Origin of the sequence: Variovorax sp. PBL-H6, assembly GCF_901827155.1 — a bacterium.
Classification (GTDB): Bacteria; Pseudomonadota; Gammaproteobacteria; order Burkholderiales; family Burkholderiaceae_C; genus Variovorax.
Genome location: NZ_LR594659.1, coordinates 2237947 through 2295617, shown reverse-complemented (window position 1 = coordinate 2295617; position 57671 = coordinate 2237947). Strand labels below are relative to the sequence as shown.

48 protein-coding genes (2 of these 48 only partly in view) are annotated in these 57671 nt (G+C 68.9%); 32 read left to right on the top strand and 16 right to left on the bottom strand.

Translation table 11 applies throughout. The features are described from left to right. On the top strand, nt 1-239 hold the final stretch of the coding sequence (locus G3W89_RS10965; protein ID WP_162574109.1) for an MBL fold metallo-hydrolase. It extends 493 nt beyond the left edge of the window; 239 of the gene's 732 nt are visible here — the last part of the coding sequence; its start codon lies off the left edge, out of view; its stop codon occupies nt 237-239. Between the two features lie 52 nt (nt 240-291). On the opposite strand, the gene G3W89_RS10960 is transcribed toward G3W89_RS10965, so the two are convergent. Both G3W89_RS10960 and G3W89_RS10955 read right to left on the bottom strand, forming a co-directional pair. Beyond that, nucleotides 292-1659 (bottom strand): 3-deoxy-D-manno-octulosonic acid transferase, encoded by a 1368-nt coding sequence (locus G3W89_RS10960; protein ID WP_162577427.1) that lies wholly within the window; start codon nt 1657-1659, stop codon nt 292-294. A 23-nt stretch (nt 1660-1682) separates the two neighbouring features. Then, on the bottom strand, nt 1683-3065 hold the full coding sequence (locus G3W89_RS10955; protein ID WP_162574108.1) for a phosphomannomutase/phosphoglucomutase: 1383 nt from the start codon (nt 3063-3065) through the stop codon (nt 1683-1685). Nucleotides 3066-3178: 113 nt separating this feature from the next. On the opposite strand from G3W89_RS10955, the gene G3W89_RS10950 reads away from it, so the two are divergent. The 3 genes from G3W89_RS10950 to G3W89_RS10940 all read left to right on the top strand — a co-directional run bounded on the left by G3W89_RS10950 (nt 3179) and on the right by G3W89_RS10940 (nt 6292). Continuing rightward, the gene (locus G3W89_RS10950) at nt 3179-4717 is read left to right on the top strand and encodes a DNA-3-methyladenine glycosylase 2 family protein (protein WP_162574107.1); all 1539 of its coding nucleotides are present in this window, start codon (nt 3179-3181) and stop codon (nt 4715-4717) included. 88 nt (nt 4718-4805) lie between these two features. Beyond that, the gene (locus G3W89_RS10945) at nt 4806-5303 is read left to right on the top strand and encodes a methylated-DNA--[protein]-cysteine S-methyltransferase (RefSeq protein WP_162574106.1); all 498 of its coding nucleotides are present in this window, start codon (nt 4806-4808) and stop codon (nt 5301-5303) included. Beyond that, nucleotides 5300-6292 carry a DMT family transporter gene (locus G3W89_RS10940; RefSeq protein WP_443083167.1) on the top strand — a complete coding sequence of 331 codons (993 nt, stop codon included), beginning with the start codon at nt 5300-5302 and terminating at the stop codon, nt 6290-6292. The genes G3W89_RS10945 and G3W89_RS10940 overlap by 4 nt, the downstream gene beginning before the upstream one ends. Here the strand turns inward: G3W89_RS10940 and G3W89_RS10935 are convergent, their stop codons facing one another. Beyond that, on the bottom strand, nt 6293-6940 hold the full coding sequence (locus G3W89_RS10935; RefSeq protein ID WP_162574105.1) for a DUF1345 domain-containing protein: 648 nt from the start codon (nt 6938-6940) through the stop codon (nt 6293-6295). It lies immediately after the preceding gene. 43 nt (nt 6941-6983) lie between these two features. Between G3W89_RS10935 and G3W89_RS10930 the strand changes: the two genes are divergently transcribed. From G3W89_RS10930 to G3W89_RS10915, 4 genes are all read left to right on the top strand, one after another. Next, nucleotides 6984-7709 (top strand): c-type cytochrome, encoded by a 726-nt coding sequence (locus G3W89_RS10930; protein WP_162577425.1) that lies wholly within the window; start codon nt 6984-6986, stop codon nt 7707-7709. Nucleotides 7710-7713: 4 nt separating this feature from the next. Then, the gene (locus G3W89_RS10925; protein WP_162574104.1) at nt 7714-8988 is read left to right on the top strand and encodes a c-type cytochrome; all 1275 of its coding nucleotides are present in this window, start codon (nt 7714-7716) and stop codon (nt 8986-8988) included. 91 nt (nt 8989-9079) lie between these two features. After that, nucleotides 9080-9499, top strand: a complete 420-nt coding sequence (gene cueR / locus G3W89_RS10920; RefSeq protein WP_162574103.1) for a Cu(I)-responsive transcriptional regulator — start codon at nt 9080-9082, stop codon at nt 9497-9499. 71 nt (nt 9500-9570) lie between these two features. Beyond that, nucleotides 9571-11787: a heavy metal translocating P-type ATPase gene (locus G3W89_RS10915; RefSeq protein WP_443083166.1), complete on the top strand. Its 2217-nt coding sequence runs from the start codon at nt 9571-9573 to the stop codon at nt 11785-11787. Nucleotides 11788-11802: 15 nt separating this feature from the next. Here G3W89_RS10915 and G3W89_RS10910 read toward each other — a convergent pair whose 3' ends face one another. Beyond that, on the bottom strand, nt 11803-12132 hold the full coding sequence (locus G3W89_RS10910; protein WP_162574101.1) for a four-helix bundle copper-binding protein: 330 nt from the start codon (nt 12130-12132) through the stop codon (nt 11803-11805). 250 nt (nt 12133-12382) lie between these two features. On the opposite strand from G3W89_RS10910, the gene G3W89_RS10905 reads away from it, so the two are divergent. The 9 genes from G3W89_RS10905 (at nt 12383) to G3W89_RS10865 (ending at nt 21474) form a co-directional block, all read left to right on the top strand. Continuing rightward, complete coding sequence (locus G3W89_RS10905; RefSeq protein WP_162574100.1) at nt 12383-13381, top strand: tripartite tricarboxylate transporter substrate binding protein; 999 nt, start codon at nt 12383-12385, stop codon at nt 13379-13381. Nucleotides 13382-13392: 11 nt separating this feature from the next. Further along, complete coding sequence (locus G3W89_RS10900) at nt 13393-14190, top strand: enoyl-CoA hydratase/isomerase family protein (protein ID WP_162574099.1); 798 nt, start codon at nt 13393-13395, stop codon at nt 14188-14190. Nucleotides 14191-14298: 108 nt separating this feature from the next. Beyond that, complete coding sequence (locus G3W89_RS10895; protein WP_162574098.1) at nt 14299-16392, top strand: acetate--CoA ligase family protein; 2094 nt, start codon at nt 14299-14301, stop codon at nt 16390-16392. Between the two features lie 33 nt (nt 16393-16425). Further along, a complete protein-coding gene (locus G3W89_RS10890) occupies nt 16426-17415 on the top strand; it encodes a Bug family tripartite tricarboxylate transporter substrate binding protein (protein ID WP_162574097.1) in 990 nt (329 codons plus the stop codon). Nucleotides 17416-17423: 8 nt separating this feature from the next. After that, complete coding sequence (locus G3W89_RS10885; protein ID WP_162574096.1) at nt 17424-18401, top strand: D-2-hydroxyacid dehydrogenase family protein; 978 nt, start codon at nt 17424-17426, stop codon at nt 18399-18401. Nucleotides 18402-18471: 70 nt separating this feature from the next. Further along, complete coding sequence (locus tag G3W89_RS10880) at nt 18472-19257, top strand: IclR family transcriptional regulator (protein ID WP_162574095.1); 786 nt, start codon at nt 18472-18474, stop codon at nt 19255-19257. Nucleotides 19258-19329: 72 nt separating this feature from the next. After that, the gene (locus G3W89_RS10875) at nt 19330-19926 is read left to right on the top strand and encodes an RNA polymerase sigma factor (RefSeq protein ID WP_162574094.1); all 597 of its coding nucleotides are present in this window, start codon (nt 19330-19332) and stop codon (nt 19924-19926) included. Between the two features lie 78 nt (nt 19927-20004). Further along, nucleotides 20005-20622, top strand: coding sequence for an anti-sigma factor (locus G3W89_RS10870; protein WP_162574093.1), 618 nt, complete (start codon nt 20005-20007; stop codon nt 20620-20622). Between the two features lie 6 nt (nt 20623-20628). Continuing rightward, the gene (locus G3W89_RS10865) at nt 20629-21474 is read left to right on the top strand and encodes a caspase family protein (RefSeq protein WP_162574092.1); all 846 of its coding nucleotides are present in this window, start codon (nt 20629-20631) and stop codon (nt 21472-21474) included. Between the two features lie 8 nt (nt 21475-21482). Here the strand turns inward: G3W89_RS10865 and G3W89_RS10860 are convergent, their stop codons facing one another. Next, a complete protein-coding gene (locus tag G3W89_RS10860; RefSeq protein ID WP_162574091.1) occupies nt 21483-22442 on the bottom strand; it encodes an alpha/beta fold hydrolase in 960 nt (319 codons plus the stop codon). Nucleotides 22443-22621: 179 nt separating this feature from the next. Between G3W89_RS10860 and G3W89_RS10855 the strand changes: the two genes are divergently transcribed. From G3W89_RS10855 to tagF, 11 genes are all read left to right on the top strand, one after another. After that, complete coding sequence (locus G3W89_RS10855; protein WP_162574090.1) at nt 22622-23197, top strand: hypothetical protein; 576 nt, start codon at nt 22622-22624, stop codon at nt 23195-23197. A gap of 218 nt (nt 23198-23415) precedes the next feature. Then, the gene (locus G3W89_RS10850; RefSeq protein WP_162574089.1) at nt 23416-23988 is read left to right on the top strand and encodes a hypothetical protein; all 573 of its coding nucleotides are present in this window, start codon (nt 23416-23418) and stop codon (nt 23986-23988) included. Nucleotides 23989-24057: 69 nt separating this feature from the next. After that, on the top strand, nt 24058-24387 hold the full coding sequence (locus G3W89_RS10845) for a hypothetical protein (protein WP_162574088.1): 330 nt from the start codon (nt 24058-24060) through the stop codon (nt 24385-24387). 30 nt (nt 24388-24417) lie between these two features. Beyond that, nucleotides 24418-26052: a DUF4384 domain-containing protein gene (locus G3W89_RS10840; protein WP_162574087.1), complete on the top strand. Its 1635-nt coding sequence runs from the start codon at nt 24418-24420 to the stop codon at nt 26050-26052. Beyond that, a complete protein-coding gene (locus tag G3W89_RS10835; protein WP_162574086.1) occupies nt 26036-26476 on the top strand; it encodes a hypothetical protein in 441 nt (146 codons plus the stop codon). The genes G3W89_RS10840 and G3W89_RS10835 overlap by 17 nt, the downstream gene beginning before the upstream one ends. A gap of 32 nt (nt 26477-26508) precedes the next feature. Further along, nucleotides 26509-27243: a GIN domain-containing protein gene (locus G3W89_RS10830; RefSeq protein ID WP_162574085.1), complete on the top strand. Its 735-nt coding sequence runs from the start codon at nt 26509-26511 to the stop codon at nt 27241-27243. A gap of 68 nt (nt 27244-27311) precedes the next feature. Beyond that, nucleotides 27312-27932, top strand: coding sequence for an OmpA family protein (locus tag G3W89_RS10825; protein WP_162574084.1), 621 nt, complete (start codon nt 27312-27314; stop codon nt 27930-27932). Nucleotides 27933-28985: 1053 nt separating this feature from the next. Continuing rightward, nucleotides 28986-30248 (top strand): type VI secretion system lipoprotein TssJ, encoded by a 1263-nt coding sequence (tssJ, locus tag G3W89_RS10820; protein ID WP_162574083.1) that lies wholly within the window; start codon nt 28986-28988, stop codon nt 30246-30248. Then, entirely contained in the window at nt 30245-31339 is a 1095-nt protein-coding gene (locus tag G3W89_RS10815; RefSeq protein WP_162574082.1) for a DotU/TssL family secretion system protein, read from the top strand. Before tssJ ends, G3W89_RS10815 begins: the two co-directional genes overlap by 4 nt. Beyond that, nucleotides 31336-34659, top strand: a complete 3324-nt coding sequence (tssM, locus tag G3W89_RS10810; RefSeq protein ID WP_162574081.1) for a type VI secretion system membrane subunit TssM — start codon at nt 31336-31338, stop codon at nt 34657-34659. Before G3W89_RS10815 ends, tssM begins: the two co-directional genes overlap by 4 nt. Beyond that, on the top strand, nt 34653-35228 hold the full coding sequence (gene tagF / locus G3W89_RS10805) for a type VI secretion system-associated protein TagF (RefSeq protein WP_162574080.1): 576 nt from the start codon (nt 34653-34655) through the stop codon (nt 35226-35228). The genes tssM and tagF overlap by 7 nt, the downstream gene beginning before the upstream one ends. 13 nt (nt 35229-35241) lie before the next feature. Here the strand turns inward: tagF and G3W89_RS10800 are convergent, their stop codons facing one another. From G3W89_RS10800 to G3W89_RS10755, 10 genes are all read right to left on the bottom strand, one after another. Beyond that, nucleotides 35242-35523, bottom strand: a complete 282-nt coding sequence (locus G3W89_RS10800) for a hypothetical protein (RefSeq protein WP_162574079.1) — start codon at nt 35521-35523, stop codon at nt 35242-35244. A 108-nt stretch (nt 35524-35631) separates the two neighbouring features. Further along, on the bottom strand, nt 35632-36228 hold the full coding sequence (locus G3W89_RS10795) for a hypothetical protein (protein ID WP_162574078.1): 597 nt from the start codon (nt 36226-36228) through the stop codon (nt 35632-35634). Between the two features lie 46 nt (nt 36229-36274). Next, nucleotides 36275-42592, bottom strand: a complete 6318-nt coding sequence (locus G3W89_RS10790; RefSeq protein ID WP_162574077.1) for an RHS repeat-associated core domain-containing protein — start codon at nt 42590-42592, stop codon at nt 36275-36277. A 79-nt stretch (nt 42593-42671) separates the two neighbouring features. Beyond that, a complete protein-coding gene (locus G3W89_RS10785) occupies nt 42672-42878 on the bottom strand; it encodes an RHS repeat domain-containing protein (protein ID WP_197893546.1) in 207 nt (68 codons plus the stop codon). Between the two features lie 276 nt (nt 42879-43154). Further along, nucleotides 43155-43895: a PP2C family protein-serine/threonine phosphatase gene (locus tag G3W89_RS10780; protein ID WP_162574076.1), complete on the bottom strand. Its 741-nt coding sequence runs from the start codon at nt 43893-43895 to the stop codon at nt 43155-43157. Continuing rightward, the gene (gene tagH, locus G3W89_RS10775) at nt 43877-45202 is read right to left on the bottom strand and encodes a type VI secretion system-associated FHA domain protein TagH (RefSeq protein ID WP_162574075.1); all 1326 of its coding nucleotides are present in this window, start codon (nt 45200-45202) and stop codon (nt 43877-43879) included. Before tagH ends, G3W89_RS10780 begins: the two co-directional genes overlap by 19 nt. 5 nt (nt 45203-45207) lie before the next feature. After that, entirely contained in the window at nt 45208-46722 is a 1515-nt protein-coding gene (locus tag G3W89_RS10770; protein ID WP_162574074.1) for a serine/threonine-protein kinase, read from the bottom strand. Nucleotides 46723-46736: 14 nt separating this feature from the next. Then, nucleotides 46737-47609 (bottom strand): c-type heme family protein, encoded by an 873-nt coding sequence (locus tag G3W89_RS10765; RefSeq protein ID WP_162574073.1) that lies wholly within the window; start codon nt 47607-47609, stop codon nt 46737-46739. 60 nt (nt 47610-47669) lie between these two features. Further along, nucleotides 47670-48644 (bottom strand): FecR domain-containing protein, encoded by a 975-nt coding sequence (locus G3W89_RS10760; protein ID WP_162574072.1) that lies wholly within the window; start codon nt 48642-48644, stop codon nt 47670-47672. Nucleotides 48645-48767: 123 nt separating this feature from the next. Then, nucleotides 48768-49676, bottom strand: coding sequence for a LysR family transcriptional regulator (locus G3W89_RS10755; RefSeq protein WP_162574071.1), 909 nt, complete (start codon nt 49674-49676; stop codon nt 48768-48770). Between the two features lie 133 nt (nt 49677-49809). On the opposite strand from G3W89_RS10755, the gene G3W89_RS10750 reads away from it, so the two are divergent. The 4 genes from G3W89_RS10750 (at nt 49810) to G3W89_RS10735 (ending at nt 55170) form a co-directional block, all read left to right on the top strand. After that, the gene (locus tag G3W89_RS10750; protein ID WP_162574070.1) at nt 49810-51963 is read left to right on the top strand and encodes a thiamine pyrophosphate-dependent enzyme; all 2154 of its coding nucleotides are present in this window, start codon (nt 49810-49812) and stop codon (nt 51961-51963) included. Nucleotides 51964-52097: 134 nt separating this feature from the next. After that, nucleotides 52098-53699: an indolepyruvate oxidoreductase subunit beta family protein gene (locus tag G3W89_RS10745; protein ID WP_443083165.1), complete on the top strand. Its 1602-nt coding sequence runs from the start codon at nt 52098-52100 to the stop codon at nt 53697-53699. 22 nt (nt 53700-53721) lie between these two features. After that, nucleotides 53722-54747 carry a Bug family tripartite tricarboxylate transporter substrate binding protein gene (locus tag G3W89_RS10740; RefSeq protein WP_162574069.1) on the top strand — a complete coding sequence of 342 codons (1026 nt, stop codon included), beginning with the start codon at nt 53722-53724 and terminating at the stop codon, nt 54745-54747. 9 nt (nt 54748-54756) lie between these two features. After that, nucleotides 54757-55170 carry an acyl-CoA thioesterase gene (locus tag G3W89_RS10735; RefSeq protein WP_162574068.1) on the top strand — a complete coding sequence of 138 codons (414 nt, stop codon included), beginning with the start codon at nt 54757-54759 and terminating at the stop codon, nt 55168-55170. 76 nt (nt 55171-55246) lie between these two features. On the opposite strand, the gene G3W89_RS10730 is transcribed toward G3W89_RS10735, so the two are convergent. After that, on the bottom strand, nt 55247-57671 hold the 3' portion of the coding sequence (locus tag G3W89_RS10730; RefSeq protein WP_162574067.1) for an excinuclease ABC subunit UvrA. The gene runs 224 nt beyond the window's last position; the window shows 2425 of its 2649 coding nt (coding positions 225-2649); the start codon falls outside the window, past its right edge; it ends in the stop codon at nt 55247-55249.

Below are 57671 nucleotides of genomic sequence, written 5' to 3'. Positions count from 1 at the left end.
TCTTCACCCAGCCGGGCAGCGGCAAGAAGGCCGTGGTCGACACCGACATCCTCGGGCCGAGCGAAGCATTCCGGCACCAGATGGACTACTACGCACATGCACCACAAACCGCTGCAATGCTGGCCGGGCTCGCGCAGCAGGAGCCGCGCACGCTGGCGTGCATGCACGGCAGCGCCTGGCAGGGCGACGGCGCATCGCTGCTGCGCCAGCTTTCGGACGCAGTGTCGGCAGCGCCCTGAGCCGACCACGCGGTGGGAGATCCTCCAGTTCAGTGATCTCCCGCTGCGCCCGTCAATCGAAACTGGGCTCCGCCCGCTCCTCGAGCGCCGCGGGTGCGGTCTCGGAGACGGCTTCCGCAATCGCCAGCACCGCCGCCGCCGTGCGCTGAGCGGCGCCCCGGTTGGCATTGGCGAAGGCCTGCGCCGCCTCGGCCATCGCCTCGCGGCGATCCTGCTGTTCGACCAGCTTGAGCGCGGCCGTGACCGCATGCTCCATGTCGTTCACCCGCAGCGAAGCGCCGGCAGCGAGCGAGAGCTCCGCGGCCTCGGCGAAGTTGTAGGTCGAAGGCCCCATGATCACCGGGCAGCTGCAGGCCGCCGCCTCGATCAGGTTCTGGCCGCCCAGCGCTTCGAAGCTGCCACCCAGCAGCGCCACGTCGGCCAGGCCGTAGTAGAGCGCCATCTCGCCGAGCGAATCGCCCAGCCAGATCTCCGACTGTGCCGGTGCACCGGCCGCACTGCGCCGCGCCACCGCAAAGCCCCGCGCCTCGATCAGCGCGGCGACCTCGTCGAAGCGCTGCGGGTGGCGCGGCACGATCATCCACTGCACCTCGTGCACCCGCCTTGCGATGGACTGCACCGCATCCTGCGCGGGCGGCGGCGGCGACAACGCGCCGAAGCGCTCGAGCACATCCAGCAGCTGCGCCTCCTCGCCGTCACGCGAGCTTGCGAGCATGACCACAGGCCGCGGCAGCTGGCCGCGCAACCGGGCCGCCGTCGCGAGCTGGCGTGCATCGGGCGTGGCGTCGAACTTGAGGTTGCCGTACACGCCGGCGACCTTGGCGCCGAGTGAAACCAGCCGGTGCGAATCCGCCTCGGTCTGGGCCCACACAGCGGCCAGCGAGGAGTACGCGGGCCGCGCCAGCCAGCCGAGGCGCTCGGCGGAAGCCAGCGAGTTCTCGTTCAGGCGCGCGTTGGCCAGGACCAGTGGAATGCCGCGCTCGGCGCAGGCCGCCGTGAGCTCGGGCCAGACTTCGGTTTCCATCAGCACGCCGATACGGGGCTGGAAATGGTCCAGGAAGCTGGCCACTGCGCCTGGCGCATCCCAGGGCTGCCAGACCTGCAGGTCGCCTTCTTCCAGCAGCTTGGCGCCCTCCTCGCGCCCGGTGGCGGTGCCGTGGGTGAGCAGGATCGGGATGCCCGGGTACTGGCGACGCAGCTCGGCGATGAGGATGCCAGCGGCGCGCGCCTCGCCCAGCGAGACCGCATGGACCCAGCACCAGCCGGTACCGGCCGCGGCCTCGTCATACCGGCCGAAACGCTCCTCGACCGCGTGGCCGTAGCCGGGCTCGGCCACGGCGCGCCGGCGCAGCTTGCGACGCACCAGCGGTTGCGCAAGGGTGGTGAAGACGCCGTAGAGGCGCAGCAGCAGCGAACGCACGCTCAACGAAGAGAATCCGGGGCTCAGTGGGCGGCTTCGGCCAGCGTCGCATCGGGCTTCACGCCCTTGAGCAGCGCGAGGAAGTCGTGCTGGATGCGATCGAGTGCGGCCTGTGTCTGTCCTTCGAAGCGCAGCACCAGCACCGGCGTGGTGTTGGAGGCGCGGATCAGGCCGAAGCCGTCGGGCCAGTCCACGCGCAGGCCGTCGATGGTCGAGACCTTGGCCGGCTCTTCGAACTTTGCCGTCTGCACCAGCTGCTCGACCAGCGTGTGGGGCTCGCCCTCGGCGCATTTCACGTTGAGTTCGGGTGTCGAAAAGCTGGTGGGCAGCGCGTTGAGCGTGTCGCTCGCGTTGGGCGTCTTGCTGAGGATTTCCAGCAGCCGGCAGCCGGCATAGGTGCCGTCGTCGAAGCCGAACCAGCGTTCCTTGAAGAAGATATGCCCGCTCATCTCGCCGCCGAGCGGTGAGTCGATCTCTTTCATCTTGGCCTTGATCAGCGAGTGGCCGGTCTTGAAGATCATCGGCTTGCCGCCGGCGGCCTCGATCGCGGGCGCCAGGCGCTGCGTGCATTTGACGTCGTAGACGATGGTGCCGCCCGGCACGCGCGACAGCACGTCCTGCGCGAACAGCATCATCTGGCGATCGGGGAAGATGTTCTGGCCGTCCTTGGTCACGATGCCAAGGCGATCGCCGTCTCCGTCGAAGGCGAGGCCCAGCTCGGCATCGCCCGCGGCGAGCGCCGCGATCAGGTCCTTCAGGTTTTCGGGCTTGCTCGGGTCGGGGTGGTGGTTCGGAAAATTGCCGTCGACCTCGCTGTAGAGCTCGGTCACCTCACAGCCGATGGCGCGCAAGATCGCAGGCGCCGATGCGCCGGCGATGCCGTTGCCTGAATCGACCACGATCTTGATGGGCCGCGCGAGCTTGATGTCCTCGACGATGCGCTTCGTGTAGGCCTCCAGGACGTCCGCCTTGCGCACGCTGCCGCCGGGCGCGAGCTTGGCGCTGCCGGCTTCCATCACGCGGCGCAGGCCCTGGATCTCGTCGCCGTAGATGGCGCGGCCGGCCAGAACCATCTTGAAGCCGTTGTAGTCCTTGGGATTGTGGCTGCCGGTCACCTGGATGCCGCTGTTGGCCAGCGTGTGGGCCGCGAAATACAGCATGGGCGTCGTGACCGCGCCGACGTCGATCACCTCGATGCCGGTGGCCACCAGCCCGCGGATCAGTGCATCCGCGAGCGCCGGGCCCGACAGGCGCCCATCGCGCCCCACCGCCACCGCCTTCTCGCCGGCCGCGCGCGCCGCGCTGCCGAAGGCCTTGCCGAGCGCCTCGGCAACCTCCGCGTCGAGCGTGGTGGGCACGACGCCGCGAATGTCATAGGCCTTGAAGATCGATGCGCTGAGCTGCATGGGCTTCCCTTTGGATGAGTGCGAAAAATGAAGACCATTGTAGGCATGCGCTCCTGCTGCCAGATGTCCGGAAATGGCTACTCCTGCCTGTGGCGCTCCGTATCATCCAAGGCATGCCCCCTTCGAACGCCTCCCCCGCCGCAGGACTCGAAAGCGACGCCTGCTATCTGGCCATGAAGGCCCATGACGCGCGCTTCGACGGCTCCTTCTTCACCGCCGTGACCTCCACCGGCGTGTACTGCCGGCCGGTCTGCCGTGTCAAGCTGCCGCGGCGCGAGAACTGCCGCTTCTTCCAGCATGCGGCCCAGGCCGAGGCTGCGGGCTTCCGCCCCTGCCTGCGCTGCCGGCCCGAGCTGGCGCCGCGGGCCGCGAGCTGGTCCACGGAAGATGCATCGCGCATCCTCGCCCTGCAGGCCGCCCGCCTGATCGACGAGCCCGACGCCTGGGCCGAGGACGGCCCCGGCGCCGCCCGCATCGCCAAGCGCCTGGGCGTGAGCGACCGGCACCTGCGCCGCATCTTCGAGGCGCAGTTCGGCGTGTCGCCGCTGCAATACCTGCAGACGCGCCGCCTGCTGGCCGCCAAGCAGCTGATCGCGGACACGCGCCTGCCGATGACGCAGGTGGCGCTGGCCAGCGGCTTCGCCAGCGTGCGCCGGTTCAACGCGGCCTTCGTCTCGCACTACGGCCTGAATCCGAGTGCGCTGCGGCGGGCCGGCGCGGCCGGTGAGCACGGCGGCGGCTCGGTCGCCGTGCGCCTGGGCTATCGGCCACCCTACGATGCCGCGGCCATGCTGGGGTTCTTCGCGCGCCGCGCGCTGGGCGGCGTCGAAATCATCGACGACGTGGGCGGCACGCCCCGGCTGGCGCGCACGCTGCGCATCGCACAGGGCGGGCGTGTCCACGCGGGCTGGCTGCAGCTGCGCTTCGACGGCGCGCGCGAGCAACTGCTGCTGCAGGTCAGCGACTCGCTGGCCGCGGTGCTGCCGACAGTGATCAGCCGGGTGCGCGCGATGCTCGACCTGGATGCCGAGCCGATGGCCGTCAACGCCGCGCTTCACGCCAGCTTCCCGCTGGGCGACGGGCTGCGCGTGCCCGGCACGGTCGACGGCTTCGAGCTCGCGGTGCGCGCGGTGCTCGGGCAACAGGTCACCGTCGCCGCAGCCCGCACGATGGGCACGCGGCTGGTGCAGGCGCTGGGCGAGCCCATCGCCACGCCCGTCGCCGGGCTGGAGCGGCTGTTCCCCACCCCCGCAGCTCTCGCGGCCGCGAGCGGTGACGCGCTGGGCCGGCTCGGCATCGTGCGGCAGCGGCAGTCCGCCCTCATCGGGCTCGCCAAGGAAGTGCAGGAAGGCCGGCTCGCCCTGCATGCCGGCGCCGACGTGCCGCCCACCCTCGCCGCCCTGCAGCAGTTGCCTGGCATCGGTGACTGGACGGCGCAATACATCGCCATGCGCGCGCTGCGCTGGCCCGATGCCTTCCCGGCCGGCGACGTCGCGCTGCAGAAGGCGCTGCACGTGAGTTCCGCGCGCGCCGCCGCGGAGGCCTCGCAGGCCTGGCGACCATGGCGCAGCTACGCGGTGCTGCGCGCATGGCACAGTCCCCTCCCCACCGGCAAATCCGCGGCCGCGCCCCTCGAAGGTGTTGCAGCCTGAAAGCCCAATGCCCGAACGGCCGGAATGCCCCGGAACGCCCCGAGCGCCCCGAATGCCGAAACGAGAGACCCCATCGAGAGACGACATCATGAGATTCAAGAACGCCACCCTCCACAGCTGCACGATGGAAACCCCGCTCGGCGCCGTCACGCTTGCCGCCACCGATGCAGGCCTGGCAGGCGCCTGGTTCGAGCAACAGCGCCACTGGCCCGACACGCGTGGCTGGCAGGAGAACCCGGCGCATCCCGTGCTGCGCGAAGCCGCAGCGCAACTCACCGACTACTTCGCGGGGCGCCGCCAGCACTTCGATCTGCCGCTCGACCTCTCGCACGGCACGCCCTTCCAGCAGTCGGTGTGGCAGGCGCTGCTGGCGATTCCCGCGGGCCGCACCATCAGCTACGGCGCGATCAGCGCGGGCCTGGGCAATCCCGCGGCGGTGCGTGCGGTGGGCGCAGCGGTGGGCCGCAACCCCATCAGCGTGATCGTGCCCTGCCATCGCGTGCTGGGCACCAATGGTTCGCTGACCGGCTATGCCGGCGGACTCCAACGCAAGAACGCGCTGCTCGAACTGGAAGGTGCCTTGTGAGCGAAGGCGAGTGCACGGCCGCGAACGCGGTGGCCAAGGCGGTCGCGCCCGCCGCGCCCATCGCGACGCCCGTCGCGCCTGCGCGCCCGGCCAGCAAGCGCTGGCTTGTCGACCTCCTGCTGCTGGGCATGCTGTGGGGCGCGTCCTTCTTGTTCATGCGCATCGGCGCGGCGGAATTCGGCGCTCTGCCGGCGGCGGCGGTGCGGGTCGGCATCGCCATGCTCTTTCTGCTGCCGCTGCTTTCGGTTCGCGGCCAGTGGTCCAGTTTCCGGCAGTACTGGAAGCCGGCGCTGGGCATCGGCGTGCTCAACTCCGGGCTGCCCTTCGCCCTCTTCTGCTTCGCCCTGCTCACCATCAACAGCGGCCTGGCCGCCGTCCTCAACGCCACGGTACCGATGTTCGGTGCGCTGGTGGCCTGGGGCTTCTTCGGCGAGCGGCCCGACGGCTCGCGTGCGCTCGGCCTGGTGATCGGCTTCGCCGGCGTCGCGATGCTGGCCGGCCGCAGCGCGGGACTGCAATCGGGCGCGGACGAAACAGCGGCACGCTGGGCCATCGCCGCCTGCCTCGGGGCTTGCATCTGCTATGCCCTATCGGCCAGCCTCACGCGCAAGCACCTCTCGGGCGTGCCGCCGCTCGCCGCCGCGGCCGGCAGCCAGATCGGCGCCACGCTCGCCCTGGCACTGCCGGCGCTCTGGCTCTGGCCGGCGCAGATGCCGAGCCTGAAGGCCTGGCTTGCGCTGCTCGCGCTGGGCACGGCCTGCACCGGGCTCGCCTACATCCTGTTCTTTCGCCTGATCGAGCGCGCCGGCCCTGCGCGCGCGCTGACCGTGACCTTCCTGGTGCCGGTGTTCGCACTGTTCTACGGCGCCGTCTTCCTGGGCGAGGAGATCACGCAATGGATGCTGGTGTGCGCCGTGGTGATCGTGTGCGGGGTGGCCTTGTCGACCGGGCTGGTCAGGTTGGGACGGCCGCCGCGCGCAGCGGCCTAGTCAGATCGCCCCCGCCACCACGTTGATCGACAAGGCCAGCACCAGCATGTTGAACGCAAAGGACAGCACGCTGTGCACGAGCGTGATGCGGCGCATTTCGCGCGAGCGCACCTGCACGTCCGAGACCTGCGAAGTCATGCCGATCACGAAGGCGTAGTAGAGGAAATCGAAGTAGTCCGGATCGAGCTCGCCCGGAAAGTCCAGGCCCGGCTCGCGCCCTGGCTCCGCCTGGTAATACCGGTGCGCGTAGTGAAAGCCGTAGATCGTGTGGATCATCAGCCATGAACCCGTGAGCGCCAGCAGCCCCAGCACGATGTGTCCGATGCGCGTGGCCTCGCCCATCTGCCCGACCTGCTTGAGCAGCAGCGCGATCGTCACCATGCTGACGCCGGCACCGGCCACCATGGCGGCCAGGATCAGCACGTTGGGTTGGTCGAGCGACTGCGCGCGCGTCCGCGTGCTCTGGGCGTCCGAGGTCTCGGCCAGCCACCAGGCGGGCAGCAGGTAGGCGGCCGCGCCACAGCACCAGCCCAGGAGGCCGCGGGCCACGCCGCCGAAGTGCCAAGGCAGCAGGCCGACGGCGACCCCCACTGCCGCACCGAACAGCAGCCGCTGCCAGCCCATCATCCGCGTGAATCGCATAAGCATGCGGGGCACTTTAGCGTGCGGCGACAATCACGCCCGCACCATGATGAAGATCCGACTCCACTGGCGAAGCCTGCTGCTCGCCGCCCTCGGCCTCTGCGGGCTGGCCCCGCTGGCCCATGCCGCCTCCCCCGCGCCCGCGCGCGTGCCCGACACCATCGAGCAGCGCGTCGCCGCCTGCATCGCCTGCCATGGGCGCGAGGGTGCCAGCACCAACGCCGGCTACTTTCCTCGGCTCGCCGGCAAGCCCGAGGGCTATCTCTACAACCAGCTGCTGAGCTTCCGCGACGGGCGCCGCTTCAACAGCGACATGGTGCACATGGTGCGGCACCTCTCCGATGCGTACCTGCGCGAGATCGCGCAGTACTTCGCGGAGCTCGACCTGCCCTACCCGGCCGTGTCCGCGCGCAGCGACGCCTCGACGCAGAGCCTTGCGCGCGGCAGGGACCTGGCGTTCCAGGGCGATGCGGCGCGCGGCATCCCTGCGTGCGCGCAGTGCCATGGCCAGGCGCTGACCGGCGTCGCGCCGGCCATCCCCTCGCTGCTGGGCCTGCCGCGCCTGTACCTCGCCTCGCAACTGGGCGACTGGCTCAACGACGGACGCCATGCACTGCCGCCCGACTGCATGGCGGAGGTCGGACGCAAGCTGAACTCGGAAGACATCAACGCCGTCGCGAGCTGGCTGGCCCTGCAGCCGGTGCCGGCCAACCCCAAGCCCGCGGCCACGCCGCCCGGCCCGCTGCCGATGCCCTGCAGCGCCATGGGGAACTGACGCGATGCGACGCGCCCTCTACACCTTGCTCGCCCTGGTCGTGCTGCTGGTCCTGGCCGCACTCGGGCTCGTGGCCCTCAACCTGCGCGGCGAAGAGCCGCTGCCCGAGACGCCCGCGGCCTTCAACCCGACACCGGCCCAGGTCGAACGCGGCCGCTATCTCGCGCTGGCCGGGAATTGCGCTGGCTGCCACACCGCGCGCGGCGGTGCAGCCTTTGCGGGCGGCGTCGGCATCGAGACGCCCTTCGGTACGGTCTTCGCGGGCAACCTCACGCCGCATGACGAAGCCGGCATCGGCCGCTGGAGCGCCGCGCATTTCTGGCGCGCCCTGCACAACGGCCGCTCGAAGGATGGGCGCCTGCTGTACCCCGCCTTTCCCTATCCGAGCTTCACGCGCGTGACGCGCGAGGATTCGGACGCGATCTACGCCTATCTGCGCACCGTGCCGCCGGCCCCCACGCCCAACGCCGACCACAAGCTGCGCTTTCCCTATGACACCCAGGCCGCGCTGGCCGTGTGGCGCGCGCTCTTCTTCGCACCCGGCAGCTTCGTCGCCGATCCGGCCAAGCCGGCCGAGTGGAACCGCGGTGCCTACCTGGTCGAGGGCCTCGGCCACTGCATCGCGTGCCATGGCACGCGCAACGTGCTGGGCGCCACCGAGGAGAAGCTGGGCCTCTCCGGCGGACTGATCCCGGTCGAGAACTGGTATGCGCCTTCGCTCAACTCGAAGCGCGAGGCCGGCGTTGCCGATTGGGACACCCAGCACGTGGTCGCGCTGCTCAAGAACGGGACCTCGCCGCGCGGGTCGGTCATGGGGCCGATGGCCGACGTGGTCTACCGCAGCACCCAGTACCTCGGCGAGGCGGACCTGAACGCGATGGCGGTGTTCCTCAAGCAACTGCCTGAAGTCAAGGCGGCAGACGCGCCGGCTCCCGCTTCGCCGGTGCGCCGCGATGCCGGCGTGATGGCACGCGGCGCCAAGATCTACGACCAGCAATGCGCCTATTGCCACGGCGACGCCGGGCAAGGCGCCGAGGGGGCCTACCCGACACTGGCGGGCAGCCGCGCCGTCACCATGGATTCGACCGTCAATCTGGTGCAGGTGCTGCGCCACGGGGGCTTCCTGCCCTCCACTGCCGGCAACCCGCGGCCCTATGGCATGCCGCCCTTCGGCCATGTGCTGGACGACGACGGCATCGCCGCCGTGCTGACCTATGTCCGCGGCTCCTGGGGCAACGACGCGCCGCCGGTGACCCGCAGCCAGATCATGCGGCCCTGAAACCACGCGCCGGGGCTTGACCTTCCCATGATGGTAAGGTCGATGCTTCACCCGTGCCTTCGACAGTGCGGAGGCAAACAAGGAAAGCGCAATGAACCAGGCCCTTCCCGGCACGGAGCCCTTCAATATCGGCGAGGCGGCGGCACGCTCCGGCGTCTCGGCCAAGATGGTGCGGCACTACGAGTCGCTGGGGCTGCTGCCCCGCATCAGCCGCACCGACGCGGGCTACCGCCAGTACAACGACAAGGACGTGCACACGCTGCGGTTCATCCGGCGCGCGCGCGACCTGGGCTTCAGCATGGCCGAGATCGCACAGCTGCTGAAGCTGTGGCAGAACAAGCGCCGAGCGAGCGCGGACGTGAAGCGCATTGCCCTGGCGCATGCCGCCGACCTGCACCGCCGCATCGAGGAAATGACGAGCATGAAGCGCACCCTCGAGGGGCTCGCCGATGGCTGCCACGGCGACCAGCGGCCGGACTGCCCCATCCTCGAGGAGCTGGCCGAGCAGTAGTCCTTGACTCTCCCATGATGGGAAGGTCGACAGTGGAGCCATCACAAGGAATCCGGGAACCACCGATGCCGATGGACAACAGCTTGACGATGCCGGCGCCCGCCGCCGGCTTGCAGGAACGGTCGCTGCAAATAGAGGGCATGACTTGCGCCTCCTGCGTGGCGCGCGTGGAGAAGGCGCTGGCGGGCGTGCCGGGCGTCGACTCGGCCACCGTGAACCTGGCGACCGAGAAGGCCGAGGTCCGTTTCGCGGGCCGCGCGGTGGAGGTCGCCGCACTCCTGGCCGCCGTGCGCAAGGCGGGCTACGAGGCAAGCCCTGCCGAGGAGGCGCAGGCCGCGCCGGCGGCAAGTCGTTGGCCTGACTGGTGGCCGGTCGCGCTGGCGGCCCTGCTGTCGGCGCCGCTGCTGCTGCCCATGGTCGGCCTGCTCTTCGGCCGCGCGTGGATGCTCGAAGGCTGGGTGCAGCTGGCGCTCGCGACGCCGGTGCAGTTCTGGCTCGGCGCGCGCTTCTATCGCGCGGGATGGAAGGCGGCGAAGGCGGGTTCCGGCAACATGGACTTGCTGGTCGCGCTGGGCACGTCCGCGGGCTATGGCCTGAGCCTCTACCTGCTGCTCACGCAGGCCGGCCACGGCATGCCGCCGCATCTGTACTTCGAGGCCTCCGCCGTGGTGATCACGCTGGTGCTGCTCGGCAAGTGGCTGGAGCAGCGGGCCAAGCGTCAGACCACGGAGGCGATCCGCGCGTTGAACGCCCTGCGCCCCGAGCGTGCACGGGTGCGCCGCAACGGACTGGAGCAGGAACTTCCCCTTGCGCAGGTGAAAGTCGGCGACTTGGTGGTGGTGCGCCCCGGCGAGCGCATTCCCGTGGACGCCGTCGTGCTCGAAGGCGCCAGCGATGTCGACGAGTCGCTCATCACTGGCGAGAGCCTGCCGGTTGCCAAGCACGCGGACGACACCGTCACCGGCGGCTCGGTCAACGGTGAAGGGCTGCTCACGGCGCGCACCACGGCGATCGGCGCGGAATCGACGCTCGCGCGCATCGTGCGTCTGGTCGAGTCGGCGCAGGCGAAGAAGGCGCCGGTCCAGCGGCTCGTCGATCGCGTGAGCAGCGTGTTCGTGCCGGTGGTCATCGCCATCGCCCTCGTCACCCTGATCGGCTGGGGCCTGGCGACCGGCAACTGGCAAGGCGCGATCCTCAACGCGGTGGCCGTGCTCGTCATCGCCTGCCCCTGCGCCCTGGGGCTGGCCACGCCGACGGCCATCATGGCCGGGACCGGCGTGGCGGCGCGGCATGGCGTGCTGATCAAGGATGCCGAGGCGCTGGAGGTCGCGCACGGCGTCGGTATCGTGGCGTTCGACAAGACCGGGACCCTGACCGAGGGCCGGCCAGAGCTGGTCGCCCTGCATGCCGTGGACGGCGACACCGCCGCCCTGCTGCGCGCGAGTGCGGCCATCCAGGCGGGCAGCGAGCATCCGCTCGCGCGTGCCGTGCTCGCTGCGGCCGGCAAGCAGGGCCTGGCGATCCCGGCCACGAGCGAGCTGCGCGCGCACGCCGGCCGCGGCGTGGCCGCCATGGTCGAAGGCCGCTCTCTGCGCCTGGGCAGCAGCCGCTTCATGAGCGAGCTCTCCGTGCCGCTCGGCACGCTTGCCGAGCGCGCCGCACAACTCCAGGCGGAGGGCCGAACCGTCTCCTGGCTGGCCGAGAGCGGCGCCAGCCCGAAGCTGATCGGCCTGCTCGCCTTCGGCGACGCGCCCAAGCCGGGCGCCGCGGCGGCCATCCGCCGGCTGCACGCGCAGGGCATCCGCACCGCGCTGGTCTCGGGGGACAACCGGGGCAGCGCCGAAGCGGTAGCCCGGCTCCTGGGCATCGACATCGTTCACGCGGAAGTACTGCCCGAGGACAAGGCGGCCATCGTCGCGCAGCTCAAGGCGCAGGGCACGCGTGTCGCGATGGTGGGCGACGGCATCAACGACGCACCAGCGCTGGCAGCGGCCGACGTGGGTATCGCCATGTCCACCGGCACCGACGTGGCCATGCACGCCGCCGGCATCACGCTGATGCGCGGCGACCCCACGCTGGTCGGCGACGCGATCGACATCTCGCGCCGAACCTACGCCAAGATCCGGCAGAACCTGTTCTGGGCCTTCGTCTACAACGTCGTGGGCATTCCGCTGGCCGCCCTCGGCCTGCTGAGCCCGGTGATCGCGGGCGCCGCCATGGCCTTCAGCAGCGTGAGCGTGGTGAGCAACGCGCTGCTGCTGAGGCGCTGGAAGGGCAGCGCCGGCTGAGCCCCGACCAGTCGCTCACGCCGCCATCTGCCGGCAAGCCTCCGCGCAGCGGCGGCAGGCCTCCGCGCACGCCTGGCAGTGCGCGTGCGAATGCTTCGCGCACTCGGCCCCGCAGGCCGTGCAGATCTCCGCGCACAGCCGGCAAATGGCCGGCGCATGGGCACTGTCGCGCGCCATTGCCGCTGCGGCGAGCTGGCAGATCGCGGCGCAATCCATGTCGAGCGCGATGCAGGCAGCCATCATCTTCACGTCGTCCTCGTGCAGGCAGGCGGCAGCACAGTGGCTGCAGGCCATCGCGCAGTCGTTGCAGGCATCGATGCATTGCCGGTACTTCTCATGGGCCATGGTTTTCTCCTGAAGTGAATGCCGGCGGCGAGCCGGCCTCGAGAACAACCATCACGCGACCCGAGCATCTCGCCATGACGGACGTGCGGCCTACAGGATGTACGACGATTTCCGAAACAAGGTTGAGCGAGGAGAGAGACCAGACCTCGCCTGGCAATTCCACTGGGTGGAATCGGGAGGCTGCGCTGGACACGCTTGCAGCCTAAGCTTGGTGCACGCCTCGCTCACGAGGAAACAAGGAGAGACAACCATGCGTGCATCCCCTCGCCTCCCGCTGCTGGACCGCCGGCGCTTCCACAAGCTCGCGACCACGGCCGCACTGCTTGTATTGACATCCACGCCTGCCTTCGCGGCCTTTCCCGACAAGCCGCTGCGCATCGTCGTGCCGTTCGCGCCGGGCGGCGGCACCGATGCCATCACGCGCTCGCTCGCCATCGGCATGGCGCAGGCGCTGGGCCAGCCGGTGATCGTGGACAACAAGCCGGGCGCAGGCACCATCATCGGCAGCGACGCGGTCGCCAAGAGCGCGCCCGACGGCTACACGCTGGTGATGGCGACCTTCGCGCATGCCGTCAACCCGGCCCTCCAGCCGAAGCTGCCCTACGACACCGACAAGGCCTTCGCGCCGGTTGCGCTGGTCGGCGTCTCGCCCAACGTGCTGGTGGTGCGCGCCGATCAGCCCTACAAGAGCGTCGCCGAGCTCATCGCCGCAGCCAAGGCGAAGCCCGGCAAGCTGACCTTCGCCTCGCAGGGCAACGGCACCTCGGCGCATCTCGCCGGCGAGCTCTTCAAGAGCCTTGCCAAGGTTGACATCACGCATGTGCCCTACCGCGGCGCCGGCCCGGCCATGACCGATCTGCTGGGCGGCCAGGTGGACATGATGTTCGCCACGGCGGCGGCGGCGCGTCCCTTCGTCAGCGCGGGAAAGATGCGCGCGCTCGCGGTCACCACGGCCCGGCGTTCGCCGGCCTATGCCAACGTACCCACCCTGGCCGAGGCCGGCGTGGCGGGCTATGCGGCCGAGAGCTGGTACGGGCTCTATGCCGCCGCCGGCACGCCCAAGGACGTGATCGCCCGGCTCAACGACGCCGTGCGCCAGGCCGCGAAGGCAGAGGCCTTCGTGAAGCAGACGCAGTCGGAGGGCCTGGCGGTCGACGTCACGCCGCCGGAGGGTCTGGAGCGCTACGTGCGTGCCGAGGAGGTGCGCTGGCGCAAGGTCGTCAAGGACGGAAACATCACCACCGATTGAAGAGAAGCATCATGACCACCAGTTCCCAGATCCGGCTCGACGTCGAAGCCGGCATCGCCACCCTGACCCTCGACCGCCCCGAGAAGCGCAACGCGATCAGCGACGCCATGCGCACCGAGCTGATCGCCGCGCTGGAGCAGGTCGCGGCCGACGCAGCCATTCGCGCCCTGGTGCTGACCGGCACCGGCAAGGGCTTCTGCGCCGGTGGCGACGTGGCCGGCATGCAGCGGCGCATGGAAGCGCCGGCCGGCGCGGTCGGCTTCAACGGCTGGACGCGCCAGCAGCGCGTGCACCACTCCATCGACCTGCTGCATACGATGCCGAAGCCGGTGATCGCGGCGGTGAACGGTTCGGCCAACGGCCTGGGCGCCGACATGGCGCTGGCCTGCGATTTCGTGATCGCCTCGGAAGGAGCCAGCTTCGCGTGGAGCTACATCAAGCGTGGCCTGATTCCCGACGGCGGCGGCATGTACTTCCTGCCGCGCCGCGTGGGGCTGTCGCGCGCCAAGCAGTTGATCTTCACCGGGCGCAAGGTGGAGGCGGCCGAGGCGCTGCAGCTGGGCATCGCCGACCGCGTCGCCCGCGCGGACACGCTGTTGGCCGAGGCGCAGGCCTGGGCACGCGAGCTCTCGCAGGGCTCGGCGGCAGCGCTCGCGCTGGGCAAGTCGATCATCGACCGCAGCTTCGAATTGCCGGCCGAGCAGGTCTTCGCGCAGGGCAGCCAGGCGCAGGGGATCTGCTATACGACGCAGGAGCATCGGGACGCGGTGCTGGCGTTTCTCGATGGGGGCAAGGGGAAGTCGTCTTGAGCACCCATTCGTGTGCTCTTTGGCGAAGCAAGAGAAAGTGACTCGGCCGCCGGGACGAACCCCCGGCTCCAGCCTCCGAACAAGCGCCACGTACCCAAGGAATCCCCCATGTCCGAACAAGATGCCCTCACCCGCCTGCTCAAGCCCCGCAGCGTAGCGGTGATCGGCGCCTCCGCCGACCCCACCAAGACCGCCGGCCGCCCCGTCGCCTACCTGCAGCGCCACGGGTTCAAAGGAGCGATCTACCCGGTCAACCCACGCACCCCCGAGATCGCCGGCCTGAAGAGCTACCCCGACGTCCCATCGCTCCCCGAAGCGCCGGATGTCGGCATCGTCCTGCTCGGCGCCGAGCGCGCGCACGAGGCCGTGCGTGCACTGGCCGATCGCGGCACCGCCGCCGCGATCGTGCTGGCCAGCGGCTACACCGAGGTCGGCGAGGAAGGCGCGCGCAGGCAGCGGCAGCTGCTGGAGGCCGCCGGCCGCATGCGCATCCTGGGCCCCAACACCATCGGCCTGGTCAACCTCACCGACGGCATCACCCTCTCGGCCACCGGCGCGCTGGAGATGGAAGGCTTCGAGGCCGGGCCGATCGGCGTGGTCTCGCAAAGCGGCGGCATCCTGGGCGCACTGCTCTCGCGCGCCGCGGCGCGCGGCATCGGGTTGTCGAAGCTGATCTCCACCAGCAACGAGGTCGACCTCGACCTGTCCGATTTCGTGGACCACCTGGCGGACGACGAAGCCACGTCCGTCATCGCGCTCTACATGGAGGGACTGCGCAACCCGTCCAAATTCCGCGCCGCGGCGCTGAAGGCGGCAGGCAAGGGCAAGCCGGTGGTGGTGTTCAAGGTCGGCCGCTCCGAGGCGGGCGCAAGCGCGGCCGTGTCGCATACCGGCGCGCTGGCGGGCGCGGACCGCATGTACGACGCACTGTTCCGCGAGCTGGGCGTGATCCGCGCCCAGACCTTTGCGGACCTGCTCGACATTCCGGCCGCGCTCGCGACCCGGCGCGCACCCCGCGGGCGCCGCGTTGCGGTGCTGACTTCCACTGGCGGCGCCGGCACCCTGGTGGCCGACAGCCTCGGCAGCGCGGGCTTCGAGACGCCCGCACCCGATGCGGAGACCGCCGCGGCCCTGCGCGCGCTGCAGTCGGGCGAGCAGGCCGTGCTGGACCGCAACCCGATCGACGTCACGCTCGCAGGCCTGCAGCCCGAACTGCTGCGCGGCGCGATTCGCGCACTGCTCGCCAGCCCCTCCTACGACGCGGCGGTCGTGATCGTCGGCTCCTCCGGGCTCGCGATGCCGCAGCTGATGGCCGACGCAATCCACGACAGCCTGCCCGGCAGCGACAAGCCCCTGCTGGTCTACGTGAGTCCGCACGCGCCAGGCATCGCGAGCCAGTTGAACCAGCGCGGCGTGCCCGCCTTCATGGCGCCTGAAAGCTGCACCAGTGCCTTGGCCGCGATGCATGCGCATGCGAGCTGGACCGGACCGCACGCAGAGCCGGTGGATCAGGCCCTGTCGAACGCAGACGACCTGCCCGGCGGATCGCTGGACGAGCAACAGGCCAAGCAGCTCTTCGCGCGCTTCGGCGTGCCGTGCACGCGCGAGATCGTGGTGGCCGATGCGCAGCAGGCGCAGCAGGCCGCGCGTGATCTGGGCGGCGCGACGGTGCTGAAGATTCTTTCCGGCGAGATCACGCACAAGAGCGACGTGGGCGGCGTGGCGGTCAACGTCTCCGCCGAGCAGATCGGCCCGCGCCTCGAGCGCATGGCCGCCGAGGTCGAGACGCACACCGGCGTGCGGCCGCAACGCTTCCTGGTCCAGCAAATGGTGAGCGGCGGCGTGGAGCTGATCCTCGGCCTGCACCGCGATCCGCTGGGCAGCGCGGTGCTGCTGGGCATGGGCGGCGTGACGGCCGAGCTGCTGAAGGACACCGCATTGCGCATGCTGCCGCCGGGCGGCCTCACGCGCGAACAGGCGGCCGCGCTGGTGCGCGAGCTCAAGACCTGGCCGCTGCTCGACGGCTTTCGCGGACGCCCCGTGTGCGACGTCGAGGCCCTGGTCTCGGCCATCGTGGCCTTCTCGCAGATGGCGGCGGCGCTGGGCGAGCGGCTGGCGGAAGCGGAGATCAACCCGCTGTTCGTGCTGCCGCAGGGCCACGGCGTGCTCGCCGCCGACGGCGTGGCCGTGCTCGCGGCCTGAACATCGATCGACAACAACAACTGGAGACGAGCCATGAATCCGAAGCGCCTTTCGCGCCGCCATTTCAACGCCTCGCTGGGCGCGGGGCTTGCACTCGCGGCCCTGGCACCCGCGGTGCGGGCACAGGACTTCCCGTCCAAACCGATCCGCATCGTCGTGCCCTTCGCGCCCGGCGGCCCGACGGACCTGATGGCGCGCGCCATCGGCAAGACCATGTCCACCAGCCTGGGGCAGCCGGTGATCGTCGACAACAAGCCGGGCGGCGGCGGCGTGATCGGCATGAGCGAGGTGGCACGCGGGCCGGCCGACGGCTACACCCTGGTCTTCCCCTCCATCCTCGCGGTCACCAACCCGGCGCTGATGGCCAACTATCCCTTCGACACGCTGCGCGACTTCGCGCCGCTGACGGTGGTGGGCTTCATCCCGCACGCGGTGGTGGTGCGGCCCGACTTTCCCGCGAAGTCGCTGGCCGAGCTGGTCGCGATGGGCAAGGCCAAGCCGGACAGCCTGTCCTATGGTTCCTCGGGCAACGGCACCTCGGCGCACCTGGGCGCCGCGCTCTTCGTGCAGCGCGCGGGCATCCGTGCGACCCATGTGCCCTACCGCGGCGCGGGCCCGGCAGTGCAGGACCTGCTGGGCGGGCAGATCCAGTTCATGTTCCTGGACATGAGCTCGGCGCTGGCGCAGATCAAGGCCGGCAAGCTGCGCGCGCTGGCCGTGGCGCCCAAGTCGCGCTTTGCCGGCCTGCCCGACGTGCCGACCGTGGCCGAGCAGGGCTATCCCGGCTTCGACGTGCATGGGTGGTACGGCCTGCTGCTCAAGGCAGGCACGCCGGCACCGGTGATGCAGCGGCTCTATTCCGAGGTCCGCCGCGCCCTCGACACGGCCGAGGTGCGCGAGATCTTCCAGGCCCAGGGCATCGAGCCCGGCGGCATGCCGCCGGCAGAGTTCGCCACGCTGGTCCGCGACGACCTGGCGCTGTGGAAACGCACCGTGCAGCAGTTGGGCATCACGCTGCAATAAAAACGCCCATGCGCATCGCCATTCCCGACGATTACCAGGACTGTGTCCGGACGCTGGCCTGCTTCGACAGGCTCGCGGGCCACGAGGTCCGCATCTTCAACGACACGGTGAAGGGCACCGATGCACTCGCAGCCCGCTTCGCCGATGCAGAGTCGATCGTGCTCACGCGCGAGCGCACGCGCATCGACGCCGCCCTGCTCGACCGACTGCCCCGCCTGCGCCTGATCAGCCAGACCGGCAAGCTGGCGGACCACGTGGACCTGGCGGCCTGCACCGCGCGCGGGATCGTGGTGGCCGAGGGCCGCGGGGCCGGCGCCTCGACGGCCGAGCTGGCCTGGGCGCTGACGCTGGCCAGCCGCCGCCACCTGGTCGACGAGGCCGTACGCCTGCGCCGGGGACTTTGGCAGGGGCACCTGGGGCAGCAGCTCGGCGGCCAGCGACTGGGCGTCTGGAGCTACGGCCGCATCGGCCGCCAGGTGGCCGCCTATGGCCGCGTCTTCGGCATGAAGGTGTGGGTCTGGGGCCGGGAGGGCTCGACACAGGCGGCGCTGGCCGACGGCTTCGAGCGCGCGCCCTCCCAGGAGGCCTTCTTCGAGGAAAGCGACGTGATCAGCCTCCACATCCGGCTGAACGCCCAGACCGCCGGCATCGTGCGCGAACACGACCTGGACCGCATGAAGCGCGACGCCCTGCTGGTGAACACCAGCCGTGCCGAGCTGATCGCGCCCGGCGCCCTGGAACGCGCGCTGCGGCGCGGCCGGCCCGGCTTCGCGGCCGTCGACGTGTTCGAGGAGGAGCCCCTGCAAGGCACGGGCCACCCGCTGCTGGGCCTGCCGAATGCCCTGTGCACGCCGCACATCGGCTACGTGGAGCGCGACAACTACGAGCGCTACTTCGGCATTGCCTTCGATCACATCAACCAGTTCGCCAACGGCATCCTCGTGGACGTCGTCAACCCCGAAGCGCTGGCGTCCGCTCGCCGCTGAACCCGCCGCTTGGGCCGCAAGGCGGTGCCATCATTGCCCGCATGTGCATGACGCGAGGTGCAGACAAGCAATGAACGGCGCCGAGATCGACGAGAAGCCCGGGCGCTCTCCCGCCAACCGCTCGCTGGAGCGCGGCGTGGAGATCCTGCGCGCCTTCAGGCCCGGCTCCGAACTGCTCGGCAATGCCGAGCTGGCGGACCGCACCGGGCTGTCGCGCTCCACCGTGAGCCGGCTCACCCAGACGCTGGTGGGCACCGGCCTGCTGCACCTGGATGTGCGCCGCCGAGCCTACCGGCTGGCCCCGGCGGTGCTGAGCCTGGCGCACGCGATGCGCTCGGGCTCGACCATCCTGGGCATCGCCGCGCCGAAGATGCGCGCGCTGGCCGAGGCCCGCCGGATCAATGTCGGCCTGGCAGCGCCGGACCGGGACGAGATGGTGTACCTCGAGTCGATCCGGTACAACCGGCGCGTCTCGTTGCGCAGCGTGGTGTCGGGCCAGCGCGTACCGATGGAGCTCACCTCGCTCGGGCGCGCCTACCTGGCCGCCGCGCCGGAGCCGAAGCGCAAGGCGCTGCTCGCGCTGTTCAGAAAGCGCCGCCAGGGGCAATGGCCCACGCTGGCCGAGGAGATCGAGCTCGCGATGCAGAGCGTGTGGCAGCGCGGCTACTGCGCCGCCGCCTGGCAGCCCGAGGTGGTTGCGCTCGCCGTGCCGCTGCGCTGGGAGGGGCAGCCCCGCTACGCGCTCAACCTGAGCGTCTCCACGGCGGAGACGGTGCGCAGCGTCGAGCAGGAGCTCTCGGGCGCGCTGCTGGCGCTGGCCGCCGACATCGAGGGCACGCTCGCGAAGCAGGCGTGACATGCGTGCCGGAAATCCGGGCAGAGACGCTATATTGCGTCACCCCCACCGCCACTGCCACCGTCACCCTGCATGGACAACGACGAGGTCAACCAGCTGCTCGTACGCATCGGCCGCGAAGATCAGGCGGCCTTTCGCCAGCTCTACAAGGCATTCAGCCAACGGGTCTACGCGTACGCGCTCAACATGCTGAGCGACCACGCGCGGGCCGAGGAAGTGCTGGTGGACACCCTCTACGAGGTCTGGCGCCATCCCGATCGCTTTCGGGGCGACTCGCAGTTTTCCACCTGGCTCATCGGGATCGCGCGACGAAAGGCGCTGATGGTGTATCGCGCGCGCCGGCCCGACGAGGTGCATGCCGATCTCGAGGACATCGCCGAAGTCACGGCTTCGGACACACCCGACGGCTATGCGGAGCTGGCCGGCAAGCAGCGGCGCGAAGGCGTGCAGCACTGCATGGGCAAGCTGTCGGACGAGCATCGCGAATGCCTGCACCTGGTGTTCTACGAGGGCATGGGCCTCGCCGAGGTGGCGGAGATACAGAATTGTCCCGAGGGCACCGTCAAGACGCGCCTGTTCCACGCGCGCCAGAAAATCAAGAAATGCCTGCAGTCCCTGCTGCGCAGCGAAGGAAGCGCTCCCGAGGGCAAAGGCGCCCTCGCCTCCTGAACGGCGCTTGCGATCTCCCTCGCGTGCGCTTAAAAATAAACTGAACCATCCGCAAGGCTCGCGCAACCCAGCGGCATCATGAACAAACGCTTCGAAGAACTGCTCCCCTGGTACGCCAACGGTTCGCTGGGAGCCGAAGACCGTGCCTGGGTCGATGCCTACCTGCAACAGCACCCGGAGGCCAAGAGCGAACTGGACTGGTATCGCTCGCTGCAGGCGCGGGTCCAGGAAAGCGCCCCGGCCGTGCCGCCGACGATCGGCCTGGCGCGCGCGATGCGCCTGATCCAGGGCGACCGTCCAACCCTGTCCGAACGCATCGGCGCCTTCTTCGGCAACCTGGGCATGCGCCCGAGCTATGCGATTGCCGGGCTGGCGCTCGTGATGGTGCAAGGCGGCGTGATCCTGAACCTGCTGGGCAACGCCCGCGAGGACGCCGACCAGATCCGCGCCCTGAACGCGGTTCGCGTCGAAGAGGGCCCGATGCTGAAGATCAGCTTCGCCCCTGACGCCAAGGAGGCCGACATCCGCCTGCTGGTGGTCCAGGTCGGCGGCGAACTGGCCGGCGGGCCGGGGCAGCTCGGGGACTATTACCTGCGCGTGCCGGCCGGCAGCGAAGCAGCGGCGCTGGCCCGGGTGCAGGCGGCCCCGATCGTCCAGACCGCCTCGCTGGCACCCGGCGTGCCGCCTCGGGAGTAGAGCGCCATGGCCACGCTGCTGACTCGCCGAACGCTGCTGCAAGGCGCCTTGGGCGCCGCGGCGCTGCCTTGGGTCGGTCCTGCCATGGGCGCCCCTGCCACCGCCGGCACCAAAGGCGCCGAGTCGCGCATCGCGCTGGTGATCGGCAACGGCGCGTACCGCGCCGCACCGTTGAAGAATCCGCCTGGCGACGCCGCCGCGGTTGCGGGTGCATTGCGCGGTCTTGGCTACGACGTGACCCTACGACAGGACACGCGGCTGCCGGACCTGATCGAATCGCTGCGCGAGTTCTCGATGCGCGCGCCGAAGGCATCGGTCCGCATGCTGTTCTACGCCGGCCACGGCGTCCAGGTGAAGGGCCGCAACTACCTGGTGCCGATCGACGCCGACCCGCTGACCGAGGAAGACATCCAGCGCCAAAGCGCGGACGTCGGCGAGTTCGTCGACCGGCTCAGCGCCATCCGCACCGGCATCAACATCGTGGTGCTCGACGCCTGCCGCGTGAACCCGTTCGCCGGCGGCGTCATCGTCGGCCCCGATGGACGACGGCTCAAGTTCCGCGGCGCGACGCCGGGGGGGCTGGCAACGCTCGATGCACCCGTCGGCACCCTGGTGGCCTTCTCGACCGCGCCCAACGGCGTGGCGCTCGACGGCGCCAGCGGCAAGCACAGCGTGTACGCGCGCCACCTGCTGGCCAACCTGCCGACGCCGGGGCTGCAGATCGAGCAGCTCTTCAAGCGGGTGCGCATCGGCGTGGCCGAAGACACCGGCCGCGTGCAGGTGCCTTGGGAGTCGTCGAGCCTGACGGCGGACTTCTGCTTCAAGTCGGACGACAAGGGGCGTTGCGGGTAGATCAACACTCACGCGTGATCTTCCAAGAACCGCTCGAGCTCACGCGCAAAGCGCAGCGGCTCGCTGACATGCGGCGAATGACCGGCACGCGGGTAGACCGAGATCTGCGCATGCTTCACCGTCTCCCGATACCACGCATCGAGCGGCAGCCCGGCGTAGTGCGGGCTACGCGCTCCCAGCACGACCAGCAGCGGCGCGTCGAGGCGCGACAGCGAAGCGCGGAAGTCGGCCTGCGCCATCGACTCGGCAAGGTCGAGCAGCGGCCGGATGTCGATGCTTCCCAGGCGCCGCCGCAGCATCCGTCCCAGCGATGTCTCGACGCCCAGCTGGCGCCTGAGCCAGGCGCCGCCGAGTGCGCCGACCTCGTTCAGCAGCGCCTCGGCCAGGTCCTGGCGCGCGCCCGCGATCAGCCCCGAGAGCATCGCAGCGCTGCAGCCGCCGAAGAGCCCGAGACGCCAGCTGTCGTCCGTCACGATGCGCGGCGACTGATCGACCAACGCCACCGCCGCGACGCGCTGGGTGCCATGCAGATGCAGGTATTGCATCAGCGTCAGCGCGCCCATGGAATGCCCGACCAGCACCGCGCGCTGCAGCCCGAAGTGGTCGAGCATCTCGGCCAGGTCGGCGGCCAGGCGCGCGAGCGTGATGCTGCCGCGCACCGGCCGGCAATGGCCATGGCCGCGCGCGTCCCAGGCGAGCACGCAGTGGCGCCGCGCCAGCCGCCGGGCCACCGGCATCCAGTCGCTATGGGAGCACCCGACCCCGTGCACCAGCACCATCGGCGGGCCCTTGCCAAGCACGTACACGGGAACGATCTGGCCATCGCTGGCCGTGAAGCTGTCGAATTCGCCGGCGGCGGGCGAGCCGAGATTCACCAGCCCGAAGTTGCGCAGCGCGGTCAGGGTGCCGCGCAAGCCGGTCAGGCGCGGCGGGTGTGAAGGCGGATCTGGCGGAGCCCTGTCGAGCATGGCGGGCCATCCTACGCTGGCGCGCAGCCCACCCGAAATCGGCTCGAACCCTTCTCGGGCTCATCGTCGCGAAATTCGTTTGAACCGAATCAGGAACGGGCGCAACCCATGGAGCGGGAAGGCAGGCAAATCGGCAAGCCCCACCACAAACCTCGTTCCATCACTCTCAGGAGATCATCATGCAAATCGTCCGCAAAGCTTCCGTTCTTGTCGCCCTTCTCGGTCTTGCCGCGGGTGGCGCGATGGCCGGCGAAATCACGGGTTCGACGGTGCTGTCCACCGGTGCCGTCAACACCTCGGCAGGCTTCCTGTCCACGGCGCGCCAGAACATCGGCGTGGCCGAGCAGAACGGCAAGATCACCAACAGCACCGTGATCGTCAACGGCGCCAACAACACGGCCGCCGGCTTCCTGTCGACGGCGACGCAGAGCGTGGGCCGCGCCACGCAGAACGGTCAGATCAAGAACAGCACGGTCATCGCCACCGGCCTGAACAACGTGGCTGCCGGCTTCCTCAGCACCGCCACGCAGGACGTGGGCTTCGCCAAGGACAACGGCGTGGTCGAGAACTCGACGGTCATCGCCAACGGCGCCAGCAACACGGCCGCCGGTTTCCTGTCCACGGCTCGCCAACAGATCGGCGGCGCGCAAGGCAACGGCAAGCTGTCGAACTCGACGGTGATCGCCACCGGCTCCGTCAACACCGCCGCCGGCTTCCTGTCCACCGCCGACCAGAGCATCGGCGTCGCCAAGTAAGCCGCTGCCGGCTTTCCTTCCGGCCTCCTCGGTCCCGGCCCGCCCGCGCACCTGCGCCGGCGGGTCTTTTCCATGGCAGGAGCCCGCGCCTGCCGGTGCTGCCTCTGCAAATGCGAATTGCCTTGAACCGTTTCGCAATGCGCAGCAACCCATGGAGCGGAAGGCAAGCAAGCGCATGCCGCCCACCCTCAAGCCACCAACCCTTCAGGAGATCCACCATGAAAGCCGCTTCCAAACTTTCCGTCCTCGCCGCGCTGGGCCTCGTCTTCGGTGCCGCCATGGCCGGCGAGATCACCGACTCCGGCGTGTTCTCGACCGGCACGGTCAATACCTCGGCCGGCTTCCTGTCCACCGCGCGCCAGAACGTCGGCGTGGCCGAGCAGAACGGCAAGATCAAGAACACGGCCGTGATCGTCAACGGCGCGGTGAACACATCGGCGGGTTTCCTGTCGACGGCCAACCAAAGCATCGCCCGCGCCACCCAGAACGGCCAGATCAGCCAGACCGCCATCGTCGCCCAAGGCGTGAACAACACCGCCGCCGGCTTCCTGAGCACGGCGAACCAGGAAGTGGGCTTTGCGAAGGACGACGGCAAGGTCCAGGGCAGCTTCGTCGGCGCTACCGGCGTGAGCAACGTGGCCGGCGGTTTCCTGTCCACGGCGCGCCAGCAGATCGGCGGTGCGCAAGGCAGCGGCAAGCTGACGAACTCGACGGTGCTCGCCACGGCGCAGGTCAACACCGCTGCCGGCTTCCTGTCCACCGCCGACCAGAGCGTCGGCGTCGCGAAGTAAGCCCTCTTCGATCTTCTTTCCACGCGCCGGCGTTTCCCTCGCCGGCGCCTTCCCACCCAGGAGACCACCATGAATGCAAGCTTCGCCCTCACCGCCCGCATCGTTCTCGCCGCCGTCACGCTGGGCGCCGGCGCCCACGCACTGGCGGGGCAGGAGCTGATGGGTGTCGACACGCGCTTCCGCGCAAAGATCGCCAAGGAAAAGATCCGCATCGCCGCGCAGGAGCGCAAGGCGGACGAGCAGGGGAAGTCACAGGGAAACTCCTCGGACTCCAGCACCTGCGGGAGTCAGAACATCGGCAACATCGACACCGGCGGGCGCATCGGCGCCTCGCCGCGCGAGGTGTTCGTGTTCGCGCCCAACGCGATCAACATCGTCGGCCGCGGCGGGTGCCGCTGAGCGCAACGCCCCGAACAAAAGGGAGATGTCATGAAACCGCCCAAGGTCGCGCGCCTCCTCGCGCTTTCCGCCGCCCTCGCTGCCCTGGCAGGCTGCCAGACGCTCGAAGTCAGGCAACCCACCATCGACCAGACCAACGAGATTCGCAAGGGCCCCGAAGACCGGCCCCAGCGCTCGATCACCGGCTTCTCGCATGCGCTGCGCTGCATGGACACGCTGCTGCTCGACTACGGCGTGCGTGACATCACGATGCTGACCGAGGAAATCAGCGACGAAACGAAGAAGCTCAACGCCGGCACGCGCGACATGCTGATCTCGTCGGTGTCGGACATGTCGCGCCGCAGCCGTGCGGTGCGCCTGGTCGCCTTCGGCAAGGACACGGCAAACGTCATCAGCTATCTCGCTTCGGCGCAGAGCGCGGCGGCCTACCAGGCGATTCCGCTCTACGACATCAAGGGCTCCGTCTCGCAGTTCGACGAGAACCTGGTCAAGAACCAGAAGGACATCGGCATCGGCTTCGCCCCTTTCATCAACCTCGGCGCGGCGAAGGACGCGGGTTCCAGCATGCTGGCGCTCGACCTGAGCGTGCTGACCACCAGCGACATGGCGGTGCTAGCGGGCGTCACCTCGCGCAACTCGGTGATGATCCTGAAGCAAGGCAGCGGCATCGACGGCGATGCGGCGTACCACAAGTTCGGCATCAACTACAGCATGAACCTGGCAAAGGCCGAAGGCCAGACGCAGGCGCTGCGCGGGCTGGTCGAGCTGGCCGCGGTCGAACTCATCGGCAAGCTCACCAAGACACCCTACTGGACCTGCCTGGGCGTGACCGAACCGAAGAAGAACGACGAGACGCGCCTCGAGATGTTCGACTGGTACCACGCGATGGCCTCGACGCGCATCGAGCTGATCGCCTATTTCCAGAACCAGCTGCGCCGGCGCGCGTTCTACGACGGCCCGATCGACGGCGAATTCAACCCGGCGATCGACGAGGCGATCGCGAACTACCGCGCTGCACTGGGCCTGAGCCGCGAGGCCGTGCTCAACGAGGAATTCTTCTACGCCTTCCTCGCCGCCGATCACACCAAGATCCAGCGGCCCGAGCAGCCCGCGCACTACATCGCACCGGCGACCGTGGCAGCGGCCCCCACATCGATCCCGGTGGTGGCAAGCGCAGCATCCGCCTCGCCCGCCGCGGCCTCGGCAGCTGCCGCAACTGCGTCGGCCCCGTCAGCGGCGGCGCCGCTGAAGCTGGCACTGACGGCTCCCAGGCAGCAGACCCGTTTCGCCAAGGGCGAGTCGATCAGCCTCTCCCTCGCACCCTCTCAGGACGCGCATGTCTACTGCTACCTGCAGGACGAGGATTCGAAGGTCATACGGTTCTTCCCGAATCGCTTCGCCCGCGACTCACGCATCGCCGCGGCCCAGCCGCTCACGCTGCCTGGCGCCATGCGCTTCCAGCTCACGATGAATACGAAGGGCGTGCCTGAGACCATCTCCTGCTTCGCAACCCAGCGCGACGTGATGGCTTCGCTGCCGCAAGCCCTGGTCGGCACCGACTTCGAACCCCTCCCCGGCGCCACGCTCGAGTCGATCCGCGGCGCTTTCCTCAAAGTCGGTGGCGGCACGCTCGCCCAGGAGAACTTCCGTGTCCAAGTCAAATGAATCCCTTCCTGGCCGTGCGAAGTGGCTCGGCATCCGCCTGGCCGCCGTGAGCGGGGTCGCGCTCGCCGCCGTCGTCGGTCTGCTGCAACTGCCCTTCGGCGCGACCGCAGGTGTCACGACCGCTGCCGCTGCCACCGATGATCGCGCCGTCTCCGCGCTCCCGCCGGCGCCCCCGCCCCCGCCCCCCGCCTCTGCGGCGTCGGCGAGGCAAAGGGGACAGGGCACCTATCGGCTGCGCTGCTGGCAGTACGGCCGGCTGTTGTTCGACGAGGGGCCGGTCACCCTGGGCCCCGAGGCACGGCAGGCCGCGAAGTTGGTGGCGACCGATCGCCACGGCGGATCGGTGATCGTCACCGACTCCGGCTGGACGACCTGCCAGGCGCGCCCGTTCCCCCCGGAGCCCAACCTCGCGCTGCCGCGCTGAGGCCAGGGCCCGCCTTCATCAGGAGCTGCGCCATGAGCTGGTTCACCCGAGCGTTCCCGGGTTGGGGGGCGCTCCGCGCGTCGGCCCTGGCCGCCGGCTCGGCCGCGGCACTTGCCGCCGCCCTGGCCGAGCCGGCCCACGCGGCTACCGAGTCCCGCAGCGTCGCGGACTTCGACCAGGTGGTGTTCGCCGTTGCCGGCGAAGTCAGCATCGAACAGGGCGCCAGCGAGACGCTGACGCTGGAAGCCGAGCCCGCGGTGCTGCGCAAGATCACGACCGAGGTCCGCGACCGGCGCCTGCTCATCGGCCTGACGCCCGGCCGCATCGAGACCCAGCAGCCGATCCGGATGAAGCTCGGCGTCCGGATGCTGCGTGCATTCGAGTCGCGCACTGCCGGCGAGATCAGCATCGGAGCACTGCGCAGCGATGCGCTCGCGCTCGTGCTGGCAGGCGGCGGCTCGATCCGTCTCGATCGCCTGGACGATGCGCGCAGCCTCGACGTGCGGATCAGCGGCGCTGGTGAAGTTGCAGTCGGGGGCGGCAAGGTGGTCGCGCAGCAGCTTGCCATCACCGGCATGGGCCGCTATTCGGCGCCCAGGCTCGCCAGCGAGCGGGCCGAAGTCGCGATCGACGGGAATGGCGAAGTGCGGCTTGCCGCCAGCAGCACGCTGGCCGTGCGCATCAGCGGGGTTGGCCATGTGCGCTATCACGGCGACCCCGTGGTGACGCGTTCCATCCGCGGCGTCGGGACGATCGAGAAAGATTGAACCTGGCTGGCGGCGCTCGCAACCCATGGGTATCGACGAATTCAACGCCACGCTCAAGGAGTCCTGCCATGAATCGCTACCTCAGCACCCTCGCCCTCGCCCTTGCCGCCGCCTTCCTGACGCCCCAGGTCAAGGCCGAGAAGGTGATCATGTACCGCGAAGGACAACTCGTGAACCCGCACGAGGTGGCGGCCGTGCTCGGCAACAAGACACGCTCGATCCGCCTGCTCGACGAGGCGCCAGTAGCAGCAACCCCGACGAAGTATGTTGCGGCCGCGGCCGTCGCGCTGGCGAAGACCTCGGCACGCGTCCCGGCCCGCATGTCCGCTGGGCCTGACGATGTCGCCGCCGAGGCCTCGGCCTTGTCCCTGCCGGTGCGCTTCGCATTCGACTCTTCCGACATCCTCCCCCCCGCGCGGGCCCAGCTCGATGCATTGGCCGAAGGCATCAAGCTGCTTGCGCCGAACAGCATCGTCACGGTCGAAGGCCACACCGATGCTGTCGGGAGCGATGCCTACAACCTCGAGCTCTCGCGCTCCCGCGCGCGCGCCGTGCGTGACTACCTGGTGCACCGGCACGGCATCGATGCCGCCCGCCTGAAGACGGTCGGCTATGGCGAAGCGCAGCTGGTTGAGGCGGCGGATCCCACGGCGGCAGTGAACCGACGTGTGCAGTTCCGCGGCAGTTGAACGGGCGCCTGGGGCGCAACGGCTGCGTCCTTCCCCTTGTGCCTCGGATGCGCAGCACGGAGAATCGAATGCGATCGTCCCTGGAGGTGCTCAGACTGTGTCGAAACTTGCATCTCTTGCTCTGGGGGCTTGCTGCTTCCGCCCCCGAAAGAAGGTTGGGTTGGGGGCACCAGGCTGTCGATTGGTCTCGTGTGCTTGGTTTGAGGCTGGAGCCGGGGCGTCGTCCCGGCAGCCGAGTCACTTTCTTTTGCTTCGCCAAAAGAAAGTAACCAAAGAAAAGGCGACCCCACTGGCCGCGACCCTCCGCTTCGCTACGGGCAACCTGCGGTGCTCGCTTTTCGCGGGGTCCGCGCAAACTCGCTGCGCTCAAACACGCGCGGCCCTGATCCGCGAAAAGCTCCGCTCCTCGGCGCGGCCAGAGGGGACTTGGAATTCAACGCGCCATGGCGCGTACTTGTGTGGAATGCAGGTCGGCGTGAGCTCTTGCTCCTCGCTCACGCTGACTCTCATGCACATGCACATGCACATGCACATGCACATGCACACGCACACCCACGGACGCGCACAAGCACAAGCACAAGCACAAGCACACGCACACGCTCGTGCTCGTGCTCGTGCTCGTGCTCGTACCCGTAGCGATGCTCATGCTTATGCACTGTCATACGCGGCCGCCCTTGCCCCTCTTCGAGGCCTTGCGCAGCGAGGCCGTTGGTGGCCGAGCGAAGCGATGGCCCGACCGTTCCCCAATCCCCTCTGCGCGTGCCGAGGAGCGGAGCTTTTCGCGGATCAGGGCCGCGCGTGTTTGAGCGCAGCGAGTTTGCGCGGACCCCGCGAAAAGCGAGCACCGCAGGTTGCCCGTAGCGAAGCGAAGGGTCACGCGCAGTGGGGTCGCCTTTTCTTTGGTTACTTTCTTTTGGCGAAGCAAAAGAAAGTGACTCGGCTGCCGGGACGACGCCCCGGCTCCAGCCTCAACACAAGCACACGGTACCGATCGACAGCCCGGTGCCCTCACCCCACCCCCTTCCCGGAGGGAGAGGGAGAGGGAGCAAGACCATGAGCCTCCCAAACGTCCAGGAACCCGGTGGAGTGACCCGCCGCCCCCTCCTCGCCTGCATCGCCCTGGCCCCCACCCTCTGGAGCGCAACCTGCCTTGCCCAGTCCCAGTCCCAGTCCCAGTCCCAGCCCCAATCCCAACCCCAGCCAAAGCTCGAAGTCTCCAGGCAACGCCGAGTCGCCCTCGTCATCGGCAACGGCCGCTACCCCGAGATCCCGCTGAACAACCCCGAGCACGACGCCCGCCTGGTCGCTCAGACCCTGCGCTCGCTCGACTTCGAAGTCGGAGAGCACCTCAACCTCAAGGCCCGCGACTTCAAGCGTGTGCTGCGGGAGTTCGCGCGCCGCATGGACGACGACCAGGTTGCATCGGTCTTCTACTACGCCGGCCATGGCGTGCAGATCGGGGGGCGCAACTACCTGCTGCCGATCGACATCGCACTGCGCGACGAGGCCGAAGTGCGTGACGAGGCGATCGACATGCAGGAAGCGCTGCTCGGGCATGTCGACCGCGTCCGTCCGCGTGCCCGCATCTTCATCATCGACGCATGCCGCAACGACCCCTTTGCGGTGCGCGGACGATCGCGCAACGCCAACGGCCTGGCCGAGATGGCGGCGCCAGGGGCGCTCATCGCTTTCTCCGCAGCCCCTGGCGGGGTCGCCGAGGATGGCCCGATCGGCGGCAACAGCGTCTACACGAAGCACCTTGCCACCGAGCTGCGCTCGGTCGGCGTCGAGGTCGAGGAAATGATGAAGGCGGTCCGCGTCAAGGTGCTGCGCGACACCGCCCAGCGCCAGATTCCCTGGGTCAACACCTCGATGGTCGTGAACTTCATGTTCAACCCCGGGACCGCGCCGACACTGGCCAGCCCCAAGCGCAACCTGCAGCTGCTCGTGCAGGCGCAACGCAGCCTGAACACCGATGCGCGCAACGCGTCGGCGTCGCTGGCGCTGCGCGTCTATGTGCTGCGCGATGCGGGCGGGTTCGAGAAGGCGAGCTTCGACAGCCTCTATGACGATGACGAAGCGACCCTCGGGTCGAACGTGCTGGTGCGCGAAAGCCTGCACCTGCGCCCCGGCGAGGCGCGCGAGCTGGCGCTCGAACTGAGCGGCGACGCACGTGCCGTCGCGGTGTTCGGTGCGTTCCGGGAGATCGAGCACTCGCAGTGGCGTGCCATCCTGCCCTTGCCCTCCGGGACGCTGGCGCCGCGCGCACGCATCGACGCTCAGGCGCGCCAGCTGCAACTGGGATGGGCGAAATGAACCGGGAGCCGGAGGGCGCCGACGAGCCGGCCGCCGCGCGTGCGCTGCGCGCACAGGCGCTGCCCCTGGTCGCGCTGTTGGCGGGCCTGCGGGATGCGACGCCGGCCGACCCGGCCGCATTGCGCCGCACGCTGGCAGAGGCGGTGAACCGTTTCGAAGCCGGTGCGCGAGCGGCCGGCATCGCCGAGCCAGACATCGCGGCCGCAAGCTACGTGCTGTGCGCCTGGGGCGACGAGCAGTTCGACGCCGCGCCATGGGGCGCGGAAGGTGCCGGCCTGCTGCGCTGCTTCCACGGCGAGGCCCAGGGCGGCGACAAGCTGCTGCGCCTGCTCGCGCGGCTGGCGGAGAAGCCGCGCGAGCACCGCGCGCTGCTCGAGCTCTTCCACACCTGCCTGAGTCTCGGGCTGCGGGGGCGCAGCGCGCTCGGCGACCGCGAACACGAAACCCTGCGCTCTCGCGTGCACCTTGCGCTGCAGCAGGTAGCGCCGGCGCCGCCGCTGGTGGCGCCCTGGCAATGCGCGGCGGCAGCCGCCAGCCCGCCGCGCGCGCCGCGCGTCGCGCTGCCGGCCGTGCTGCTGCTCGGCGTGCTGGCCCTCGGCATCTACAGCGCAACCCAGCTGCAGCTTGCAGCGCGTGTCGACGGCGTGTTGGCGTCCTTGCAGAAAATCGTGCCGGCTGCCAGCGCCACGGCGGCGCCCGCGGCTGCCGTGGCGGAGGCGCCGCCGCGGCTGGCCTCGAAGCTGCGTGACGACATCGCGGCCGGCCGCTTGTCCGTGCGCGACGAGGCGCTGCGCAGCGTGGCCGTGCTCGGTGCCGATGCGCTGGGTGACGCGAGCGGCCCGCTGGCACGCCTCGGCGCAGCGCTTGCGAAGCTGCCCGGCAAGGTCGTCGTGGTGGGTTACACCGACGGCAGCGATCCCCCGACGGCGCGCACGCCCTCGGCCTGGCACCAGGCAATGGAATGGGCACGCGGCGCCGCCGATTCGCTGCGGCCACAGCTCGGCGATGCGCGGCTGGCCGTCGAAGCCCGTGTCGATGCCTCGGGCAGCCAGCCGCTGCGCCGGGTCGAGATCGTGCTGTTTCCGGAATGAAGCCGTCGATCCGCTTCGCGCAAGGCGCAGTGAACCTCGGCGCCGCAGGCGCCCTGCTGTGGTTCGCGGCACCGCTCCTCGCCTTCGGCACCTGGCATCCCTTCGATGAGGTGCGCGCGCGCGCCGCTTTGCTGGCGCTGGCCGCGCTCGTGCTGCTCGGCGCGCGCGCAGTGCGCCTGCTGCTGGCCAAGCGGCGCAACGAGCGCCTGCTCAAGAGCCTCGAAGCGGGCGATGCCGGGCCCGAGCTGAGCCAGCGTTTCCGGCAGGCGCTCGCGATGCTGCGCCAGGGCATCGAGGCGAAGGGCCGCCAGCGCTGGTGGCAAGGCCGGCGGCAGGTGCAGCAGATGCCCTGGTACCTGATCATCGGCGCGCCAGGCGGCGGCAAGACCACGGCGCTGCTGCATTCGGGCCTGCGCTTTCCGCTCGCCGAACGGCTCGGGCGCGATCCGCTCGCGGGCACCGGCGGCACGCGTCAATGCGACTGGTGGTTCAGCCAGGACGCCGTCTTCATCGACACCGCAGGACGCTACACGACCCAGGACAGCGACACCGAGGCAGACGCCCGCGAATGGCAGCAGTTCCTCGCACTGCTGCGCCGGCACCGGCCCGTGCAGCCGATCAATGGCGTGATCGTCAGCGTGAGCGTGCCCGACCTGCTGCACGGCGGCGAGGAACTCGCACGCCAGGCGGCAGCGGTCGCGGCGCGCCTGGACGAATTGCGGCGCGAGCTCGACCTCGCGTTTCCGGTCTACCTGCTGGTGACCAAGGCCGACCTTCTCGCCGGCTTCGTCGAAAGCTTCGGTGACCTCGACGCAGCGCAGCGCGAGCAGCTCTGGGGCCTGGTGTTCGATGCCGATGCGGCCGGCATTCCGGCCGATCTCGGACCGCGTCTGTCGGATCTGGCCCAGCGCCTGGGCCGGCGGGGCCGCGAGCTGCTGCAGCAGGAGCACACGCCGCAGCGACGCCTCCCCATCTACGCCTTCGCGGCACAGTTCGACGCCCTGCTCTCACCGCTCGAACGATTCGTGCGCAAGGCCTTCGCCGGCATTGCCGCCGAACCGTCGCAGCGCCTGCGCGCGATTGCGCTGACGAGCGGTACGCAGGAGGGCAATCCGATCGACCGGGTCATCGGCGAACTCGCACGCAGCCACGGCCTGCGACTGAAGCCGCTGGTGCGGCCCGATGCCGGTGGCAAGTCCTTCTTCCTGAATTCGCTGCTGAAGCAACTGGTGATCGCCGAAGCGCCGCTGGCGGGCCAGCGGCTGCAGCGGATGCGTTGGCGCCGGCGAGCTGCCATGTTCGGGGCCGGGTTTGCCGCTGCCGCGCTGCTCGCCGCCTCGGCCCTGTGGTGGCAGAGCTACCGTCGCAACCTCGACTATGTCGACAGCGTGCGCATGCGCGTGGAGCAGCTGACCCAGCGCATCGGCTCTCTGGACTCGGCCAGCCTCGAGCAGGTGCTGCCGCTCTATTCGCTGCTCGAACGCCTGGCGGCGAACGATGGCATCGATCCGAACGTTGCCCCTGCCGGCTTCGGATTCGGGCTGTTCCAGGGGCCGCGCCTGGCACGCTCGGCGGAACAGGCCTACCGAGAGATGCTCGATCGCAGCCTCGCGCCGCTGCTCATCGAGCGCTTGCGACGCGACCTGCGCGAAGCCGAGGACAGCGCGACGCGCTACGAGGCGCTGCGCGCTTCGTTGATGCTGGCCAGCCCGGAGCGGCTGGTCCGCGGCGAGTTGAGGCCTTGGGCCGAGCAGACGCTGGCGCACTCGGGCGGCGCGGGGGAGCGCGCCGAATGGGCGCGCCATGTCGGGACCCTGCTCGAACGCAGCGGGCTGCCCGAGGCGATGCGCTCCGACGAGGCCGGGGTGCGCGCGGCGCGCAGCGCGCTCGCGGCATTGCCATTGGCGCAGCGCGTGCACGAGCGCCTGCTGCGGCGCATTGCCGACACCGAGCCGCCGCAGGACCTGCCCACGCGCCTCGGCGCGGCGGGTGCGCTCGTGTTCGCGGCGTCGAGCGCCGGGCCGATGCCGGAACACTCGAGCGCCGCCGACTGGCGACGCAAGCTCGTGCCCGCGCTCGATGCCACGCTGGACGAACTCGCGAACGAGGCCGACTGGGTGCTCGGCGACGCGGGCGGCGAGGTGCGGCGCCTGCAGAAAGACCGCGCCTGGCGCGACGACATCGCCACGCAGGTCGGCAAGCGGCACGCCCAGCGCGTGATCGCGGCCTGGTCGCGCCAGCTCGATGCCCTTGCGTTGGCGCCCGCCACGGATGCCGAGAGCGCCTCCCGCCAGGCGTCAAATCTCACGGCGCCCGATTCACCGCTGCGCCGCCTGCTGACACGCCTGGCCGACGAGTTCAGTGCAACGCCGCAGGGCGACAGCGCAGCCGAGGGCGCCTTCGATGGTGCGCTGCGGGCACGCTTCGCCAGCCTCGGCGACTACGCCGCGGGGGCCGGGCCGCAAGCTCTCGACCGCCTTCAGGCCCTGGTCACCGCCAGGCGCGACGAAGCCGCCAACGCCGAGATCGACGCCACCTTGCGCACCGAAGCCGCTCGTGCGCCTGCCGCGCTGCGCAAGGTCTACGGCGGACTCGGGACCTTGATGCGCTCGCGTGGCGGGCCCAAGCCGGGCTTCGACGCCGCGCTCGCCGAGCTCGCGCAGACCTGCAGCGCGTTGACGCGCGAGCGCTTTCCCTTCGGCGCCGCCGCGCTGCGCGACATGGCGCCGTCCGACTTCGCGCGGCTCTTCGGACCCGGCGGCCTGTTCGACGAGTTTCGGCGCAACCAGTTGAGCGAACGGGTCGATACGTCGAGCCGGCCGTGGAAGACCCGCGGCGCAACGGGCGATGCAGCGATGCCGGACGCATTCGAGCGGGCGGCGGCGATCGGTGCGCTGTTCTTCCCCGCAGGTGCGCCAATGCCCGAGCTCAAGCTGCGCCTCACGCCGCTGCGCATGGACGCCGAGCTGCTGCAGTTCAGCGTCGATGTCGATGGGCAGTTGCTGCGCTTCGAGAACGGGCCGCCGCGCTCCAAGGAGCTGGTCTGGCCTGGGCCGGCTTCGACCCTGAAAGTGCTGATGCGCATCCTGCCGCCCGGTCCCGGCGGCGTCGGCGCCGAGGTCCATGAAGGCGCGTTCGCCTGGGTACGGGTGCTGTTGCGAAGCGAGTGGAAGGGTGAGCGGAGTGCGCCGGCGCGCTTGGCCCTGGTCGTCGATACACGCACCCTCGAGGTCGAGGCGAGCGCAGCCGGCGCGCCCGAGGCCGATATCTGGACCCTCCGCGAGCTGGCACGGTTTCGCTGCCCGCAAGCCACATGGTGAAGCTGCCTTCACGTCGCGTGTGCTGGTACGGCAAGCTGCCCACGCGCGGCGACTTCGTCGGCCGCGGCCTGCCGGCGCGTTGGCGCAGCGATTGGGACGGCTGGCTGCAAAGGGGGCTGGCCTTGGCCGCCACGACGCTGGAAGGGGCTGCGCTGCAAGAGCGCCTTCGCGGCTTCGCGACGTGGCGCTACCTGGCGCTGCCGGCGCCGGGCGAGATCTGGTGCGGCATCGTCGTGCCGTCGCACGATCGCGTCGGGCGTGCGTTTCCGCTGACGCTCGTCGAGCGCTTGGCTGGGCCGGTGTCGCCGGGCGAAAGCGCCGCGCGGCTCGCGTCGCTGCTCGGCGCGGCAGGGGAAGGACCTGAAGCGCTGGAGGCGGCGATTGCCGCCCTGCCGCCGTGCGCTGCCGGAGAGGAATTCCGGTCTACCGAAGCTTGGCCGCCGGAGCCGTCCAGCCTGTGGTGGCCGCTCGCTGCTGCGTCCGATGGCCTTCCCAGGATGGCGGGTTGGCCGCCGGAGCCGGGGCTGCTGCTTGAACTGCTGGATATTCGACCTACGTTGGGCAGTTGACAAAGGGGCAACTTCAACACTGCCCGGCAGTTATTGCTTCTAGTTGGCTCAAAATATCTTTCACTCTTTCTTGCTCAGTGGCCGTCATCTGTCGACCTTTATCGATCAATTCGCTGTTGATTCCCTCGAGGTCCAACACAATATCGAACAACTGTTCGTCCCAGAACTCGCCACCAATAACGTTTCCAAGCGCCTCAACTCGGCGGACAAGTTGGTTCAAAGTGAATACACCGCCACGGTAGTCAACTACTGCCTGCTGAATAAGCGCAAGCTGTCGCGCCAAGAATTCATCCATTCAGTCGCTCCTCATCTAGTCTGGACTGTAATCACACGGCCACTTACCCTGTCTGTAATCATCACAATGCGGCCATCACGGCTTCGATGGATGCGCGATAGCGCGCGGCTACGACAGTCTTTCTTGAAAAAGTGCATTGACAACAGGCGGACAGCCGATAGCTACAAGCCCTCGTCCACGATCATCGAATTCTCCAATTTTCTTGAGCAGCAATGCATCGGCTTCGGCTACGTGATTGATGATCTTTAAGTCAGCCGATATGTCGCCAACCCAGCCAAGCCTAAGCAATGCATAAAGAAGATGTTTGCTGGGCAAAGCAACAAGATATGCGCAGTGCTCCTTTAGCAAAAATTGGGCGACGTCTTCTGCTGCGAACTCGGACAGTCTTGTCGCTCCGAAGAACTTCAATTTCCCTTCAGACTGGACCATGACTTCTTCGCTCGATTTAATGTTGCTTGGCACTTTGAGCCCTCTGGCTCGCAATGCACCCCAAAGCTTGTAGTAACGGACAACTCTTGTATCTGGCTGCCAAGCCCGCGTCCCTGCGAGCAACCAAAGTTCATTGCGGGGAAGTTTTTCTTTCACCAAGGCAAGCACATGATTCAAGACGGCCAGAAACGCGTCATAAGGTGGAACTTCGTCAGCAACCCAACTCACGCCCGCCAAAGCGTTTATCAATGGCGGGCGGGTTTGAGCCAGATCCATGACGTTGTTCTCCGTGAAGAGATCTTCCGCCCTGCTCACCCTGATATTAGTAGTCATAGTGATTGCCCTCCGGACCATTGAAATGAGGACCGCGATTCTGCGGATTTCCGACGCCGAAATTGTGGCCACCGGCGTCGTCTCGGATTCTCACCGTTGTTGTCCCTCCACCTTGAGCAGGAACCTGGTACTCGTAGATCCGTCCTGGCTGAGCGGCGCCACTCCTATCCACATTGGGCAGGACCTGACTGGGCTGCTGACTTGTTGGGACGCCCGACTGTCGCTTGGCTTCATTGAAGGCGCCACTCCGACCTGCATTCGAAGGGCTTAGGTTTGGAGGTGCCGAACCTCGTGCGGCATAGCCACCGCCCCCACCACCACCGCCCCCACCGCCCGCACCACCGCCACCCTCGAGTAGGCTGTGTCTCTTGGCATCGAGCATGTCCATCGGCGTGATCCAAGCCATTTGGTACGAGGCACCTCCGGAATCTGGTGCTGCAGTCGTTCCTCCATTGATCCAGCTGATGTCGCCAGTCAGCATGCTCGATGACGTGGTCCCCCCCACGCCAGCAGCCAGCGCCGCTGCCTGACTTGCGATCAATCCGGAAGGGTCAGTCCTGTTCGCCGAGTTGTTGCCCACGTAGGCATACAGATTGACATCGTCCTTGTAGCCAATGGGATCGGTCTGCAGGAACCTGCCCAGGCTCGGCGAGTAGAAGCGCGCCTTGTAGTAGTAAAGCCCGAGGTCGCCGATGAGCTGCTGGCCCGTGTACCTGAACCTCGGCCCCGTCGTGGTGTTCGGCTCGCCGTAGGGCCCATAGCTGTAGATGCCCGTTGAGGCGCCTGTCGCATTGGCCGTGGCCACGATGCTGCCCAGGTGGTCCGCATAGAACCAGTTCTTGGCTGTGGTGCCTGATCCTTCGTACCAGACGATCGGCTCGTCGGTGCCAGGGCCATGCACATAGCGTCGTTGCATCGTCGTGCCCGCCGTGTCGTACTCGGCAATCAGGTTCGCCGCGTCGTACAGCAGGTTCGTCGTGCTGGCTCCGATCACCGTCTGCCTGAGTCTTCCCTCGGCGTCGTAGGCGAGGGCCGCTGCAGTCCCCGTCTTGCTCGCCGTCTTCAGCCGGTTGTCCAGGTCATAGCCGTAGCTCCAGGTGCCATCGCCCGTGAGGTTGCCGTTGGCGTCATAGGCGTGCACTGCACCACCCGCCGCGGTGTACTGGTTCAACCCGTTGCTGGTGTAGCTCTTCGTGCCCGGGGTGGTCCCGCTCCACTGGTACAGGTTGTTGGTCCAGCTCACGCTCTTGAGCTCGCGAATCTGGTTGCGCGTGTACGTGTACTGCACCTCCTGCGAGGGCGAGGCGAGGAAGTTCTTCAGCGTGGCGAGTGCCCCCTGGTTGTCGTAGGCACGTTGCACGGTGGTGCCATTACCAAGCGTCACGGTGGTGCGCCGTCCCAGGTCGTCGTAGGCGTAGCTGGCGAGGCTGACGCTGCCGTTCTCCTGGATGACGCTCGGCCGGTTGGCCGCGTCGTAGCTGGTGGTCGTGTAGAACGCATCGGGCCACGTGGTGCGGATGCGGTTGCCCGCGGCGTCGTACTGGTGGCTCAGGGTCTTGCCGCCCGCGGTGGTGCTCGCGAGCCGCCCGGCGTTGTCCCAGGCATAGCTGATGGCGTGGCTGCCATTGGCGAACTGGGCCGAGGTCCTGAGCCCTCGCAGGTCGTAGCCGAACTGTACGTTGTCGGCAGTGTTCGGATAAGACCGTGCTGTCAGGCGGTTGAGGTTGTCCCAGCTCTGTGCGATGGTCTGGCCATTGCGCTTGCGCAGGCTCGTGACGTTGCCGTTGGCGTCGTACGCGTTCTCCTCGTAGTCGTTCGCGTTGCCGTAGAGAGGCATGTTGGGCAGCGGGTAGTACGTCCTGGCGAGCCGGTCGAAGCCGTCGTAGGTGTGGACGGTCAGGTTGTTCTTGGCGTCCTTGACCGAATCGACATTGCCGTTGGGCGTGTAGGAGTAGGTCGCATAAGCCTGGGCGAGTGCCGTGCCCACGGCCTTGTTGACCGCCTGCACGCTGTCGTCGAGGTTGTAGACGGTCTCGGTGACGCGGTTGCCGCCATCGGTGGTGGCGAGGTACTGCGTCGTCCGGAAGGGTCGATCCACGTCGTCATAGGCGATGTCGGTGATGGGCGTCGGAGCCGCCTCGCCGGGGCAGGTGGTGGCCGCGGCAGTGAGCGCCGGACCCCAGGCCCGGGTGACCTTGCCGGTCTCGCTGTAGCGGCTGCAGCTCACGAGCCATTGAGTCCCCTGCTGCGCCGCGCTCTTGACCGCGCGGCCGTCCGCGTCATAGGCAACGCGGGTCTGCTTGCCCATCGCATCGGTGACCTGCGTAGGCCGGCGCTCAGTGTCGTAAGCCGTGGCGATCGTGTCCGCCACATCGGTGCGGGGCCCATCGACCCCGGTAAGGTTTCCGGTCAGGTCATACGTAAAGCTGGTCGTCAGATTCAGCTTGCCGGTGCCCGCATCAACCGTGCTGGTCTGCGGCACGTACTTGTTCGCAGCGTTGTAGGTGGTGGCGGTCACCACGCTGTTGCTGGCGCTGGTCTTGACGGTCTGCGAGCTCGGCAGGTAGAAGCTCGGGAAGCCGCTCGGCGTGAAGGCGCTGTAGGCGTAGGTGGTCTGAGGTGCCACTCCGGCCGCATCGGCCGGCGCGGTGATGGCCAGCGGCAGGCCTTGCGCGGTGTAGGTGTAGGTGGTGGTTTTGCCCCGCGCGTCGATGGCGGTGGCCACCTTGTTGAAGGCGTTCTCGTAGTAGAAGCGCTGCACCCGGTTGGCCAGGCCGCTGCCGGGCTTGGCAATGCTGGTGATGCTCTGGACGTTGTGCGTGCAGCGGAACGTCGGGTTGGTGCAGGTAGCGTCGTCGTAGGCGTACTCGGTGGCGTTGCCCTCGGGGAGTTGCTTGCGGATCAGTCGCGACTGGCCGTCGTAGGTGTTGGTGGTCCAGTTGCCCGCGGGGGTGCTGAACTGAATGACATTGCCCTGCCCGTCGAGATAGCTGGTGCGGGCGACTGCGCCCGGACCCACTTCCTCGGTTCGAGATCCGGCGAAGTAGTAGTCGTAGCTCTTGCCCCGCGCATTCACCTGGTTCTTCACGCGCCCGAGGCTGTCGTAGGTGTTGGTGAGCGCGGCGGTGGCCGGGAGGCTGGGGTTGTAGATGCTGCGGATCTGTCCCGGTAGGGTGTACGAGAAGGTCGTGCCTTGACCCAGTGTGTTGGTGAAGGTGGCGAGGTTCGAGTTGGCGTCGTAGCCGAAGCTCACGGAGCGCGTTCCGTCGCTGACCTGCGCGATGCGCCCGTTGGCGTTAGTAAAGGTCAACGTGCGGCCCAGGCTGTTCTGGACCTGCGCGAGGTCGTTGCCCGAGTAGGTGAACTTGGCCTGGACGCCGCTGGGCTCGGTGTAGGTTTCGGCCTTGCCGGCGGCGTTGAACTTCAGGGCGGCGCGGTTGAGGAACTCATACGCGTAGGTGCCGTCGGTGCTCTTCGTCAGCTTGCCGGATTTGCCAGGGGGCGGGTTGTACATGCCGGTTCCGTCGGGCAGCTTGACGAACACCTCGGCATTGAGACCCTGGGTCACCACCACGGTGTTGTTGATCAGTTGGTCGCCGAACCAGCGTTGGCCGAGCGTGGCGGCCACGAGCTTGGCAAGCGGGCGTGCCGGGTCCATCAGCAGGTCGAAGGAGGCCTTGTGCTCGACGATGGTGCCCACGGCATCCAGGGCGGAGTCCTCGCCCATGGCTTGGAAGCCATCGGAGTTGACGGCGGCAGTGGCGTTGAAGTTGTGGGTCCAGCCCTTGCCCAGAGGGCCGTTCTGGTTGCGCATGCCGGAGCTGTACAGGCGCTGGAAGCCCAGGCTCTGCGGGAAGCTGCCGACGCCGACATTGAGGTCCTCGTGGTTGTAAAGGAAGTGGCCCTGGACCATGTCGATCGGGTCGCCGAGGAGTTGCGGGCCGGCTTGGGTCAGATCGCTTTGTTCTCTGGTTGCTTGGACCACGGTCGCGCTGGCCGCCCCTGCCGACTGCTCGTACGTCGCGTAGCCGCCCGACAGGCCATTGCTGATGACGGAGCCCAGGTAAAGGCCCGAGCCCACGGTGAAGTAGCCCGCGCCGCTCCAGCTGTTCTCGGCGATGTCGCAGCGCGCGGGCAGGATCAGGCGCAGCCCGGAGGCCAAATAGCTGCTGAAGTTGCCGAGATGCGCCCCGCAGTTCACCAGGTTGGGCTGCACGGCGCTCGCGTAGTTGGCCGACGTGGCGTTGTAGATGCGCTGGCCGGCCGCCGAGGCGAGGTCCATGAGCTTGACCGTTGATACGGCCGGAACCCCGGTGGTCTGCTGCACCGCCGTGGACTCGAGGATGCTCAGGTGCATGGCCCAGTTGGCGAACGCCGCGCTCTCCTTGTCGGTGTTGCCTGCGAGGTTGGCCACGGCCAGCACGTTGCTGGGCAGGTCGACGTAGGCGCTGCCGGTGTAGCCCACGATGCCCACCTGGTGCTGGTGCAGCAAGGTGGTGTCGGCGATGCGCTCGGTGATGGTGCCGGCGTGGGTGTTCTGGGCGATCCACTGGGCGCCGATGACGCCCAGGGTGCTGCCCAGCAGCGGTTCGGAAGCGTCGGCGGCACCGGAGGCCTTGAGGTCGCTCAACACGCGCCGGTAGTTCTCGGCCGGGCCACGGCCTGCGGGACCCCATCCGTTCGCAATGAGGAAGGTGTTGGTGCCGCCACCCAAGATCCTCTGGGTGAAGCTGTGGTTCGCCCAGGTGGAGACGTAGGCGTTGTGGGTGACGGTGAAGGTGACGGCGGTCGAGGCACCGGGAGTGACGGCCGTGCCGGGCGCACCGACGGCGACGCCATCGAGCTTGAGGATGGGTTGATTCGCCCCGTTGTAGGTGAGGGTCAGGCGCTTGCCGTAGATCGCATCGGAGGTGTAGGTCTGGTCGATGCCTTGGTACTGCACGCGCAGGGTGGGCTTCATGTAGCCCGGGAGCTCGGCCAGCTCCTCGCTGCCCCAGGCGGTGTTCTGGTAAGGCAGTGATGTCTGGCGCAAGGCGCCGTAGAAGGGGACGATGGTCTTGCCGCCGAGGACGTCGTCCAGGGTGGCGGTTTGTTTGGAGGTGCGCAGGGAGACCGCGAGGATGCCAGCGTACTTCTCGAGGTTGAAGCGGATGTTGTTGCGGTTGATGTTCTGGACGTAGTCGGCCGCGACGGTGGCGCCGCTCTGGGCGGAGGCCAGGTAGTTGGCGGCGTTGTAGCCGGCGTAGCTGGCGAGGTCGATGCCGCTCTTGAAGGTGTGGGGCTTGTAGCTCGGGTCGAAGACGTACCAGCTGCCGTTGATCTTGGTCTTGACCCAGACGTGCTCGATGGAGACATCGGTCAAGGCGGCCACGGTGCCGGGGCAGCTGCCGGCGGTGGTGGCGTTGATCTCGTAGACGGGGATCTGGGCTTGACCGAGTAGCGACAGGACACCGCAGGCATTGGCGGTGTTGACGCCCCACCACTCGGCCAGCTGCGCGGCGCTGAGCTTGGCGATGCCGCGCACGTAGTTGGCCTCCAGGCCGGAGGCGCGCAGCAGTTCGACCATCAAAGTGGCCTGGTCGTGCGCGGTGGCCTGGTTGTCGAGCACGGCGCCGAGGGCACCCTTCTGGATGCCGAAGGTGGGGTAGTACTCGACGTTGTTGCGCACGTATTGGTAGATGAGGTCGGGATGGTTGCGCAGGGACCGGGCGAGCTCGGCGATGGAGGCCGGACCGGAGGCAGCGGCGTCGCCGGCGATCTTTGCGGCGGAGGTGGATGTCGAAGTCTTGCTGGTCTTGGTCGCCGTGGATGCCGCAGTGACGCCTTGATTGACGTTGGCAGGAAGGACTCTCGACTTGAGGATGCGCTGGGCATCGGCGAAGGTGACCGGGGGCATGTTGGCGCGAAGGACGCCGGGGGCGGGAGCGAATTCGCCGGGGGTGCCGGGGGTGCTCGTGGTGCTGCCGGTAGCGGCTGCACCTCGCGCCGAGACATTGGCCTCCTTGGCACCGTCCTTGACCGCCTCGCGCCGCACGGGGTCCTTGGCGGTGGGAAGGTCCACAGGTTGGTAGCGCAGCGCAGGCTGGCCGCTGGCGAAGCTCAACGAACTGCCCGAGCCTGCTGCGGCACTCAGAGAGGAACGCTGGCTGATGGCGGAGGTGGCCTTGGCCACGGGAACACCGAGGGCAATGGCAGGCGGTGCCGCCTTGCGTGCACCGCCTCCCTGGATCTGTGCAGCAGCGATGCCGCCCGCAAACGATGTGGCAACGGCCACGGCAACGGCGCACGCGCGCGCGAGCTTGGACATGGGAACTCCCCGATTGTTTTAATGGAAAGGAAACGAGCAGCCCCGCCCTCCCAGGCCGGGCTGCAACAGCGTGCCGACGCTACGGCGAGGTGGTCGCCACCGAGGTGCGATTGCCCGCGGCGTCGTAGCTGTAGGTGATGGTGGTGGTCGCGCTGCCGTCGCTGTAGACGGTGCTGGCCAAGCGGCCCAGGGCGTCGTAGCTGTAGCTCACGGAACCGGCATGGGCAGGATGACCCGCGAGCGCGGCGGTGCACAGGCAAGCGGCAAGAACTGTGCGGCTCAACATCCGTGTCGGCATAAGACGATTGGAGGGCATCGATGCGTGCGATCTCGATGCATACGCTGGCAATGCAGCGGTCTTCTCATTCATTGGGGGGAACTCGATTCTTTTGGAGCGGCGGACTGTAGTCGAGCCTCCAGCAAACACATACTCGTTTTTTGTCGCACATACTGACTCTTTCTCGCACAAAGGTTTCCAACTCTCCCCGTACACAGCGTTCGAGACTCAAGACACGCTCGCGAATGTCTCCTGCGATCCCGAAAAAAATGTTCACTCGACGGCTCAACCCGCCGCGCACCACACCGCGAGCGCCGAGTAGTTGTCCTGGTCGCTGCGCCCGGCTTGCCGCACACCCGCTTCGAGGCGATCGAGCCAGGCCTGGACACCGCCGCATCCGGCCAGGCTGCTCGCCATCGCAAAGTCGTCGAAGGCCGACCAGAGGCCATCCGTGCACAGCAGCAGCGCATCGCCTGAAGCGAGCACCTGCGGGCTTTCGAGGGTGTCGAAGTCGAAGCCTTCCGGCGAGCCGAGCGCCGAAGTCAGTTGCCCCGAGGCAGCGCCTGCTGCGCTCAGACCGGCGTCGCGCAAGCGCTGCTCGAGGCTCTGGTCGCGCGTGCGCCCGAGCAGCCGGGCGTCGCGCCAGTGGTACAGGCGCGAGTCGCCGACATGGGCCCAGAGCGCCGCGCCGCTCCGGAGATCGAGCAGCAGCACCACGATGGTGGTGCGCATGTCGGCAGTCAGGGTGCCGGCGACCTGCTGCGCAAGAACAGCGCCGTTGGCGCCCTGGACCAGCCACTGGAGCGCGTTCAGGCTGACTTCAGGGTGAAGCGCGAAGGCTTCCAGCACATGCGTCACCGCGGCGCGCGATGCCGTCTGGCCGCCGCCATGGCCACCGGCGCCATCGCACAGGACAGCGACAAGGGAGCCCGCGCCTTCCCAATAGCCGAAGGCATCCTCGTTGCACTCGCGCTGCCCGGTTTGCGACAGCGCGGCGAGCGAGACGCTCAACGCGCGCCCGGCCATGGCGCCTCCGGCGATGTGGGGCCCGGGTCGCGGCCAGTGTCACGCCCGGAGTCGAGGCCGGCGTCGGAGCCAGCTTCAGGGTTCAGGCGCGACTGGGCCTCGTAGGCGCGCAGGAACTCGCGTCCGAAGATGGTCTGGAAGTCATCGTCGAGGTGCTCGAGCAATTGGGCGTGCTGCATGCGGTGGCGATGCCAGAGCGCTGCAGCGCGAAACAAGGAAAAGCGCGAGATGCCGTGCGCCGGCCCCTCCCCGTTCTCGGCAGCCTCGGGTCCTAGCCGGGAGAAGAGCTCGAAAACCGCAGCGCGCATACCGGCCACCATCGCAACCTGGTGGACCAGCAGGTCGCGATGCGCATCGCGCAGTGCGGCCACCGGGTCGAGGAAGCCGGGGCTCGGCTCGCGCTGCAGCATTCGACTCAATGCCTCGCTTGCATCCGGCGAGAACTTCAGGGGGTTGTTTTGGCGCGGCGCGATGCGCGTGCCTTCGGCGCGCATCTGGCGTTTGGTGATCGCACGGCTTTGCAGCAACGCGAGCGTGCCCTCGGCCGTCGCCCGCAGCAGTGTGCCGAGATGTTCCATCCATTCCGGCGTGAGCGGCGCAACCTCGGTGCCCAGGCCGGCGCCGCGGCCGAAAGCCGCTGCCAGCTCGCGCAGATCCGGCGGCACGTCTGCCGGCTGGCGATCGCCCTTCCTGGCGAGGGCAGGCGGCGACGCTTCCGAAAGAGGCGCCGGCGCTGCTGGATCGGCGGCCTCGTCTGCATCGGCAGGCCGGGGGGGCATTGCAGGCGGCATGGCGGGCGCACTGGGCAGCATCTGCGTGCCGGTGCGCACGACATGTCGACTGGTCTGCCACGACACCACCGCGCTGGGTGGCGCCGCCACCTCCTCGAGCGAAGCTGCAAGCGCCGGCAATGGGGATTCGGCCGCGAGCGGATCTGGCGCGTCTTCCAGGTCGAACCAGCGGTCCAGGCGCGAGCGCTGAGCCGCGATCGCCGCCGCGGGCTCGACGGCGAGTTCAAAGCCGCCGATGCGCAAGCGGTCGCCCACCAGCAGCGCGCGTTCGCCGCCCGGGTCGACCTGCATGCCGTTCACCCACAAGGGGGCGCTGCTGCTGATGCAGCGCACGCGCGCGCCCTCGCCCCCCGCAATCACTTGCGCGTGCTGGCGCGACACCAGCCGCAACGGGTCGGACAGCACCAGGGCGCAATCGACGGAGCGGCCGATCGTGAGGCCCTCCGGCGGCATCGGGAGCGCCATCGCGTCCGGTTCGGTGGCGCCGGGCCGGCGCGTGACGCGCAGCGCGATCACGGCATTCAGCCGAAGGCACGCCACAGGTCGGCTTGCACACGGCGAGCATCCATGCCCGGCGTGAGCTGCTCGACCACGTGGGCGACGAACTGCTCGCGGGTTTGCGACTTCGCGGCGCAGCGCTTGGCGACGACGCGCGCGATCGGCCCCAGCGAGGAAAGAAGCGCGGCCGCTGCCTTGTCGACGTCACCCTCTCGCAGCGCCGCGCCGACCGGCATTTCGCCCTCTCCCTGCATGGGCCGGAACTGCGTGCCCGCCGACGAGACACCTGTACCGGTGCGGGTGGGCGGCGCCCCGGCCTTGGCCAGGAAGCGCTCGCGAGCTTCGAAATCGTCGATGGCACCGGCGACGGCCTGGCGCACTGCGCCGAGCGAGGTCAAGCCTCGCGCGGCGCGTCGCACCAGCACACGTGCCACCGGGCCGACATGCTGGGCCAGCTCGCGCTCGACCTCGGCCAGCGCCACGCTGTCCCATCCGGTGGGCACGGGGACCGAAGGCGGGCTGGTGACGGGCAGCGGCTTCGAGGGTGTCAGCGGCGTCGTCGCCGGATCGATGGCAGACGGGACGGATGCCGTGCCCGGCCTGGAAGGCGTTGGCGGACCGCGCTCCTTTCCCGCAGCTGGCGTGGTGTCGACGGCCTTGAGCCTGGGCGCGAGCAGGATGTCCGGCGGGAGCACATCCGGCAGCGCCTCCGTGGCGAGCGCCTGCAGCGCGGCCCGCATCGCAACGGCCGTCGCATAGCGTTGCGCCGGGTCCTTCGCCAGCGCCCGGTCGAGCACCGCGTCGAAGGGCTCGAGCGCGGCGTCGTTCGTCACCTCGCTCAGCGGCCTGTGGGGCTCGTAGACGATCTTGTACATGATCGCCTCGTCCGTGCCGACGAAAGGCGTCGCCCCGCTGAGCATCTGGTAGAGCAGCACGCCCGCCGAGAACACGTCCACCCGCCGGTCGACATCGCTGTTGGTGTATTGCTCAGGCGCGATATAGCCTGGCGAGCCGATGACGGAAGTGCCGCGGGTCAGGTTCGACGATTCGGTTCGCGCGATGCCGAAATCGGTGATCTTGAGGCGCCCGTCGTCGGCAACCAGCAGGTTCGCCGGCTTGATGTCGCGGTGCACGATGCCGCGCTCATGGGCATAGTGCAGGCCATCGAGGAGTTGCAGCATCAGGCACAGCACCTGCGGTATCTCGAGCTTGCGCGGCGCGTGGATGTAGTCGCGCAGGTTCCGCCCCGCGACGTACTCCATGACGATATAGGCGCAGTCGTTGTCTTCGCCGAACTGGTAGACCGGAACGATGTTGCGGTGCGTCAGCCGCCCGGCCGCCTTGGCTTCGACTCGGAAGCGCGCCACCACGCTCGGATCGTCGTCGCTCGATTCGAGCAGGCGACGGTGGATCGTCTTGATGGCGACGGGCCGATCGATGGCCGGGTCGTGCGCCAGGTACACCATGCCCATGGCGCCCGAGCCGACCACGCCGCGGATCGGGTAGGGGCCGACATGGGAAGGAACAGGCGCAGACATTGCAGCGGTGAGCCTCAGGTCTCGAGCATCTTGATGGCGTGGTCGAGGCTGTGGCGCATGCGGGCGAACGACTGGGCGAGCATGCCGATCTCGTCGCGCCCATGCGTCTTGAATTCCGGGGCATCGAGCTCGCCCAGGCTGACGCGATTGGCCAGCTTGGACAATGCCGTCACCGGACGGATGACGAGCAGGTAGAGCATCAGGTTCAACACGATGCCGATCGCAACGAAGATGCCGATCAAAGAGCCCATGAAGACCTTGAACGCCTGCTCGGCGCGCGCCAGCGGCACCGCCATGGGCACCGACACCACCTGCGCGCCGATCACCTCGTTGAGCTGCCAGCCGAAGCCGTTGGCCTGGCCGTACTTGTCGATCAGCGTGCGGGGCGCCGCCTCGACGGTGCTGTGGCAGGCCAGGCAGGCGGCGTTGGTAATGCGCAGCGGACGCGCGATGTAGAGCGAACGCCCGGTGCCCGAGTCGCGCTCGCCGACGAACTCCTTCTTGTCGGCCTGGGTACGGAAGCGGTTCACGATGTCGGCCTCCCAGTCGGCGGCCCGATCGCGGGGGTTGGTCGGATTCAGCGTCGCTTCCTTGTAGGTGTAGTCGGGAAAGCTCTTTGAAAGTGTCGCCAGCACCTCGGTGGCGGAATAGGCCGGCACCGTCTGGGGCAGGAAGGTGTACTTCATCTGCGTCTCGAGCAGCGGGCGGATCTGGTCGTTGGTGTAGGTGCGCACCGCCGACGCCTTCTCGATCGTCAGCCGCGCGTGGTTGAGCACTTCTTCCTTGGCGTTGCTTTGCAGCAGGTCATACGACACCTTGCCCGCGCCGAGCACGCCGGCGATGAAGACCACCAGGAAGATCAGATTGAACTTGAATAGAAGGCGCATGAGGTTCTCCAGTGCTGGCGGTCCGTGGTGCTGAGTTGCAGCAAGGGGCGTGACGGTTCACTAGGGTTTGCCCGCCCCGCCGCTCGGCCCTGTTGATGCGGCTGCGGCTGCTGCTGCGGCTGCTGCGGCCGCTTCGCGGGCGCGCCGGCGCTCCGCCTCCCGGGCGCGGCGGCGCTCGGCCTCCTCGGCCATTCGCCGCGCATAGCCTTCGGGGTCTGCATAGGGCTCCCACTCGGGGTGCCGCGGGAGCTCGGCCTTCGCGGCCGCGCGGAAGGCCGGATCGGCCGCCGCGCGCGGGCGCCACAGCGGCAACAGCGGAAGACGCAGCGCAGGCTCGGTGTGCAACCAGGCGGACACGTCGGCATAGGCGATCTCGCCGACGGGCTTGGGTGCGACCGGGCGTTTGGCAAACTGCTCGCCGCGCGCGGGCAGGCGGTCGCGGAACTGGCGCGGCACCTTGGCAAGGAACTCGGGCGGCGCGCGCCGCGCGACCGTCGGCGTGGCGCCCTCGCGGCGTTGCGCGAAATCGCCGCCGGCCAGCTGCGAGATCGAAGGGGGGCTGTCGCGCAGGGTCAGCCTGGCGGTGCCGCTTTCGACGAACACCTCGTATTGCGCGCCGGTCGTGTAGACCACGGTGCTGGCGGCCTGCGTCGCAATCTCGAAAGCGGGGCTTGCATAGGTGAAGGCGGCGTCGCTGCTGGTCTTGACCCAGCCCTGGAGCAGGTACAGCGGCGCCGCCGCGAGCCCCTTGCCCACGCGGGGCCTCAGCATCAGCCGCGTCGATTCGCCGATGCCCACGAGCACGGGGCCGGGGAGTTCGATCTGCACGAAGGCACCGGGCGTCGTCTCGATGATGTCCTGCTCCTGCAAGGCCACGCCTTCGGCGAGCTTGTAGCGCGTGGTCTGCCGGATCAGCGTGGCACCGCCTTCGACGATGCCGACGATGCTGGCCGATTGCGCCCATGCCGGAGGCGACGCGAGCATGGTCGCGACGCACAGCAGGAACACCCTGAACGATATCTTCGTGAGCCGCAAGACGTACTCCCTGCCGCCAGCTGGCATGACTGAACCCGGTTATCAGCCGATAAGACTGCGACGATTGTTATCCCTCGCGCTCGTCTTTGGGACTGCACAAGCGATATAGAACGTCGGTACAGCCTATTCCGAGAACAGCTCGCGGATCACACCCCGCAGCCAGCTGTTCGCCGGGTCCGCCTCGAAGCGCTTGCTCCAGTGCAGCGAGACCGCGAAGTCGCGCAGCGGAAAGGCCGGCTCGACGATCGTGTAGCCGCCCTCCTCGGCGAAGCCGCGGGCGATGTTGCGCGGCATCACCACCGCGAGGTCGGTCGCGCGCACGATCGCGGGCAGCACCATGAAGTGCTCGGTGGTAAGGCGCACCCGGTCCTCCAGGTTGAGCAGTTGCAGGATGCGCAGGGTCTCGGCGTGCGTGCGCACCGCCACGTACTCCAGCTTCTGCAGCGACTCCAGCAGCGCCTGGCCGCTGCGCCGCCCGCGCGTGAAAGGATGGCCCTTGCGCAGCAGCACGATGTAGCGGTCCTTCAACAACAGGATGCGCTGCGTGTCGCGCACCTTGGGCAGGAAGCCGAAGGCGAAGTCGACTCGGCCACTGTCGAGCGCCGGCGCGACCTCGTCGGGCGCGAGCGGCAGGGTCTCGAGCCGCACGCCGGGCGCCAGCGCACCCAGGCGCGCCATCAGCGCGGGCAGGAAGCGGCTCTCGCCGATGTCGCTCATGTGGATGCGGAAGGTCTTGCGCGAGGCACCGGGCTCGAAGCGGTCGGATTCGTTGAGCGCCTCCTCCAGCGTGCCCAGCGCCGACTGCACCGCGGCGGCCAGCCGCTCGGCACGCGGGGTGGGCGCCACGCCGCCCGGCGCGCGGGTGAAGAGCGCGTCCTTCAGCAGCAGACGCAGTCGCCCCAGGCCATGGCTGGCTGCGGGTTGGGTGAGGCCCAGCGCATCGGCCGCACGGCTCACGCTGCGCGCGCGGTAGACGGCGTCGAAGAGGCGCAGCAGGTTCAGGTCGATGGCGTCGATATGCATGATATTCATATTGGATAGCATGAATATTCTATTGATGCGTCGCGCGAGGGCTCGCACACTGCCAGCCGGCGTCGCGGCGGCCCGCAAGCCTGCTTGCAGCGCCAGCCTCCCACGAAGCAAACCCACAGAGAGAGAATGCGTTTTGGAAGTTTCATTCAGCAAGGAGATCGAGGCCCTGCGCCTCGGCGCCGGCGACACCTTTCACGGCGAAGGCATCCTCGCCATCACCAAGGGCCTGCTGCAGTCGGGCGTGGCCTACGTGGGCGGCTACCAGGGCGCGCCTGTGTCGCACCTGCTCGATGTGATGGTGCAGGCCAAGCCCTACATGGACGAGCTCGGCGTGCACGTGGAGGCCTGCTCCAACGAGGCCTCGGCCGCGGCCATGCTCGGCGCCTCAATCCATTACCCGCTGCGCGGCGCGGTGACCTGGAAGTCGATCGTCGGCACCAACGTGGCGGCCGATGCGCTGTCCAACCTCTCATCTCCCGGCGTCAAGGGCGGCGTGCTGATCGTGGTGGGCGAGGACTACGGCGAAGGCGCCAGCGTGATCCAGGAGCGCACGCATGCCTATGCGCTGAAGTCCGGCATGTGCCTGCTCGATCCGCGGCCCGAGCTGGGGCGCATGGTGGACATGGTCGAGCACGGCTTCCGCCTCTCCGAGACCTCGAACATGCCCTGCATGATGGAACTGCGCATCCGCACCTGCCATGTTCGCGGCAGCTTCGAATGCCGGGACAACCTGGCGCCCGCGGTTTCCACCCGCGCGCTGATGGAGGAGCCGGCCGGCTTCGACTACATGCGGCTCGCGCACCCGCCAGTGACCTTCCGCCACGAGAAGCTCAAGGGCGAGGAGCGCATCCCGGCGGCGCGACGCTACATCGCCGAGCAAGGCCTGAACGAACTGATGCCGGGCAAGCACGAAGACCTGGGGCTCATCGTGCAGGGCGGCCTCTACAACGCGCTCATCCGCAGCCTGCAGCAGCTGGGCCTGGCCGACGCCTTCGGCGCCACCGACATTCCGCTGCTGGTGCTCAACGTCACCTACCCGCTGGTGCCCGAGCAGGTCGCCGACTTCTGCGCAGGCAAGCGCGGGGTGCTGGTGGTGGAGGAAGGCCAGCCCGAGTACATCGAGCAGGAGATCGCGACGCTGCTGCGCCGGCGCGACCTCCAGACGCCGCTGCACGGCTGCGACCTGCTCCCGGCGGCGGGCGAGTACGGCGTCGAAGTGCTGGCCACCGGCCTGGCGCAGTTCGCGCAGCGCTACCTGCCGCACCATGCGCAGGACTCTGCGCAGGGCTGGCTCACGGGCAATCGCGAGCGCCGCGCCGCGGTGGCCGCAAAGCTGGATGCGCCGCTGCCCGCGCGCCCACCGAGCTTCTGCATCGGCTGCCCCGAGCGGCCGGTGTTCGCGGCGCTCAAGCTGGCGCAGCAGGACAGTGGTCCTGTGCACATCGCGGCCGACATCGGCTGCCATGCCTTCGGCACCTTCGAGCCCTTCTCCATGGGCCATTCGATCCTGGGGTACGGCATGAGCCTGGCGAGCCGCGCGGGCGTGTCCCCGATGATGCAGCGCAGGGCGCTGTCGATCATGGGCGACGGCGGCTTCTGGCACAACGGGCTGCTCACCGGCGTGCAGAGCGCGCTCTTCAACGCCGACGACGCGGTGCTGCTGATCTTCAAGAACGGCTACACGTCGGCCACCGGCACGCAGGACATCATCTCCACGCCCGACGACGAGGCGAAGGAACGCGCGGTCGACAAGCAGCAGAGCCTCGTCGACAAGAACAACACCATCGAGTCCACCCTGAAGGGCCTGGGCGTGCAATGGCTGCGCACCGTGCACACCTACCACGTCGACACGATGCGCGCCACGCTCAACGAGGCCTTCACCACCGACTTCAATGGCCTCAAGGTGATCGTGGCGGAGGGCGAATGCCAGCTGGAGCGGCAGCGCCGCATCAAGCCATGGATTGCCGGCCTGCTGAAGAAAGGCAAGCGCGTGGTGCGCGTGAAGTACGGGGTGGACGAGGACGTGTGCAACGGCGACCACGCCTGCATCCGGCTATCGGGCTGCCCCACGCTCACGATCAAGGACAACCCGGACCCGCTGAAGGTCGACCCGGTCGCAGTGGTGATCGACGGCTGCGTGGGTTGCGGGCTGTGCGGTGCCAATGCGCATGCGGCCACCTTGTGCCCGAGCTTCTATCGGGCCGAGGTGGTGCAGAACCCCAAGTGGCACGAGCGGCTGTTGCATTCGCTGCGGGGGGCGGTGGTGCGCGCCTTGCAGCCGGCGTGAGCTTGGCAGCCGGAAGCGGACAGCGGGGCGCAGACCGCGAAGAGGGCGCAGTGGGCGCAGTGGGCGCAGTGGGCGTTCCGAAGTGAAAGCTTCGCGCGCGCTGCGTTCAAGAACGAATTCCTGATTTCCACACGATGAACATCCACACGACACAACCGATCACCCTGCTCGTCTGCGCCCTCGGCGGCGAAGGCGGAGGCGTGCTCACCGAATGGCTGGTGGAGACGGCGCGGCATGCAGGCTACGCCGCGCAGAGCACCTCCATTCCCGGGGTGGCGCAGCGCACCGGGGCCACGACCTACTACATCGAGGTGTTCCCCGCGCCGCTGGCCGAGCTCGGCGCGCGGCGGCCGGTGTTCAGCCTCAGCCCGGTGCCGGGGGCGCTGGATGCCATCGTCTCGTCCGAGCTGCTGGAGACCGCACGCCAGATCGGCAACGGCATGAGCGCGCCTGCACGTACCCTCGTCATCAGTTCCTCGGGTCGCACGCTGACCACGGCCGAGCGCATGCCGCTGGGCGACGGACGCGCGGACAGCGAGCGGCTGCTGGACGTGGTCAAGGCCTTCAGCCGCGAGCACCACGTGTTCGACATGGGCATGGTGGCGCGCGACGCCGGCACGGTGGTCAGCGCGGTGATGCTGGGCGCGGTCGCGGGCAGCGGGCTGTTTCCATTTCCGCGCGAGGCCTACGAGCACGTGGTGCGCGGCGGCAAGGCGCCCGACCAGGCCGGCAAGACGGCCGCAGCCAGCTTGCGCGGCTTCGCACAGGCCTACGAGACCGTGCGCGCGCCGCGCGAGCAGGCCGCGATGGTGAGCCGGCTCCTTGCCACGACCGCGCAGGACGAGCCGGCGGCGCACGCGCTGCCCCCCGCGCTCGCGCAGCTGTTCCCGCCGCAGGTGCAGGGCCTGCTGGCGCTGGGCTACGCCCGCGTGCTCGACTACCAGGATGCTGGTTATGCCCGCCTCTACATCGAGCGGCTGCAGCAGGTGCTGGCGGCCGAACGCGAAGCCGACCCGGCCGGTGCCCACGGCTACGCAACGACTCACGAGATGGCGCGCTGGCTCGCACTGTGGATGGCCTTCGATGACATCGTGCGGGTGGCCGAGCTCAAGAGCCGCAGGAGCCGCGCGGCGCGCGTGCGGCGCGAGGTGCGGGCCGGGGACGAGGACATCGTCAAGGTCTACGACCACTTCAAGCCCGGCACGCCGGAGTTCGCGGCGTTGCTGCCCGCTTCCATGGCTCATCGCCTGACCGCCTGGGACCGGCGCCGCAAGGCGCCCTGGGCCCTGCCGCTGAAGGTCGGCAGCCACTCCGTCTTCGGCATGGCCTCGCTGCGGCTACTGGCCTCGCTGCGCTGGCTGCGCCGGCGCGGCAGCCGCTTTGCCGAGGAACAGACGCTGATCGAGCGCTGGCTCGCAGCCGTGCTGCAGGGCACGCGCGTCGATTGGCATCTGGGACACGAGATCGCGTTGTGCGGCCGGCTCATCAAGGGCTACGGCAGCACCAACGAGCGCGGCAAGCAGAACCTGCTGCATGTGATCGGCCACCTGGCCGAGCTGCCCGGTGCTTCCGCCGCGGCGCGTGCCGACGCCATTGCGGCCGCGCGCGCGGCCGCGCTGGCCGACGATGCCGGCAAGGCGCTCGACGCCGCGCTCGTGCGGCACGGCGCGCCGGCGCGGCCGGTCGTCGCCCAGCCGATCCGCTGGATGAAGCGCCGGCCCGCGAGTACCCCATGAACCACAGAGAAGGAGACTGCCGATGACGACAAGACCCGAAGGCCCTCGCCCTGCCCCGCTGCGCCGCGCGCTGCTCGCCCTGATACTGGGCGGCGCCGCGGCGCTGCCCGCCGCCCATGCGCAAGGGACGCAAGGCACGCAGGGCCAAGGCAGCTGGCCCGCCAAGCCCATCAAGGTGGTGGTGAACTTCCCGCCCGGCGGCGCCGCCGACACGATCGCGCGCGCGATCTCGCAGCCGCTGCAGGACGCCTTGGGCCAGCCGGTGCTGATCGAGAACCGCGCCGGTGCCAACGGCAATATCGGCGGCGAGAACGTGGCACGCGCGCAGCCGGATGGCTACACGCTGCTGATGAGTTCGGGCGGGATGGTGTCGGTGAATCCGCACCTGTACCCCAAGATGTCCTTCGACCCCGCCAAGGACCTGGTACCCGTGGCCGCCGCGGCGCGGGTGCTCGTGTTCCTGGTGATCAAGCCCTCGCTGCCGCCGCAGAACGTCAAGGACTTCATCGCCTATGTGAAGGAGCGCCCCGGCAAGCTGTCCTACGGCTCACCCGGCACTGGAAGCTCGCCGCACCTGGCCGGAGAGATGTTCAAGAGCCAGGTCGGCCTGTACGCATTGCACGTGCCCTACCGCGGTGCGGCGCCTGCCCTGCAGGACCTGCTTGCCGGCCAGCTCGACTTCTACTTCGACCCGGGCATCGGCCTGAACCAGGTGCGCGCGGGCAAGCTGCGCCTGCTCGCCGTCGGCAGCCCCGGGCGCTCGCCGCAGTTTCCGGACGTGCCGACGCTCGACGAGGCGGGGCTCAAGGGCTTCGATGCGGACACGGTGTTCGGCTTCTATGCGCCGGCGCGGACGCCGCCCGAGGTCGTGACGCGGCTCAACACCGAGATCAATCGCATCCTTGCGACGCCGGCGGTGAAGGAGCGCATCGCCAATCTGGGCGGAGAGGCCGTGCCCGGCACGCCGGCAGCCTTCCACGATCGCGCCATGGCAGACTCGGCGCGCTTCGGTGCCATCATTCGCGAACGCAAGATCCTGGCCGACTGATACGCCCGCATGACACAACAAATCGTCTACACCGTCCGGGTCGAGTTCGGCGACTGCGACCCGGCCGGCATCGTCTGGTTTCCCAACTTCTTCCGCTGGATCGATGCGGCTTCGCGCCACTTCTTCGCCGAGCGCGGCGTGCCGCGTTGGGAAGAGACGGCGCAGACGCTGGGCGTGATCGGCACGCCGCTGGTCGACACCCACACGCGCTTCGTCAAGAGCGCGAGCTATGGCGACACACTGGCGATCACGGTAGCGATCCCCGAGTGGCGCGACAAGAGCTTCCTGCAGACCTACCGCGTGAAGCGGGGCGAAGACCTGATCCTCGAGTGCGAGGAGGTGCGCATCTTCGCGGCGAAGCGCGAGGGCGGCGGCATTCGCGCGGTGCCGATCCCGCCGGAGATCCGGCGGCTCTGCGAGTAGGCAGGAGCCAACTGCTTGCAGCCTGCCACTTGCACCAGGGTCCTGTGCCGTTCGGTTCGCCGCCAGGCGTCGTCGCCTACGCAATGTTGATGAGCCTCGCCAGGTAGACCGCGGTCCGGCTCGATGCGACCCGCGCCACCTCGGCCGGCGTTCCCGCCGCCACGATCCGCCCGCCTTCTCCGCCCGCGCCAGGCCCCATGTCGATCACCCAGTCGCTCGCGGCGACGACGCGCATTTCGTGCTCGACGACGACAACCGTATTGCCTGCTTCCACCAGTCCATCGAGCTGCGCCATGAGCTTGTCGACATCGGCCGGATGCAGGCCCGTGGTGGGTTCATCGAGCACGTACAGCGTATCGCCGCGCTGCGCGCGCTGCAGCTCGGTGGCGAGCTTGATGCGCTGGGCCTCGCCGCCCGACAGCTCGGTGGCGGGCTGGCCAAGGCGAAGGTAGCCCAGGCCGATGGCCTGCAGCAGCCGCAGCGGCCGTTCCACCGCAGGCTCACTGGCGAAGAAGCCGAGGGCCTGGTCCACGGTCATGCCGAGCACCTCGGCGATGTTCTTGTCCTGCCAGGTGATCTTGAGCGTCTGCTCGTTGTAGCGCGCTCCATGGCAGTTCGGGCAGGGCGCGTACACGCTGGGCATGAAGAGCAGCTCGACGCTGACGAAACCTTCGCCCTCGCAGGTCTCGCATCGGCCTTTGGCGACATTGAACGAGAAACGCCCGGCGTCGTAGCGGCGTGCGCGGGCGGCGCGTGTCGCGGCGAAGAGCTTGCGCACGGCGTCGAAGAGTCCGGTGTAGGTGGCGAGGTTGGAGCGCGGCGTGCGGCCGATCGGCTTCTGGTCCACGCGCACGAGGCGCCGGATCGCATCCATCCCGCCGGCGATGCGCCCCGCCGTGATGCCCGCAGCGGCGGGCGCGAGTTCGTCGCTTTCCTCTTCTTCCTGAGGCGGCTCGTGCCCCAGATGGCCGGAGACCAGCTCGACCAGCGCCTGGCTCACCAGGCTCGACTTGCCCGAACCGGAGACGCCGGTCACCGCGGTCAAGGCCCCGATCGGGAACCGGGCATCGATCCGGTGCAGGTTGTTGCGCGTGATGCCCTCCAGCTGCAGCCATCCGTTCGGCTCGCGTGGCGGCCGCGGGCGGTGCGGGACCTCCGCGAAGAGGTAGCGCGCCGTGTGCGATGCCGCCACTTCGCGCACGCCCGCGGGCGGACCGCTGTAGAGCACCTGCCCGCCCTGTTCGCCGGCCTCGGGTCCGACGTCGACCAGCCAGTCCGCATGGCGCATCACGTCGAGGTCATGCTCGACCACGAAGATCGAGTTACCCGAGGCCTTCAAGCGGTCGAGGGCCACGCGCAGGGCCTCGCCGTCGGCGGGATGCAGGCCGGCGGACGGCTCGTCGAGCACGTACACGACACCGAACAGGTTCGAGCGGATCTGCGTGGCCAGCCGCAGGCGCTGCAGCTCGCCCGGCGACAGCGTGGGGGTGCTGCGGTCCAGCGACAGGTAACCCAGGCCGAGCTCTTGGAGCGTGCTTACGCGCTCGAGCACGTCGTGCGCGATGCGCTGCGCGGCGATGCGCTTCTCCTGCGAAAGATTGGGCGTGCGACGCACGTCGGGCGCGGCCTCGTGCGAAGCGCCGCCGGTAGCAACCCGGCGCTCGGTATCGCGGCGCGCGGCGGCCCGGCTGAGCACCGCCCGCTCGCCTTGCTCCTGCACGAGCTTGCCTTGCGCGGCCGGCTCCAGCACGCGCGCAAGTTCGCTCAGCGGCATCTGCGAAAGCTCGCCAATGTCGTGGCCCGCGAAGGTGACCGCGAGCGCTTCGCGCTTGAGCCGCTTGCCCTGGCACGCCGGGCAGGCGCTGCCGACCATGAAACGCGACACCCGCTTCTTCATCAGCGCGCTCTGCGTGGTCGCGAAAGTGTGCAGCACGTATTTGCGTGCGCCCATGAAGGTCCCTTGGTAGCTCGGCTCCATCCTGCTGCGCATCGCGGCGCGCGTCTCTGCCGGCGTGAAGCCGGCATAGACCGGCACCGTCGGCTGCTCCTCGGTGAAGAGGATCCATTCGCGCGCCTTCTTCGGCAGTTCACGCCAGGGCTTGTCGACGTCGTAGCCGAGCGTCACGAGGATGTCGCGCAGATTCTGCCCATGCCAGGCCGGCGGCCACGCGGCAATGGCGCGTTCGCGGATGCTCAGCGAACCGTCAGGGACCATCGACGCCTCGGTGACCTCGTAGATGCGGCCGAGGCCGTGGCAGGCCGGGCAGGCGCCCTGCGCCGTGTTGGGCGAGAAGTCTTCTGCATAGAGCATCGGCTGCCGGGGCGGGTAGGTGCCCGCGCGCGAGTAAAGCATGCGCAGCAGGTTGGACAGCGTGGTCACGCTGCCGACGGAAGATCGCGCGCTCGGCGTGCCGCGCATCTGCTGCAGGGCCACCGCTGGCGGCAGGCCGTCGATGGCGTCGACGGCAGGCACGCCGACCTGGTCGATAAGGCGCCGCGCA

Coding starts and splice junctions, on each gene's coding strand:
- G3W89_RS10770 (WP_162574074.1), bottom strand. CDS start 46,722: ATGTCTGCGCCTGTTCCTTCCCATGTCGGCCCCTACCCGATCCGCGGC.
- G3W89_RS10830 (WP_162574085.1), top strand. CDS start 26,509: ATGAGCTGGTTCACCCGAGCGTTCCCGGGTTGGGGGGCGCTCCGCGCG.
- G3W89_RS10905 (WP_162574100.1), top strand. CDS start 12,383: ATGCGTGCATCCCCTCGCCTCCCGCTGCTGGACCGCCGGCGCTTCCAC.
- G3W89_RS10825 (WP_162574084.1), top strand. CDS start 27,312: ATGAATCGCTACCTCAGCACCCTCGCCCTCGCCCTTGCCGCCGCCTTC.
- G3W89_RS10890 (WP_162574097.1), top strand. CDS start 16,426: ATGAATCCGAAGCGCCTTTCGCGCCGCCATTTCAACGCCTCGCTGGGC.
- G3W89_RS10930 (WP_162577425.1), top strand. CDS start 6,984: ATGAAGATCCGACTCCACTGGCGAAGCCTGCTGCTCGCCGCCCTCGGC.
- G3W89_RS10755 (WP_162574071.1), bottom strand. CDS start 49,676: ATGAATATCATGCATATCGACGCCATCGACCTGAACCTGCTGCGCCTC.
- G3W89_RS10910 (WP_162574101.1), bottom strand. CDS start 12,132: ATGGCCCATGAGAAGTACCGGCAATGCATCGATGCCTGCAACGACTGC.
- G3W89_RS10885 (WP_162574096.1), top strand. CDS start 17,424: ATGCGCATCGCCATTCCCGACGATTACCAGGACTGTGTCCGGACGCTG.
- G3W89_RS10785 (WP_197893546.1), bottom strand. CDS start 42,878: ATGTTGAGCCGCACAGTTCTTGCCGCTTGCCTGTGCACCGCCGCGCTC.
- G3W89_RS10860 (WP_162574091.1), bottom strand. CDS start 22,442: ATGCTCGACAGGGCTCCGCCAGATCCGCCTTCACACCCGCCGCGCCTG.
- G3W89_RS10845 (WP_162574088.1), top strand. CDS start 24,058: ATGAATGCAAGCTTCGCCCTCACCGCCCGCATCGTTCTCGCCGCCGTC.
- G3W89_RS10955 (WP_162574108.1), bottom strand. CDS start 3,065: ATGCAGCTCAGCGCATCGATCTTCAAGGCCTATGACATTCGCGGCGTC.
- G3W89_RS10950 (WP_162574107.1), top strand. CDS start 3,179: ATGCCCCCTTCGAACGCCTCCCCCGCCGCAGGACTCGAAAGCGACGCC.
- tagF (WP_162574080.1), top strand. CDS start 34,653: ATGGTGAAGCTGCCTTCACGTCGCGTGTGCTGGTACGGCAAGCTGCCC.
- G3W89_RS10740 (WP_162574069.1), top strand. CDS start 53,722: ATGACGACAAGACCCGAAGGCCCTCGCCCTGCCCCGCTGCGCCGCGCG.
- G3W89_RS10840 (WP_162574087.1), top strand. CDS start 24,418: ATGAAACCGCCCAAGGTCGCGCGCCTCCTCGCGCTTTCCGCCGCCCTC.
- G3W89_RS10925 (WP_162574104.1), top strand. CDS start 7,714: ATGCGACGCGCCCTCTACACCTTGCTCGCCCTGGTCGTGCTGCTGGTC.
- G3W89_RS10945 (WP_162574106.1), top strand. CDS start 4,806: ATGAGATTCAAGAACGCCACCCTCCACAGCTGCACGATGGAAACCCCG.
- G3W89_RS10745 (WP_443083165.1), top strand. CDS start 52,098: ATGAACATCCACACGACACAACCGATCACCCTGCTCGTCTGCGCCCTC.
- G3W89_RS10765 (WP_162574073.1), bottom strand. CDS start 47,609: ATGCGCCTTCTATTCAAGTTCAATCTGATCTTCCTGGTGGTCTTCATC.
- G3W89_RS10735 (WP_162574068.1), top strand. CDS start 54,757: ATGACACAACAAATCGTCTACACCGTCCGGGTCGAGTTCGGCGACTGC.
- G3W89_RS10915 (WP_443083166.1), top strand. CDS start 9,571: ATGGACAACAGCTTGACGATGCCGGCGCCCGCCGCCGGCTTGCAGGAA.
- G3W89_RS10855 (WP_162574090.1), top strand. CDS start 22,622: ATGCAAATCGTCCGCAAAGCTTCCGTTCTTGTCGCCCTTCTCGGTCTT.
- tssJ (WP_162574083.1), top strand. CDS start 28,986: ATGAGCCTCCCAAACGTCCAGGAACCCGGTGGAGTGACCCGCCGCCCC.
- G3W89_RS10895 (WP_162574098.1), top strand. CDS start 14,299: ATGTCCGAACAAGATGCCCTCACCCGCCTGCTCAAGCCCCGCAGCGTA.
- G3W89_RS10900 (WP_162574099.1), top strand. CDS start 13,393: ATGACCACCAGTTCCCAGATCCGGCTCGACGTCGAAGCCGGCATCGCC.
- G3W89_RS10795 (WP_162574078.1), bottom strand. CDS start 36,228: ATGGATCTGGCTCAAACCCGCCCGCCATTGATAAACGCTTTGGCGGGC.
- G3W89_RS10865 (WP_162574092.1), top strand. CDS start 20,629: ATGGCCACGCTGCTGACTCGCCGAACGCTGCTGCAAGGCGCCTTGGGC.
- G3W89_RS10780 (WP_162574076.1), bottom strand. CDS start 43,895: ATGGCCGGGCGCGCGTTGAGCGTCTCGCTCGCCGCGCTGTCGCAAACC.
- tssM (WP_162574081.1), top strand. CDS start 31,336: ATGAAGCCGTCGATCCGCTTCGCGCAAGGCGCAGTGAACCTCGGCGCC.
- cueR (WP_162574103.1), top strand. CDS start 9,080: ATGAACCAGGCCCTTCCCGGCACGGAGCCCTTCAATATCGGCGAGGCG.
- G3W89_RS10815 (WP_162574082.1), top strand. CDS start 30,245: ATGAACCGGGAGCCGGAGGGCGCCGACGAGCCGGCCGCCGCGCGTGCG.
- G3W89_RS10935 (WP_162574105.1), bottom strand. CDS start 6,940: ATGCTTATGCGATTCACGCGGATGATGGGCTGGCAGCGGCTGCTGTTC.
- G3W89_RS10800 (WP_162574079.1), bottom strand. CDS start 35,523: ATGGATGAATTCTTGGCGCGACAGCTTGCGCTTATTCAGCAGGCAGTA.
- G3W89_RS10870 (WP_162574093.1), top strand. CDS start 20,005: ATGAACAAACGCTTCGAAGAACTGCTCCCCTGGTACGCCAACGGTTCG.
- G3W89_RS10850 (WP_162574089.1), top strand. CDS start 23,416: ATGAAAGCCGCTTCCAAACTTTCCGTCCTCGCCGCGCTGGGCCTCGTC.
- G3W89_RS10880 (WP_162574095.1), top strand. CDS start 18,472: ATGAACGGCGCCGAGATCGACGAGAAGCCCGGGCGCTCTCCCGCCAAC.
- G3W89_RS10875 (WP_162574094.1), top strand. CDS start 19,330: ATGGACAACGACGAGGTCAACCAGCTGCTCGTACGCATCGGCCGCGAA.
- G3W89_RS10790 (WP_162574077.1), bottom strand. CDS start 42,592: ATGTCCAAGCTCGCGCGCGCGTGCGCCGTTGCCGTGGCCGTTGCCACA.